Source organism: Janibacter sp. HTCC2649, from assembly GCF_000152705.1.
In the GTDB taxonomy this organism is placed as follows: Bacteria; Actinomycetota; Actinomycetes; order Actinomycetales; family Dermatophilaceae; genus Knoellia.
On record NZ_CH672413.1, the window covers coordinates 1889655 to 1945183 of the forward strand.

The following is a 55529-nucleotide window of genomic DNA, read 5'->3' on the forward strand; positions in this document are numbered from 1 at the left end:
CCACGGCCACGTGGAGTGGCGACTCCTCGAACGCCGCCTGCGTCTGCTCGGGGTCATCCATCGGGGCCTCGGTGACGCTGTCGGCCACGCGGTGGGCGCTGCGGTTCCAGCTGTCGACGATGGTGTCGGGCACGTCGTCGGTGCCGGTGGCGCGACGTGCGGCCCACTCCTCGCGGGCACGCTCGAGGGCACTGCGTCGCCCCTTGAGGTCCCTGGTCGTCATCGACCCTCCATCCACACCGGTTGCCCGCCACGCTAACCGCGCGCGCTGTGCACGGGGAGGCGAACGGTCAGGGCAGGCGGTGAGTGAGGCAGTAGATGCGCCCGACGGGGTCGCGCAGGACCGTCCAGAACTCGTGCTCGGAGACGACGCTCGCGCCGGCGCTGACATGGGCGGCCCGACTCGCCTCGCGGTCATGGCAGGCAAAGTCGAGGTGCCCCTCCACCGGGCCGGTCGGCTCGCCGAGCTGCTGGAACAACAACCGGACGGGTATGCCGTCCGGTCGCGTCAGCGATGTGAACTCCGGGAGCGCTCCGGCGCGCCTCGGCCAGCCGGTGAGGCGCTCCCAGAAGTCCAGCTCCGCGGCATACAAATCGCTCGGAACGTCGAGGCAGACCTGGTCGAGGAGGTCGGGTTCGCCGTCCCGGATCTGGGTCGTCGGCGAGCCGGTGGTGGCCCACGAAGTGAGGCAGAAGGTGAACCCGCCGGGTGACTGCAGGACGATGACGTCGTCGTGACGTGCGACCTCGGTGGCGCCGAGCCGGATGGCCTCGGCGGCCGCCTCGGGGAGCGGCTGGTCGACGTCGAGATCGAGGTGCACGCCTCCGGCCTCGAGGGCACGCTGGACCTTGACCCAGGCGTCGCCGCGCTCCGGGAGCAGGGTGGCGAACTCACCTTGCTCACCGCGTCGAGGAGAGACCTCCGTGCGAGTCACGCTGCGCCAGAACGCTTCCGAGGCCTCGGCATGGCCCTCAACAGTGTCGAGAAACGCCCACATCCACCGAACGGTCAACACGAACGCTCCTTCAATCTGAACTGACGGTGATGACAGAGATGCCCGTGGCACCCCGCGCGAGCTTCTGGTCGGTGGTCAGCAGCGGCCAACGGAGTTGGCGTGCGAGGGCCACGTAGTAGGCATCAGAGATACGCAGAGAATGCCGCATGGCCCACGCATCCGCAGTGAGGTCCAGCATGGGAACGCGCTCAATTGCCAGCCTCCCCGCCTGCGTCAGACACGATGCCGACTCCTCGCTGGTGATCGTGCCCGCACACTCCAGCCGCCACAGCGTCGACGACACCTCGAGGCTCAGGAGGTCAGGTGCGGCGAGTTGGACGTCACCGGCGATGTGGCCTCGGATCTGTTCCCACCCCGGACTGAGCAACAGGAAGTCAACAAGAGCACTCGCATCCAGGACGATCACTCGAACTCGGCCCGCACCTCGTCCACCACCGACTGCACGTCGATGCGTCGGCCACGCACAGTCTCGGCTCGTTCCGTGACCTCGGCGATCCACTCATTGCGTGAAGGAAGGGCGACCTCGCGGCGGAGGTTGCGCAGGACGAGGTCGCTCACGGTCAGGTGTTCGCGGACAGCGCGTGCCTTGACCGCGGCGTAGAGGTCGTCCGGAACGTTCTTCACCTGCAGGGTCGCCATGTCATGAAACTATCATGACGACGTCATGATGGGCCAGCAGGACCTGACCCGCTCACGCCACCACTGGACGCGTTCAGGTGTCGCAGCACATCGGTCCAGGAGGTCGGGGTCTGCGGTGACCCGCCGCACCTGCAGGGCGCCACCCACCGGAGTCAACGAGTCGGTCGTGACGTCGCCGTCGAGCAGCGCCACGGTGCCCAGGCCGCAGGCGTGGTCGAGCCGCGGCAACGCGGCGGCAAGGGCCACGCCGGCGGCCATGCCCACGCTCGTGTCGAGGGCGGACGACACCACCGCCGGCAGTCCGCACTCGGCGACGACCTCGAGGGCGCGGCGCACTCCCCCGAGGGGCGCCGCCTTGATGACGATGAGGTCGGCTGCCTCGAGATCGCGTACGCGCATCGGGTCCTCTGCCTTGCGAATCGACTCATCGGCCGCGACCGGGATGCCGATTCCCCTGCGCGCCAAGGCAATTCGCAGATCTCGCAGCTCCTCGACGCTCGCGCACGGCTGCTCGGCGTATTCGATGTCGTATGCCGCGAGCCGACCGAGCACGTCCGTCGCAGTGGCGACGTCCCAGGCCCCGTTGGCGTCGATCCTGACCCGAGCGGAAGGTCCCATGGCATCGCGAACCGCAGCGACGCGGCATACGTCATCGTCTGTTGTCTGTCCGCGTTCGGCGACCTTGACCTTGGCAGTCGTGGTGCCCGGGAAGCGTTGCAGCACACCGGGAACGGCGTCGGGGGTGACGGCTGGCACGGTGGCGTTGACGGGTACGGAGTTCCGGACCGCCACCGGCCAGCCGTGCCATGCAGCCTCGACCGCAGCCGCCAACCACCGACTGGCCTCGGGCGGCGTGTACTCGAGGAAGGGGCCGAACTCGCCCCACCCCGCGGGTCCTTCGATGAGCGCTACCTCCCGCTCGGTCACTCCGCGGAACTTCACCCGCATGGGGATCGACACGACACGCAACGTGGCGAGGACGTCGTCGAGCGAGGGCTCGGTCAGCGGTGGGGCCATGGGCCAAACCTAGTCGTGCCCGAAGGAGAGACCACCCGCGATTTCGGGCGCTCCCGCCATTGCCATCGGTGGCCACATGGGGTGCCATGGAGGCATGCAAACCACGATCAGCATCGACTCGGCACTCCTCAAGCAGGCCCGCGGCTACGCCAAGGGTGCCGGCCTGACGTGGAACGACTTCGCGGAGCAGGCCCTGCGCGCCCACCTCGAGACGGTCGACCCGGGCGGCGCCGTCGTCGTCGAGGCGTCGGGCGAGGTGACCCACTTCGTGGTGGTGTCCGACGAACTGGCTCAGGCCGAGGACTCCCACAACTACACCTGGCAGCGCTGAGCAGGCCCGACGCTAGGCTCCGACGCGTGACTGCGATCGATGGCGTGAGTGAGACGTTCGACCCGACGGCGTGGGATGAGGTCGAGGGCTTCGACTTCACCGACATCACCTATCACCGGGCCAAGGGCCTGGGTGCGGTGCGCATCGCGTTCGACCGGCCCGAGGTGCTCAACGCCTTCCGGCCGCACACCGTCGACGAGCTCTATCGCGCCCTCGACCACGCCCGTCGCAGCTCGGACGTCGGTGTCGTCCTCCTCACCGGCAACGGCCCGGGACCCAGCGGCACCGGCAGCGAGGGCAAGTGGGCGTTCTGCTCCGGCGGCGACCAGCGCATCCGCGGGCGCTCGGGCTACCAGTACGCCGCGGAGGGCACGGACGATGTCACCGCTGCTGGCGTCGACGAGCGCCGGGTCAAGGCCGAAGGCGGGCGCCTCCACATCCTGGAGGTGCAACGCCTCATCCGCACGATGCCCAAGGTGGTCATCTCCCTCGTCAACGGTTGGGCGGCCGGCGGCGGTCACTCACTCCACGTCGTCTGCGACCTGACGATGGCGTCACGGGAGCACGCCCGCTTCAAGCAGACGGACGCCGATGTGGGCTCCTTCGACGGCGGCTACGGGTCGGCCTACCTCGCCAAGATGGTCGGGCAGAAGTTCGCCCGCGAGATCTTCTTCCTCGGCCGCACCTACACGGCCGACGACATGCACCGCATGGGTGCGGTCAACATCGTGTCGGCCCACGCCGAGCTCGAGGCCGATGCGCTCCAGGTCGCTCGCGAGATCATGTCGAAGTCGCCGCAGGCGCAGCGCATGCTCAAGTTCTCGTTCAACCTCGTCGACGACGGGCTCATGGGCCAGCAGGTCTTCGCGGGCGAGGCGACGCGCCTGGCCTACATGACCGACGAGGCCGTCGAGGGGCGCGACCAGTTCCTCGAGAAGCGCGACCCCGACTGGTCCCCCTTCCCCTGGTACTTCTGACGGACCTCAGGCCAGGCGTCGGAGCGTGGCCAGGAGCTCTTCGTCGCGCTCAACGTCACTCGTCGACCAACCCCCGCCACGCGACGTCAGTCGCAGGGGATTCTCCAGCTCCTCCTGCACCAGGTCCGCGAGGGCATGCCCGGACGGGCCCATCTCGACGAGGAGCTGCGCGACATCAAGGCGGATGGACTCGTTGTTCACCCAGCACGTTCGCAGGGCGCTGGCCAGTCGGGGCGCGAGCGCAGGCTCTGGGTCGATGCGCCACAGTGCGCGTGCCGAGTGCAGCTGCGGCCAGCCGTGGCGGTCATCACCCTCCATCCCGACCAGAAGTGCCGGGATCGCCTCTTCGACGCGCATCTCACCGGCAGCATCCGCCGCCGCGCGGTAGGTGAAGCCGTTTGTGGGCGCGTCGAGCTCGTGCAGGACCACAGAGAGGCCGCTCCGGTTTGCGTCCACCGACCACAGGGCGTGGGCGGCCGCGACAGCAACCTTCGGTTCAGCCCCCAGGAGATCCTGGAGCTGCGGCACGACTCGCCGCGCTGGTGGGCCGAGAAGCCTGAGCGCACGAATCGCGAAGGGGTCCGGCAGCACGCGCAGAACCTCAGGCACCGCCTCGGCAAGGCCCAGCTGCGCGACGGCCTGCAGCAGCCCGTAGGTAGCCTCGCCACCCGCCCTCAGGGCCCGAACCACGTCGTCGGCGAGCGCCGAGGAGACAGGGCCCAGGCGCGCAACCTGGAAGCCGACACTGCTGCTGGGGTGCGCACGCCGCAGCTCCGTCCTGAGGTGCGGCACGGCGTGGGGGTCCTGCACGTTGACGAGGGCAGCAAGCACGCTCTCGTCCACGGGGGCCTTGACCAGTTCAGGTCGGGCTGGCGCCGCGAGCGGTCCGGCCACCATCAACGCGCGACCCACCTCTTTTGGCGCCTCGTCCATCCTGGCGGCGATGAGGCGCACCAGGGACGCATGGTCGCCGCGGACCTTCCGGATGTGCTCGCTGGCAGGGCTGATGGCGTCGAGAGCGATCTCCCAGTCCGACGAGGTCAGCAGGGCCATGAGCAGCGGTGCAGGATCAGGGACTGCCTCGCAGACTCGGGCGATGACTCGCTCCTCCGCTTCGGCGCGACGCTCACGCTGTGGCGCCCGGCGGGACAGCCTGCGTCGAGTCGAAGTGGGGAGCGCCGGCCCGTGCTGGTCGTAGGCGGCCTCGACCGTGGCCACCAGGGTCGGCGTCGCGATGGGCTCACCGGCTCGGGCTGCTTCGATGAGCGCAGCGATGCGCACGCCGGGGTCAGGGCTCTCCCGCTGCCCCCGCACCCAGTCGTCGAGCTCGCTCAGTCCCTGTCGGCTCAACCAGCCCAGTGCTGCGTGAGCCGTCGTCCGGGTTCGAGGGTCTCGCTCCCGCTCGAAGAGGGCGAGAAGCGCCTCGGCCACTCGCCCGTCGGGTGGCCCTGCGAGGCTCGCCACGATTGCCGAGTCGCGCACTCGCGCGTCGCTGGAGGCGAGCTGATCGAGGAAGACCTGACGAGCGTCGGCGATCAGTCTCCGGGCGTCTTCGTACGTCCCACCGGGTGCCAGCCAGGGCCGAGCCTCGCCGAGCTCCACCAGCGAAGCTGTGTCGATGCCGCCATAGCTCCCGAGCAGGTCGAACGCTGTCGCCTGCGAGGGGCCCGGGCGCTGGGCGATCTCCAGGAGGAACGGGATGGTCGCGAGCGTCGAGTCGTACACGTCGCCCTGGTGGTGGACCGCACCCCAGAGCCCCTCCTCCGACTCGGACCGCAGCTCCGCGTCGGCCGCGACAAGGCCGCGCAACATCGCGGGCACGTCCCCTGCCGGCCCGTAGGCGTGTTGCATGGCCGTCCAGTCGAGGTCGTCGATCCCGTCGAGCACGACACCAATCTAGGTCAGCCGGACCCGCCGATGTCGACCTCGTAGGCCTCATAGATGAGGTCGGCACCGCGCTGGCGGTGACGGATGATGCGTCCGACCAGCTCGGTGGCCGTTTCCCGGTGCGCCGCAACGGCTTCCGCGCTCTCGAGCCCTTCGTCGCGTTCCCCCAACAGTCGCTGGACGATCTCGACGAAGTCGAGGTGCTCGTCCATCTGGACCTTGGAGACGGAGGCGAGGCGAGGCGCTCGAGCCACGGCATCGGCATACAGACCGCCGGGCTCCTCCGTGATGGCGCGGTGGTCGCGCAGGTCGTGCGCGAGCTCGGTCAGGGCCGCCCGGACCCGCCGCCGCCACAGCACCCCCAATCCCAGAGGCAGGGCCAGCGCAGCATCGAGCGCGGCCAGTGACTCACCCAGCTCGGCTCGGTGCGCCCGGACACGTTCGAGGTATGCCGCGAACTCAGGGTCCATCCGCCCATCATCCTCACGATGGCGTGCGCTGCCTAGAGTGAGCCACATGAGGATCGAGCCGCTCGCCGTGCCCGCGGGCGCCGGCGTGCTCGACGTCCTGCCGCGTCTCGCGCGTGCTCTCGAGGGCGGTCACCCCATTGCCCCGTATGCCGCGGGCTCACCTCCGCCAGTCCTCCCACCTCACGATGTGGCCGGCCTCCCGCGCGACCTCGCCGTCGTCGTGGGGACGTCAGGGTCGACCGGCACTCCGAAGCTGGCCATGCTCGGGACGCGAGCACTGCGCGCCAGCATCGAGTCCACTCACGCCCGGCTCAGTGGCCCGGGTCAGTGGTTGCTGACCATGCCGGGCCACCACATCGCTGGCCTCCAGGTCCTCCTCCGATCACTCGTCGCAGGCACCACCCCCCACGCCATGGACCTCAGCGGAGGCTTCACCCCGACAACCTGGACCAGCAGTGTCGACGCGCTGCCCACGACGGACGCCCCCACCTACGTCTCCCTCGTCCCCACCCAGCTCACTCGCCTCCTCGCCGACGAAGCCGCCACGGAGCGGCTCGCGAGGTTCGCTGCGGTCCTCATCGGAGGCGCCGCGACCCACCCTGACCTTCTCGCACGGGCAGCAGATGCAGGCGTCACCGCGGTCACGACCTATGGCATGAGCGAGACCGCCGGAGGCTGCGTCTATGACGGCCTACCCCTCGATGGCACCGAGGTCCTGCTCGACCAGGACGGCCGCATCCACCTCGCCGGCGACACCCTCGCCCACGGCTACCTCGGCGACCCCGCCCGCACTGCCGCTGCCTTCCCGGCCCTTCCCGGCCGAGGGCACGTCTTTCGCACCGACGACATCGGACACCTCGGCGACGACGGGCGGCTCCACGTCGACGGCCGCATCGACGACCTCGTGAACACCGGCGGCCTCAAGGTCTCGCCGCGTCTCGTCGAAGAAGCCGTGGCCCGGCTCGACGGCGTCGCCGAGGCCGTCGCTGTCGGGATCCCCGACCCCGAGTGGGGCGAGGCCGTCGCCGTCGCCATCACCCGGGACGCGAACTGCCCACCCGGCCACCCCACAACGGTGAGCGCACTGCGCGAGCAGCTGCGCGGCATACTCCCGGATCACGCTCTGCCACGAGCGGTTCGAGAGGTCCCCGCGGTCCCCGTTCGAGGCCCCGGCAAGCCCGATCGTGCGGCCATCCGAGCACTGTTCGAGAGCGTGGGAGAATAGGGGCGTGCTCCGCTTCCTGCCTCTGCTCATCGCTCTCGCGTTGTCGATCTACTGCGTCGTCGACTGCATCCAGAGCGATGACCACCAGGTGCGTGGCCTCCCCAAGCTCATCTGGGTTTTCGTCATCCTGCTGTTCCCGTTCGCCGGCTCGATCGCGTGGCTCGTGGCTGGTCGCCCCAAGGTGACTCCGCCGCCGCGTCGACAGATGCCTCGCGGGCCGGACGACGACCCCGACTTCCTCAAAGGACTCTAGGCAACTCGCATGGCCACGTTTCAACAGTGGGTCGCCGGTGCGCGCCCTCGCACCCTCTTTGCTGCCATTGCTCCCGTCGTCATCGGCACGGCCGCCGCTGCCCAGCACTCGGAGCCGAGCTACGCGATCGCGATCCTCGCGGCCGTCGTCTCGCTGGCTCTCCAGGTCGGCGTGAACTACGCCAACGACTACTCCGACGGCATCCGGGGCACCGATGACGCGCGCGTCGGGCCGGTGCGCCTCGTCGGGCAGAAGCTCGCCCGCCCCGAGAGCGTCAAGGCCGCGGCGTTCCTGACGTTCGGGTTCGCGGCGATCACCGGGCTCGCGCTCGTCGCCATCGCCGAGGCGTGGTGGCTCCTGCCTCTCGGCGGCGCGTCGATCATCGCCGCGTGGAAGTACACCGGCGGCGACAAGCCCTACGGCTACCGCGGCCTCGGCGAGGTGTTCGTCTTCGTCTTCTTCGGGCTCGTCGCCACGCTCGGCACCATGTATGCGCAGGTCGGCACCCTCTCGTGGTTCGGCCTCGCTGCGGCGGTCGGCGTCGGCGCCATCGCGTCCGCGATCCTCGTCGTCAACAACCTGCGCGACATCCCCAGCGACACCGAGTCGGGCAAGAACACCCTCGCGGTGCGGCTCGGTGACCGTGGCACCCGTCGCCTCTGGCTCGGCCTCATCCTCGTCAGCGTGATCGCTGTCGGCGCCATGGCGGTCTGGGACATCTGGGCGCTGCTCGGCCTGCTCGCTGTCGCGGCCATCGCGGGCGCCGTCAAGGTCGTCATGGGTGGTGCGCAGGGTCGTAGCCTCGTGCCCGTGCTGGGCTCCACCGGCAAGTACGAGCTCGTGTATGCCGTGGCCGTCTTCGTCGGCATCCTCACCTCCCGCGCCCTCAACTGACGCTTCCCCTTTTCGCCGACTATGTCCCGCGGAACGCGTGCCCTAGGCCGCGTCCGACAGGACATAGAGCTCAACCGCTCGCTTGACCTGCGCCATGAAGGCGTCAGGCTGGAGCCTGAGTCCCAGTACGGGCAGGCGGAGCACTGGGGATCCGTCGAGGACCACCTCGTTGGAGCGCAAGGCATCATCAATGGGGTTGAGCCCGGCGAGATGGTGTCCACCGTCGATCTCGATGACCAGCCCTTCCCACTCGACATCCAGGTAGACCCGCCCCGACGAGGACGTCCGCACGGACTGCCTTTGCGGAGTCGGCAGCCCGTAGGCACGGCACCACCGCCCGAAGTCCAACTCCCCCAGCGAGTGGGCGCCGTCGCACACATCGCCGATCACCGCCTGAAGGAACTCCCTCCGCGGGGATCGCTGAACTCCCGCCCACGCCGCCAGGACGTCTGCCGGTCGCACGAGTCGTTGCTGCACTGGCAGGCAGATCAAGAGCGCCGCTTGCCTGTCCGTGCGCGCCCACTGCGCCGCACGGATCAGTGCCACCTCCGGGCGGGTGCGTGGCAGTCCCGAGCCCATGACCGGTCCGATCTCCCGCCGCTCGTGCGGAGTCACACCCTCACGCCTGTGGATTCCGGCACCCTTGGGCAGCGCCACATCGATGGTCGAGAGGTCGAAGCCCGTCATCCCCTGCGCGACGAGAGCGGCCACGCCATCGAGGACTGCACCCCAGCCGCTCTCCCACACCGCTGTCCAGAGCTCCGCACGCGGATTCACCTCGACCGAGAGCACTCGGACCGTGTTGCGGCCAAGGCTCATCCACCTCCCGGCCTCGAGCTCGACCCGTACCTCGTGCCTCGTGATACCCAGACGCCGCAGGCCTGCCCGGTGCGCGACACCATCGTGTTCGTTGGCGAGATCCGCGGCGAGGCGCTGGCGGTCGGCAGCAGATCTTCGAGGCATGGCGTGAGCCTCGCTCGAGCGCTCACTTGTCGCCAGACGCGCACGCGAATCTGTGGACCACCAGTCCCAGTCAGAAGCCCTGTGGACGATGAGAAACTGCTCTGTCCAGCCAAACGAGCGCTCTAGCCCGCGTCTGACTGGACATACCTGGCGGCAGCCCCAAGGGGCGTCAGCGGAAGTCGGAGTCGGAGCTCGTGTTGCGGTGGGGGGTCTCGATCTCGGTGTCCTCGGCGAGCTCGTCGCCACTGGACTCGCGCTTGCGCACGATGCGCTGGTCGACGCGCTCGGCGATGGCGGCCGAGGCCTTCTGACGGAACGGCTTGAGCACGACCGCCGAGATGGCCATCGATGCGACGGCAGCGATCACCACGGCCAGCAACTGCTCCTCGCCGTCACGCAGGCCGAGCAGCCAGGCCGCCGACAGGCAGCCGATGAAGATCATCGTCCTCAGGATGAGGTAGCGCACCATGGCCATGTCAGAGGCCCGAGTAGGAGTGCTGGCCGACGAAGTACACGTTGACGACGGCGTAGTTGATGATGATGCAGGCGAACCCGGCCACCGCGACCCACGACGCCGACTGACGGCGCCAACCGCGAGTCACCCGGGCGTGCAGGTATGCCGCATAGACGACCCAGATGATGAACGTCCAGACCTCCTTGGGGTCCCAGTTCCAGTACGAACCCCAGGCCTGGCGGGCCCAGATGGCGCCGGCGATGAGGGTGAAGGTCCACAGCGGGAACGCGATGATGTGCAGCGAGTAGGCGAAGCGCTCGAGGGCGCGGGAGTCGGGCAGCGCGCGCAGGACGCGGAAGCCACCAGTGGTCTCGCCGAAGCGGTCCTTGGCCAGGTAGAGCAGGGCGACGGTCGCCCCCACCGCGAAGAGGCCGACCGAGATGGTCGCGACGGTGACGTGGATGATCAGCCAGACGCTCTTGAGCGACGGCATGAGCTCGGCTGCTTCGGTGTACCAGACGGTGTTGGCGAGCCCGAGGAGGATGAGCACCGGGGCGACGACGAAGACGCCGAGCCAGCGCAGGTCCCGGCGCGTTCCGGCGATGACGAAGACCATCATCGTGAACAGCGAGGCGGCGACACCGAACTCGAACATGTTGCCCAGGGGCCAGCGCTCCACCGACCACCCGCGCAGGGCGGCCGAGGCGAAGAGCAGCACCGTGCCGAGCAACGCCAGGGTCTGGGCGATGCCACCGGCCTTGCGGGCCCGCAGCGGCACCTCCGACGTGGTGCTCGTCGACACCCCGGCCTCGGGCGCGACGCCACCAGACATGGAGCCGACACCGGCAGAGACGAGCTCGCGGTCCTCGGCGGCCACCTCCGCCCCCACGGACGTGGCAGCAGCGTCACGGGTGGGAAGCCACCCAGCGAGGTACGCGGCATACCCGAGCATGGAAAGGGTGAGGACCGCCATCGCGGAGTACAGGCTGAGGTTGGCGTAGTTCGCCATGGTCTCGTGGGTCACGTGCGTCGTTCCTTCAGTCGCGTGAGGACACCTTCGAGCTGCTCGCCCATGCCCTCGTCGTCGTCCTTGGCCAGGCCGCCGATACTCACTACGGTACGGCCCTCCTCGTCGGCGGGCGAGACCCGCACGAAGAGCCGGCGCCGACGGATCGTCAGCGACAGGATGAGTCCCAGCAGGGCCACGAGGGCGGACCCCAGGGTGAGCTCCTTGCCGGGGTCGTTGCGGATCGAGATGCCGGCAAAGCGCTCGACACCGTCGAAGGTGATCGACCCCTGCCCACCGGGCAGCGTGTAGGTCTGACCCGGCGTGAGCCAGATGCGCAGCAGATCGGTGCCGGCCTTGTTCTTGAGCTGGGTCATCTCGGCCGTGTCGAGCGAGTAGACCGACTGCGGTCGCCCACCCGGGAACAGCGTTCCCTCGAAGGCCGACAACGCCAGTGCCGGTTCGAGTGCGTCCGGGAACACCGAGCGCGGTCCCTGGTCGTCGAGGACGGCCGTCGGCAGGAAGAGCCCGGCGAACCCGAGCTGCTTGCCGGCGGGCCCGGCACCGGCGACCTTGACCGCCCCGACCGAGTTGTAGTTGTTGTCCTGCGCGAGGAACGGCGTCGCCTCGGAGTAGGTGACCTTGCCCTGGGCGTCCTTGACGGTGATGTGTGGCGCGTAGCCGTTGCCGAGGAGGAACGCCGTGCCACTGCCGGTCTCGAGGGGCCCGTTGACCCGGATGACCCTCTTCTCGACCTTGGCCCCGGGCTCCTTGGTGAAGTCGACATGGGCCGTGAAGTCCCGCGGGGAGCCGAACTGGCCCTTGCCCTTGACGTCGGTCTCGAAGACCGCGTCGAACTTCGTGAGCTTCATCGTGAACGGCGCGAAGGCCGCAGTGTCGACGAGCGGACCCGGGTTGAGGGTGTCGAAGCGCGCCGCCGTGTTGGCGAAGGTCTCGCCCACGGGAAGGATGACGTCGCCCTTCCACCCCATGAGGTGCCCCCAGGCCATGCCGAGGATGACGCCGATGAGCGCGAGGTGGAAGAAGAGGTTGCCGGTCTCCTTGAGGTAGCCCTTCTCGGCGGAGACCGTCGTGGCGTCGTGCGAGTGGATGCGGAAGCGCCCGCCCCTGAGAGCCGCGCGGACGTCCTCAAGGACCTCGTCGGGCGTCCCGTCGAACGTCACTGACTCGTGAGAAGCCAGTCGCTCCAACCGTTTTGGCGCCTTGGGCGGCTGGGACCGCATGGCCTTCCAGTGGATCTTGGAGCGCGGGAGGACGCAGCCGACGAGCGACACGAGCAGCAGCAGGTAGATCGCGGCGAACCACGGCGCGGCATAGACCTCGAACAGGCCGATCTTGTCGAGGATCGGGCCGGCGGTCTCGTGGCGCGCGATCCAGTCAGCGGTCCGGACGGCGTCGATCGAGCGCTGCGGGAAGATCGACCCGGGCAGCGCGGCGACGGCGAGCAGCAGCAGCAGGAACAGCGCGGTGCGCATCGACGTCAGCTGGCGCCAGCCGAACCGGAGCAGCCCCAGGGTGCCGAGCGTGGGCTGGGTGATGTCGTCACGACGCGGGTCGTTGGGTTGGGTCGACAGACTCATCAGATCACCACCTCGAAGCCGGAGACGAGCTCGGACTGGATCCAGCGCGTGAGGTCTTCCCAGACACCGGTGAGCAAGAGCAGGCCGACGACGATGAGCAGCCCGCCACCGACGTACTGCACGACGCGGTGGTGCCGCCGCACCCAACCCGACACTGCCCCGAACCTTTCGATCCCGGCCGCCGCCAGGATGAACGGAACACCCAGACCCAGCGCGTATGCCGTTGCCAGGACGACCGCTCGACCCGTGCTCGGGTTCGTGGTCGAGGCCGACAGGGTCAGCACTGCGGCGAGGGTCGGACCGGTGCAGGGCGCCCAGCCGAGACCGAAGACGGCGCCGAGCACCGGGGCACCGAGGAGACCGGCGCGCGGGCGCCATCGGGGCCCGAACTGGCGCTGCGAACCCGCGCCCGCGCCGACGCCCAGGAAGACGAGCCCCATGAGGATGACGATCACTCCACCGATGCGCGTCAGCAGTTCCCGGTGGAGGGTGAGCGAGGCGCCCAGTGTGGCGATGAAGATCGAACCGAGGACGAAGATCAGAGCGAAACCGAGGACGAACAGCGCAGCCCCGACCACCATCCGACCCCGCGACCGCTGCTCCAGAGCCGTGTCACTCAGCCCGGTGACATAGCCCAGGAAGCCAGGAACGAGCGGCAGCACGCACGGCGACGCGAACGACACGAGCCCGGCGAGCGCCGCCACGAGGACGGCGAGCGGCAGGGCTCCAGAAGCGATCGTGTCGGTCATCAGGGGCGAAATCAGGACGTGAGAGCGTCGTCGATGAGGCCCTGGAGCGTCGTCGCGGTGACGGGACCGTTGGCCCGGGCAGCGACCCGACCCTCGCGATCGAGGATGAGCGTGGACGGCGTGTTCGTCGGGGCCTGGCGACCGAAGGCGAGGAGGAGCGTGCCCGGCTTGTCGGTGAGGCTGGGGTAGGTCATCTTCTGGCTGGCCGCCAGGGCGGCACCGCGCTCGGGCCCCTCACGGAAGTTGATCCCCATGAACTGCACCGGCTTGTCGGCCGCCTGCAGCCCGGTCCAGACCTTCTCGAGCTCCGGGATCTCCTTGATGCACGGTCCACACCATGAGGCCCACATGTTGATGACGACGATGTCCTTGCCGCGCACGGACGTGCTCGACCAGTCCTTGCCGTCGAGCGTCTTGCCCTCGAGGGTGATGGGCTTGAGGCGCTTGTCGACGGGGATCTGCTCGATCGCACCGTCCCCGGCGATGTAGCCCTTCTGGTCGCCCTGCTTGGCCTGCTCGGCGATCGAGTTCGGGTCAGAGGTGCAGGCTCCGAGCGCAAGAAGAGCGACAACGCAGGTGAGCGAGACGGCATACGAAAATCTCGAAGTGACTCTGCGGTTCATGCACCGGCTCCCGAGTGGGCGAGGGGAAGGAGGGCCGCGGCGGGTTCGCTGTAGGCGAGCGACTCGAGCTCGTCGCCGCGGTAGGTCAGGGACGTGAGGGACGCGAGGGTGCATTCGCGCTTGCGCGGGTCGTGGACGAAGCGGCGACCTTCGAGCGCCAGTCGCAGCATCCAGATCGGCGCCTGGTGCGACACGATGACGGCCTCGTGGCCCCGAGCCAGGTCGCGCGCCGAGTCGACGGCCGCCTGCATCCGAGCCGCGAGGTCGACGTAGGGCTCCCCCCACGACGGGCGCATCGGGTTGACCATGAGCTTCCACAGCTTGGGGTCACGGAAGATGCCCTTGCCCCCGGCGACAGCGCGGCCCTCGAAGGCGTTCTCGGCCTCGAGGGCACGCTCATCGAGTTGGATCTCGAGGTCGTGGGCGGCCGCGATGGGGGCAGCGGTCTCGCGCGCGCGCTCGAGCGGGCTCGAGATGACGTGGGTGATGTCGTGGTCCGCGAGGTGGCTCGCGACGAGGTCGGCCATCTCGCGACCGAGGTCCGAGAGGTGGAAGTCGGCCAGCCGGCCGTAGAGGATCCGGTCGGGGTTGTGGACCTCGCCGTGCCGCACGAGGTGCACGACCGTGCGGTCAGCGGTCGGGGCGGACGAGGTCATGCACCGATTGTCGCAAACGAACCTGAGCGTTCGTCAGCCGCCGTGTGCTGCGGCCCTGGCGGCCGCGGGAAGGGCCTCGACGACCTGTCCGATCGCCTCGTCGTCGTGCGAACCGCTGACGAACCACGCCTCGAAAGCGCTCGGCGGCAGGTGCACTCCCGACTCCAGCATGGAGTGGAAGAAGCGCCCGTATGCCGCCGTGTCCTGGTCTCGTGCCTCGTCATAGTTCGTGACGCCTGCGTCTCGGAAGAAGACGGAGAACATCGAGCCGGCCCACTGGACCGTGTGGGCAACACCCTCGGCGGAGAGGGCCGCGCTGGCCGCGTCGGCGATGGTGCGGGCCGTGGTCTCGAGGCGCGGGTAGAGGTCGTCGGTGCAGCCCTTGAGGGTGGCGAGTCCGGCCGCGGTGGCGACGGGGTTCCCGCTCAGCGTGCCGGCCTGGTAGACGGGCCCGAGGGGCGCGAGGTGGGCCATGATCTCGGTGCTGGCACCGAAGGCGGCCGCTGGGAAACCGCCGCCCATGACCTTGCCGAAGGTGAAGATGTCGGGCGCTCCGGCGGCATACGGGCCCTCGAGGCCATACCAACCGGCCCTGCTGCAGCGGAAGCCGGTCATGACCTCGTCCGAGACGAGGAGGGCGCCGTGCTCGGTGGTGACGCGACGCAGGGCTTCGGTGAAGCCGGGGGCGGGAGGGACGACGCCCATGTTGCCGGCCGCGGCCTCGGTGATGACGGCGGCGATCTCGTTGCCGCGGGCGGCGAAGACGGCTTCGAGCGCGGCAACGTCGTTGTAGGGCAGGACGATCGTGTCGGCGGTCATCTCGGCCGGGACGCCGGCGGAGTCGGGCAGTGCGAGGGTCGCGAGGCCGGAGCCGGCCGCGGCCAGGAGCGCGTCGACGTGGCCGTGGTAGCAGCCGGCGAACTTCACGATGACGGAGCGACCGGTGACGCCTCGGGCCAGGCGGATGGCGCTCATCGTGGCCTCGGTGCCCGACGAGACGAGGCGGACCTGCTCGAGCGGCTCGATGCGGGCGACGATCTCCTCGGCGAGGAGCACCTCGTTCTCACTGGGGGTGCCGAACGAGAAACCCTTGGCGGAGGCCGTGCGCACGGCCTCGAGGACGTCGGGGTGGGCGTGCCCGAGGATCATCGGACCCCATGAGCAGAGCAGGTCGACGTAGCGCTTGCCGTCCACGTCGGTGAGCCACGGTCCCTGCGCCGAGGCGATGAAGCGCGGGGTGCCACCCACGGCCCGGAAGGCGCGCACCGGCGAGTTCACGCCACCGGGGATGACCCGGGTGGCGCGCTCGAGCAGGGCCGCGGAGGCGGGCGCGTCGGAGTCGGTGGGCGTGGCGGAGGCAGGGGTGGGGCTGGACGTCATGCGTCCATTGTCCGCCTCAGTGGATCTCGTCGTCCGCCCGGGCACCGGGGACGAGGTGGGCACGCACCTCGGCAAAGGAGTCATGGAGCGCGGAGAGCTGCTCGCGGGTCAGCAGGTCGATGAAGTTGGCGCGCACGGACTCGACGTGCACGGGGGCCACGCCCTCGACCATGCGGCGACCGGCCGGCGTGAGTGCCAGGGCGACCCCTCGGCCGTCCTCGGGCGTGGGCTCACGGCGCACCCAACCACGCTGCTCGAGGCGCTTGGCCGTGTGCGTGACACGGCTGCGGCTCTGCACCACGAGATCGGCGAGGACCGACATGCGGGCCCGGTCACCGTCCTGCTCGGAGAGCATCGACAGCAGTTCGTACTCAGGAAGGCTCAGGCCGAAGTCGGTGAGGTCACGATCCAGCGCCACCTGGAGCTCACGATGGGCTCGCAGATAGGCCCGCCAGGCCTGTTGTTCCTGTTGAGTCAGCCAGCGGGTCGCGGGGGTCTCCGGGGCGGCCACGCTCACAGGTTAGCGAACGCTTGGCGAACTCCTGACCTGCCGTTCACCCGAAAAAGGTTGTAGTTTGTTGAAATATCTCTTTCATGGGTGCTGTTGGATCCTTCGACAGGCACCCCACCCCCTTCCCCAAGGAGTCTTCGCATGAGCGCCACCACTGAGTTGCAGATCCCCGCCGGCACCTGGGCCGTCGACGCCTCGCACACCGAGGTCGGCTTCGTTGCCCGCCACCTCATGGTCAGCAAGGTCCGCGGGACCTTCCGCGAGGTCTCCGGAACCGTCGAGATCGCCGAGGACGTCACGAAGTCCACCGTCGACGTCACCGCGCAGATCGCCTCCGTCGAGACCGGCAGCGCCGACCGCGACACCCACCTCAAGAGCGGCGACTTCTTCGACGCCGAGACGTACCCCACCATGCACTTCGTCTCGACGTCTTTCGACGGCGCGACCCTCACCGGCGACCTGACCATCAAGGACGTCACCAAGCCCGTCAGCTTCGAGGTCGACTTCGGTGGCGTGGGCCAGGACCCGTGGGGCAACACCAAGGCCGGCTTCGAGGCCACGACCACCGTCAACCGCAAGGACTGGGGCCTCACCTGGAACGCCGCGGTCGAGGGTGGCGGCGTGCTCGTCTCCGACAAGATCACCATCAACATCGACGTGCAGCTCGCCAAGCAGGCCTGACGCAGCACTCCCCGAACCGGCGCCCGCGCCGCTGACCATCCCCTCCAGGTCAGCGCGCGGGCGCTGTTCTGTGTCCTAGAGCTGGTTCGCGACGTCGAGGGCGCTGTAGGTCAGGATGATCTGCGCGCCGGCGCGTCGGATGTGCAACAGCGACTCGAGGACAGCCCGGTCGCCGTCGATCCAGCCGCGCTCGGCAGCCGCCTTGATCTGGGCGTACTCCCCCGAGATCTGATAGGCCGCCACCGGCACCGGTGACATCTCCGCAGCCATGGCGATGATGTCGAGGTGGGTCTGGGCGGGCTTGACCATGATGATGTCGGCGCCTTCGGCGAGGTCGAGCTCGATCTCGCGTGCCGCTTCGGTCGCGTTCGCCGGATCCTGCTGGTATGCCGCCCGGTCACCTTCCAGGGACGACTGCACTGCTTCGCGGAACGGGCCGTACAAGGCGGAGGTGTACTTCGCGGCATACGCCAAAATGATCGTGTCGGTGAAGCCGGCATCGTCGAGCGCCTCGCGCACGTGGGCCACTTGACCGTCCATCATCCCGCTCAGTCCGAGGACGTGGGCCCCGGTGCGGGCCTGGGCCAGCGCCATCGAGGCGTAGCGCTCGAGGGTCGCGTCGTTGTCCACTCGCCCCTGCTCGTCGAGCACGCCGCAGTGGCCGTGGTCGGTGAACTCGTCGAGGCAGAGGTCGGCCATGACGACGAGCGAGTCACCGACGGCGTCGACAACGGCGCGCAGGGCGACGTTGAGGATGCCGTCGTCGGAGTCCGCGCCGGAGCCCACCGCGTCCTTGGACGAGGGCACGCCGAAGAGCATGATCCCGCCGAGCCCGGCCTCGACGCAGCGATGCGCCTCGGCGACGAGCGAGTCGAGCGTGTGCTGGACGACGCCCGGCATGGCCTCGATGGGCTGCGGCTCGTCGATGCCCTCACGGACGAAGACGGGCAGCACCAGCTCGGCCGGGTGCAGCCGCGTCTGCGCGACGAGACGCCGCACCGCTGGCGACTGACGGAGCCGACGAGGACGCAGCGGGTTGCTCACGTGTCGCCGATCCGGTTCAGTCACTTGGCGCGACGACGTGCGGTGGGCCGCTTCTGGCTCGGGCGCACTGCCTGCGTACCGGACTCCTCTGCCGTGAGCGCGAGGGAGCGCCCGTGGTCGGCCAGTGCGTCGACGAGCTCGTCGGCGGACGGTTCCGGCGCGAGGACGTCGACCCGAAGGCCACACTCCTCGGCCGTCTTCGCCGTCGCCGGACCGATGCACGCGATGACCGTCGACGGGTGCGGCTTGCCCGCGATGCCGACGAGGTTGCGCACGGTCGAGCTCGAGGTGAAGACGACGGCGTCGAAGCTGCCGCTCTTGATGGCGTCACGGATGTGCGCGGCCGGCGGAGCCGCGCGAACGGTCCGGTATGCCGTGACGTCGTCGACCTCCCAGCCCATGTCCTGGAGCCCGGCGACGAGCGTCTCGGTGGCGATGTCGGCGCGCGGCAGGAAGACCCGGTTGATGGGGTCGAGCAGCTCGTCGAAGGGGGGCCACTCGTCGAGGAGTCCCTTGGCGGACTGCTCACCCTCGGGCACGAGGTCGGGGTTGATGCCCCACTCGCGCAGGGCATCGGCGGTGACGCCACCGACGGCGGCGACCTTGAGGCCGGCGAAGGAGCGGGCGTCGAGGCCGAACTCCTCGAACTTCTCGCGGATGGCGCGCACGGCGTTGACCGAGGTGAAGCCGACCCACTCGTAGCGACCGGTGACGAGACCCTTGACGGCCCGCTCGATCTGCTGCGGGGTGCGCGGGGGCTCGACCGAGATCGTCGGAACGGTCGTGGCCTGGGCGCCGTAGCGCTCGAGGCGGCGGACCATCGTCCCGGACTGGTCCTTGGTGCGCGGCACGAGGACGTTCCAGCCGAAGAGCGGCTTGGTCTCGAACCACGAGAGGTTCTCGCGCAGTGACACGTTGTCGCCGACGACGGCCAGGGCAGGGAACTGCATCGACTTGGCGGCCGTGGCGACCTCGGCGAGCGTCGTCGTGATGGTCACCTGCTGCACGGTGGTGCCGCGCTCGGTGATGGCGACGGGGGTGTGGTCGGCACGACCGGCTGCGCGCAGCGCCTCGAGGGTGCCGACGAGGGTGTCGGGCTGACCGAGGACGACGACAGTGACGGCGGGGTCGATCGCGACGGCGATGTCCTTGAGCTTCTCACCGGCACTGATGACGTGGATGCCGCGCGAGCTGCTCGTCGTGAGCGGGATTCCGGCGTAGGTCGGCACGGCGCTCACCGAGCTGACACCCGGGACGACCTCGAAGGGCACCCCGGCCTTGACGCAGGCGGCTGCTTCCTCGGCGAGACCGTTGAAGGTCGCCGGGTCGCCATCCATGAGGCGCACGACGAGGCCACGAGGGTGGGCCTTGGCCGCCTTGACGACGAGCTTGGCGCGGGACGCGTGGGTCAGCGGCTGACCGTGCTCTCCGTGGCCGGCGTCGATGACCTCGACCTCCGGGCCGGCGTAGCGGGCGACCACGTCCTCACGGGCGACCTGGTCGATGACGACGGCGTCGGCCTCAGCGAGGTACTCGAGTGCGCGCACCGTCATCAGTCCGGCGTCCCCGGGGCCGGCGCCGACGAAGGCAACCCTCGCGGGGGTGCGGTTGGTCGTGGTGGGTCGGATCGAGCGGGTGGTGCTCACTGGTCACGCTCCGGGGCGTTCGGTGTGGACGGTACTGGCGGTGTTGACGGTGGTGCCGGTCGTGCCGTTGGACAGGCTTGGGACGGGGGCGAGGTCGGCGGCGCCGTCCTCGAGGAGGAGGCGGGCGAGTCGGCGGCCGATGCCATCGGCGTCGGTCGGGCTTCCCGTGGCGGAGCGACGGATGTCGCCGGTGCCATCGGGACTCGCGACGACGGCGCGCAGCGAGAGCTCGTCACCGTCGTCGCCGAGGACGATCTCGGCGAGCGCACCGACGGGTGCGGAGCAGCCGACCTCGAGCTCGGACAGCACGGCCCGCTCGGCGTCGACACAGGCACGGGTGTCGGCATCGTCGAGGGCGGCGACGGCGTCGCGGGTGGCGGCGTCATCGGCGCGGACCTCGACGGCAAGGGCACCCTGGCCCGGCGCGGGAAGCATCTGGATGGGGTCGATGACCTCGGTGACGACCGAGGTGCGACCGAGCCGTGCGAGCCCGGCCTGGGCAAGGACGACGGCGTCGAGGTCACCGCTGGTGACGCGTCCGAGGCGGGTGTCGACGTTGCCGCGCAGCTCACGGATGTCGAGTCCGAGCCCCAGGGCCTCGAGCTGGGCGCGACGTCGCGGCGAGCCGGTGCCGACGGTCGATCCCGACGGAAGCTCACCCAGGGTGAGTCCGTCGCGGGCGACGAGAGCGTCGCGCGGGTCCTCGCGCGGCGGGATCGCGGCGACGGCGAGGTCGTCCTCGGGTGTCGTCGGCAGGTCCTTGAGCGAGTGCACGGCGAGGTCGACGGTGCCGGCGCGCAGGGCGTCGCGCAGAGCGGACACGAAGACGCCGGTGCCACCCATCGTCGCGAGGGGGGTCGTGCGGTCGCGGTCGCCGTCGGTGGTGATCTCGACGAGCTCGACGTCGTGGCCGAGGGCGCGCAGCTGGTCTGCCACCCAACCGGACTGGGTGGTGGCAAGGGCAGAGCGGCGGGTGCCGAGGCGAAGGGTCATAGGCCGACCTCCTCCTCGTCGATGACGGGCAGGATCGGCGGGGTCGAGACGACCGACACCTCGCGCGGGTCGAGGTCGAACAGCTCGCTCAGGGCCTTGGCATAGCTGCCACCCTGACCGGACTGGGCCATCTCCTTGACGCGCACGGTGGGCGCGTGGAGGAGCTTCTCGACGATGCGGTGAACGGTGCGCTGCACCTCGGCGCGGTCGCCGTCACCCAGGTCCGGGGTGCGCCGCTCGAGTCGGGCCATCTCGCGGTCGACGACTTCCTGCGCACGCGAGCGCAGCGCGGCAACGGTGGGCGCCACGGCTTCGGCAGAACGCTCCGTCAGGTATGCCGCGACCTCGCCCGTGACGATGTCGCGAGCCTCGCGCACCTGCGGGACGTCGCCGGCGTGGCTGAGCATCTCGCCGAGCTCGGCGAGGCCGATGCGCGTGACGCCGTCGAGGTCGGCAACGGCGAGATCGACGTCGTGCGGCAGGGCCAGGTCGATGAACACCTGGGGGCGACCCCCGCGAACAGCAGCGGCATCGGCCACCTCGGACGCGGTGAGGACGACACCGGTGGCGCCGGTGCTCGAGATGATGATGTCGGCATCGGCCAAGGCGGAGAAGCGCGCGTCCCACGCGAGGGCGGCACCGCCGACGCGCTCGGCCAGACGTTCCGCACGGGAGGTGCTGCGGTTGGCGATGGTCACCGAGGCGGCACCGGCCAGGCTCGCGGTGGCCGCCGCGAGCGCGCCCATGCCACCAGCGCCGAGGACCAGCACGCGGGAGCCGTCGATCGGGCCCACGACCTCACGGGCCGCAGCAAGTCCGGCACCCACGAGCGAACGACTCACGTCGTCGATCGCCGTCTCGGTGTGCACGCGCTTGCCGACCCGAAGTGCCTGCTGCAGAAGGGTGTTGAGCGCCGGGCCAACGTGACCGCGACGCTGCGCGCGAGTCAGCGCGTCACGGAGCTGGCCGAGGATCTGCGCCTCACCGACGGCCATCGAGTCGAGTCCGGCGGCGACGGAGAACGCGTGCGCGATGCCCCGGTCCTCGTAGTGCACGTAGAGGTGGGGCTGGAGGTCTGTCAGGTCCATGCCCGTCGCGGCAGCGAGGGCCTCGGACACGTCGGCGAGGGCACCGTGGAAGGTGAGGCCCTCGGCATACACCTCGGTGCGGTTGCACGTGGAGACGACGACTGCCTCGACCGCATGCTCGGAGGAGACGATCGCGGCCTCGAGGCGCCCACGGGCGGCCTGGTCGAGGACGGCCGACTCAAGCAGCTCCATGGGGGCACCGTGGTGCGAGAGGCCGAGGACGAGGAGGCTCACAGTGCGACCTCCGTGACGTCCGACTGGCCGGCGAGGTCGAGCTCACCGGTGCGACGCTGCTCGTGGAAGGCGAGGATCTGCAGCTCGGTCGACATGTCGACCTTGCGGACCATGACGTCCTGCGGCACGTCGAGCACGCACGGCGCGAAGTTGAGGATCGAGCGGACACCGGCCCCGACGAGACGATCAGCAACGTCCTGCGCCGAGTCGGCAGGCGTGGCGATGACGCCAATGGCCAGCCGGTCCTCGCGCACGAGCGCACCCAGGTCGGCCATCGGACGGATCCGGCGGTCACCCACCTTGGCGCCGACGAGAGCGTCGTCGCGATCCAGGACCGCGACGACGTTGAAGCCGCGCGTGGCAAAACCGCTGTAGGCCGCGAGCGCCCGGCCGAGGTTGCCCATCCCGACGATGGCCACCGGCCAGTCCTGGGTGAGCCCCAGGGCCGTCGAGATCTCGTAGGCCAGGCGGTCGACCTCGTAGCCGACACCCCGCACTCCGTAGGAGCCGAGGTGGGAGAGGTCCTTGCGCAACTTGGCCGAGCTGACACCAGCCGCAGCGGCGAGCTCCTCGGAGCTCACGGAGCTGATCCCGCGCTCAGCGAGAGAAGTGAGGGCCTGCAGGTATCCCGGGAGTCGAGCCACTGACGCGTCGGGGATACCCCGGCGAGCTGCGACGTCGGCGGACACGTGGCCTTCGACTCCTGTCTGGAAGGTGTGGTGATGCCCTGTCAGGGTACGCACTTGTGAAGCGATGCACAAAGTCGCGAACCCACCCCGAGACGCGGGCCTCACTACGTTCTGGTACAAGGCTCATGCGAAACCGCTTGCGCTCGCACCGTCGACTTACCTACGCGGGTATGCCGCCCACTCGCGTTCCGCTGCGCGTGGGTATGCCGTTCGCCGCAATCCCATCCGCGCTGCGCGCGTAGAACGCACTCCGCGCTCCCGCCAGACCCAGCCAGCGGCGAACCGGCACACCCACGCTCCGCTGGGTGCCTCGGGTCGCCTAACGCTTCGGCTGGGTCAACGCTGCTCGCAGGCGGGCCTCGTTGACTCGCCAGAAGTCGTGCTGCTTGCCGTCGACCAGTGTCACCGGGATCTCCTCGGCGTATTTCTCCATCAGGTCGGGGCGCTCCAGGATGTTGAGCTCGTCGAAGGACTCACCCAGGTCTTCCGTGACCCTCGCGATGATCTGGCGAGCGTCGTTGCAGAGGTGGCAGCCGGGTTTGGCGATCAGGGTCACGCGCGGTTCGGGAGCCGGCACGGGGTCGGGAGGGGGCGGCATACTCGTCGGCTTCTAGAAAAAGACGGAACGGCGCTGCATGAGCAGGGAGTAGAGGGTCTGCTGGATGGTTTCGCGGACCTGGTCGGTGAGGTCGAAGACGAGCATCGGGTCGTCGGCGGAGGCCTTGCCGTGGCTGGCGGTCTCGATGGGGGCGCCGAACTCGATGATCCACTTGCTCGGGAGGGGGATGAGGCCGAGGGGTCCGAGGAGGGGGAAGGTCGGGGTGATCGGCGCGTAGGGGAGGCCGAGGAGGCGCGCGACCGTCTTCATGTTGCCGATGATCGGGGCGATCTCCTCAGCACCGACGACGGAGGTCGGGATGATCGGCACGCCGGCCTTGAGCGCGGCCGAGACGAACCCACCACGACCGAAGCGCTGCAGCTTGTAGCGCTCCTTGAACGGCTTGCCCACACCCTTGAAGCCCTCGGGGAAGACGCCGACGAGCTCGCCCTTGGCGAAGAGGCGGTCCACGTCGTCGCCGGTGGCGAGGGTGGACCCACCGCGACGCGCGAACGCACCGAGGAGGGGGGTCTGGAAGACGAGGTCGGCACCGAGCGCGCGCATGACGCGATGCTGCGGGTGCTCGTCGTGCACGGCCTGCGCGACCATGAGCGAGTCGATGGCGATGGTGCCCGAGTGGTTGCTCACGATGAGCGCACCACCCTCGGCGGGGATGTTCTCGAGCCCGCGAACCTCGACCCGGAACCAGTTCTTGTAGATGGGACGCAGCATCGGGAAGATGACGTTCTCGGCGAAGTGTTCGTCGTAGCCGAACTCGTCGACCGAGAAGTCGCCCTCGATGCGGCGGCGCAGGAAGGCCAGCGTCGCCGCGATCCGGCGCTCGATCTCGTCCGGAGACATGCCTGCACCCTGGGCCGCGATCCGCATGGCGGCGATCGAGGCACTCAACAGCTCGTCGATGCCCGGGACGGGCAGCGCCATGTCGGTCTGCGTCGCCGTCGGGTCGGGTGAAGGTCGCTTGGGCTCGGGCGGTGCCGCGACCCGCAGGTGGCGGCGAGCCGCTTCGTCGGCCGCACGCTTCGCGCGCGGACTCTGAGGGCGCTGCGGGCGTACGCCGGCCTGCTTCGAGGCCTTGGACGAGGGCTTCGTGCTGGCCGTCGGTCGCGGACGGTGGGCCGTGCGACCAGCCGCGGAGGCCGGGGACTTGGCGGCCTTCACTGCCTCACCCTTGGACGCTTTCGGCGTTGTGGAGGCTTTCGGCGTTTCGGCCGTGGTCATCACCGCTTGGGCGGACAGCAGTGGCGTCGAGCGGCGGCGCGCGCGTTCGCCCGAGGCCCGGGCCGCGCCGGCGGCCACGGACGAGGGCTTCTTCCTGGCCGCCGCGGTCGTCTTGCTCGTCGTCGTCTTGCTCGTCGTCGTCTTCTTCGTCGCCATCAGTGCTTCCCTCGACCCAGAACCTGTTGTGCCGCACCGAAGATCCCGCCGACGGCACCGGTGACGGCGTCGAACGAGGGATAGACCGGACTGACGGTGCGGGCGAAGTCCTCGAACGCTGCACGTGTCGAGAACGACGGGTTGAAACCGAACGACTCACGCATCGCGGTGGTGTCCATGCCCCGGCCGAAGGCGAGGAAGGACATCTGGTCGGGACTGAAGTCGACGAGGCCGAACCGCTTGCCGAGCCCACCGATGGTGCCGGCGGCCGCCAACGGCACCATGACCACGGGGCGGCGAGCGATCGCGGCAGCCTGCAGGACGGTGAGGACGCCGTCGCCGGCGAGGTTGATGACGCCGGTGGCCGAGCCGGTGACTCCGCGGGCCAGGGCGGCGATCGCGTCGTCCTCGTGGATGAACTGGAGTCGCGCGTCGAAGCCGAAGGGCACCGGGAGGACCGGCAGGTTGAAGTAGTCGGTGATCGAGGTGCGGATTCGCGGACCGATGATGTTGGCGAGGCGCAGTGTGAGGATCTCGGCGTCGGGCCGTCGGCGGGCGAAGCCGCGCACGTATCCCTCGACCTCGATGGAGTCCTTGCCGAACCCCGAGGACGGCAGCCGCCGAGCGCTCATCTCCTCGGTGAACATCGCGGGGTCGCGCGGCGTCGAGCCGTAGACCGCAGCGGTGGACTTCACGACGAGGCGCTTGACCGACGACGCCTTCTGGCACGCAGCGAGCAGCTGCATGGTGCCGATGACGTTGATCTCCTTCTGCGGGACACGGCCCCCGGCGAAGGTCGGCGTCGCGATGACGTTGGCGTGCACGACCGTGTCGACATCACCCTGGGCGATGACCTTGCCGATCATCGGGTTGCGGATGTCCGCGCGGATGAACTCCGCTCCCCCGATGTCGCGAGGCGGCGGGATGACATCGACGCCGATGACCTTGTCGACGCCGGGGTCGGCCGCGAGCCGCCGAGCGAGGACACCACCGACATAGCGGGACACCCCCGTCACGAGAACTACTTGGCCCACGGGCACTGCCTCTCTTGTTGGTCACGCACTTTCGTGCCCGACCCTACTTCCCGTCGCACTGTGACGGGAGGGGTTGGAGAGGCCTGTCACCCAGCAGCCCACGGGCTGGACGTGCAGCGGGAGGCGAGCGCGGGTCCCACGCTCTGCGTGGGCCGGCATACGCCGTCGTGAAATGTAGAACGGCCCCCGCCAGAAGGCGAGGGCCGATCACACGCGTCAGGAACGCGTCACTTCTTGTTGCGGCGCTGGTGGCGCGTCTTGCGAAGCAACTTGCGGTGCTTCTTCTTCGCCATGCGCTTGCGGCGCTTCTTGATCACTGAACCCATGAGCAGTCCTTGCTGATTGAGAGAATCGAAACGACGGGTGGACCAGCAGCTGCTGATCGGCCTGCGCGGCCGACCGGCGCGCGTGTGTCGAGGGGCAACACTACCGGCGCACGAGCCGAGCGCCCAAACGGGGCCGAAAACGGCGAAGGCCGGGCCTTGTCGGCCCGGCCTTCAGCGTTGGTTGCTGCTCGCTCACGCGGTGCCCATGTAGGACTCCCGGAGGTACTTCTGCACCTCGTCCTCGGGAACCCTGAAGGAACGACCGACACGCACGGCCGGAAGCTCGCCTCCGTGCACCATGCGATAGACGGTCATCTTCGACACGCGCATGATCGAGGCCACCTCGGCAACGGTGAGAAACCGCACCTCGGCAAAGCGTTCCTGAGACATCGCCACCTCGATCTTCTGCATGCTCGCATCGCCGACTTCCCCGTCGGCGTTCACTACGGGCGTGCAAGAAGCAACCATAGGGGCTGGTGTGACCATTGGGGAAGTCGTTGGAGCGGAATCTTTCCCAAGTCCAGCCGACACGCGGCCAAGTGGGGAGAAATCTGAGTCAGTCAAACCATGGGTCGAGGCCATGGAGCGGGAACACGGCTTGACGCGTTGCCAGGATCGCGGCGTCACCGGGGCGGTCCGGGTTGTGCCCCATCCCCCACGGTCGCACCCAGATCGGCAGGTCCTTCTCGGCGAGGTCACCCATGGTCGGAGGGCCCTCTCGACCGAACGTCTCGCGGACGTGGTCGAGCCATTCGGCGGGCACGGCCGTGGTCGAGGACACGGGGGCGTGGGCGGCGATGGCCGTGAGGTGCGCCCAGGAGCGCGGCACGACATCGACCAGCTCGTAGCCGCCACCGCCGAGCGCGACCCACTTGCCGCCTGCCTGGTCGTGGGCGAGGCGGTGCAGGCACTCATGGGCCCGCCGCTGGGCGTCGAGCGAAATGCTGAAGTGGGCGAGCGGGTCCTGACGGTGGCTGTCGCACCCGTGCTGGGAGACGAGCACGTCGGGATCGAAGGCAGCGACGACGTGCGGCACGACCGACTCGATGGCCCGCAGCCAGTCGGAGTCACCGGTGCCGGGCGGGAGTGCGACGTTGACGGCCGTGCCACGCGCATCGGGCCCGCCGATGTCGGCGGGCCAGCCGGTGCCCGGGAAGAGGGCGCGACCCGACTCGTGGATCGAGATGGTGAGGACGCGCGGGTCATTCCAGAAGATGCGCTCCACCCCGTCGCCGTGGTGGACGTCGATGTCGACGTAGGCCACCCGCTCGGCGCCGTGGTCGAGAAGCCATTGGATGCCGACCGCGATGTCGTTGTAGATGCAGAAGCCGGCCGCGTTGGTGGCCATCGCGTGGTGGAGGCCGCCGCAGTAGTTCACGCCGTGGTCGGCCTCGCCGCTCCACACCGCGTCGCAGACGTCGACGGTGCCCTGGACGATGCGGGCGCTGGCCTCGTGCATCCCCGCGAAGGCCGGGTCGTCCTCGGTGCCGAGACCGCGGCGCCCGTCCGCGCTGTCGGGATCGAGCGAGGCTGCTCGGACGGCGGCGATGTAGTCGCGGTCGTGGACGGTCGCGAGAAGGTCGTCGCTGGCCACACCCGGGCCGATGACCTCGACCTGGTCCAGGACCCCCAGGTTGTCGAGCAGGCGGGTGGTGAGGGCGAGCCTTGCGGGCCCCATCGGATGGGACGGCCCGAAGTTGTAAGCCGTGAACCCGTCGTCCCAGACGAGGCGCGTGCGATGAGCCATGTCGGGCACGCTACCCGGCGCACCCCCGATGAGCGTTAGCCTCGACCCGAACGTCCACCTGACGATGCGACATCGCCGTCAGTCATCAGGGTCAGTCATCAGCAGGAGGAAGCCTTGGGCGCCAAGAACAGCGATCTCGATGTGCTCGTGGTCGGTCTGGGTCGATTCGGCGGCGCTGCCGCCCTCGAGCTGCGCCGCCTGGGACACCGCGTCGTCGCCATCGAGAAGGACGGGTTCCTCGCCGAGAAGTTCCTCGGCCGGTTGAGCTCGATCATCCACGGCGACGCCAGCGACTCCGAGGTCATCCGCGACGCCAAGGCGTCCCGCTACAAGATCGCCATCGTCGGTGTGGGGTCCTCGATCGAGGCGTCGGTGTTGGCGTCGGCCAACCTCGTCGACCAGGGCATCCCCGACATCTGGGCCAAGGCCATGTCACCCGAGCACGCGCGCATCCTCGACCGGATCGGCGTCCAGCACATCGTGCGCCCCGAGGCCGACACCGGACGCCGCGTCGCGCACCTCGTCGGCGGCAAGCTGCAGGACTACATCGAGTTCGACGACGGGTTCGCCATCGTCAAGATGCGCCCGCCGACCGAGGCCATCGGCTTCACGCTGGAGCAGAGCAAGCTGCGCAGCAAGTACGGCGTGACGATCGTGGGCGTCAAGGCCCCCGGTGAAGACTTCACGTATGCCGTGCCCTCGACGAAGGTCTCGGCCCACGACACGCTCATCGTCAGTGGTCCCACAGAACTGTTGGAGCGTCTCGCCGCTCGACCCTGACCGCCGAGAGGCGACCCAGCAGCCCGGCTTCAGAAGTCGGTGGGTACTGACCCGCGGTCGCCGCCGAGCGCGAGCACCATGGCGACCTCGTCCTCGTCGTTCTCGCTGACGACCCGCATGGGACGACGCTTGCCGGTGGGCCGGAACCCGAACCCGCTGGCGAACGCGACGGCGCGGCCGTTGTCGCTGCCGACCCAGTAGGCAAGCTGCGACTGGCCCTGCTCGCGGGCAAGGTTGGCGCCGGCGCGCACGAGGGCACTGGCCACGCCGCTGCCGCGGGCTTCGGGGCTGACCCAGAGGCCGAAGAGCTCGGAGGTGTTGGGGTTGTCGTCGCTCGAGCGGCCCACGCTGACGATGCCGAGCTGGCTGTCCTGGCGTTCGGCGATGAGGCGGGCCGAGCGGTTCATCCGCTGGCGCCACAGGTCCTCGTCGAAGGCTTCTTCATCCGCGACGGTGGCCACGAAGGCTTCGGGCGATTCCCGCAGAGCGGTCAGTCGCGTGTCGCGGTACTGCTGCCAGTCCTCCTCGCCCAACGGGCGCACGCTGATGTCACTCATGCCTCCACTGTCTCTGACGACACCGGCGGGCGGCAAGCCGGGTCCACCGCGACGGCATACCCGATCTCCTTGATCCCGCCGTAGAGCGGGTTGTCCCAGCTGGTGCCGGTGGGAGCGAAGCCGTGCCGCTCGTAGAGGCGCTGGGCGGGGAGGTTCTCCTGGGCGACTTCGAGGTGGACGCGGACGTAGCCGTCCTGACCTGCGGCGTCGAGGGCCGCAGCGACGAGGAGGTCGCCCACACCGCGTCCGCGCACGGACGCCGAGACCCACATTCCGATGAGGTAGATCTCGTCGTCGGGCTGGTCGGCGCCGTGCCAGATGGAGACCGTGCCGACGGGTCGGTCGTCGACCATCGCGAGGAACACACGCATCGAGGTGAGTCGTGCGAGCCAGGACTCGTCCGAGTAGGCCGCGCTCACGGCATACGTGTTCGCGAAGGCCCGTGGGGTGTCGAGGAGCGCGGCGAGGCGCACGTCGCGATAGGTGCGCCAGTTGTCCTCGGTGACGGGGACGACGCTGGCCGGGCCCTTCGGGTCAGCCACCGGACAGCTCCCGCGAGCGAACCGCGGCTGCCTCCATCGCGGTGACGAAGGCGGCCCGGACCTTGTGGTCGTCGAGGACGCGCAGAGCGGCAGCCGTCGTGCCGCCGGGCGAGGTGACCTGCTCGCGGAGCACCGTCGGGTGCTGACCGGTCTCTCGGAGCATCGTCGCCGCGCCGTAGAGCGTCTGGGTGACGAGCTCGGTGGCGGTGGCACGCGGCATACCGAGGACGACGCCCGCCTCGATCATCGCTTCGACGACGTAGAAGATGTAGGCCGGTCCGCTGCCGGAGATCGCCGTGACCGCGTCGAGTTGCTTCTCGGGGACCTCGGTGACCTTGCCGGTTGCGGCGAGGAGCTCGATGGCGTGGGCGAGCTGGTCGGGCATGCAGTGCTTGCCACCGCTCACGGCGGCCATGCCTTCGTCGACGAGGGCGGGGGTGTTGGGCATGACGCGGACGACGGAGCGCCCCTCGGCGAGACGGCTCTCGATGAACTCGGTCGTGATGCCGGCGGCGAGGCTGACGACGAGGTTCCCGTCGGCGACGTGGGGGCTGATCTCGTCGAGCAGTGCGGCCATGTCCTGCGGCTTGACGACGAGCACGAGGGTGTCGGCACCTGCCGCGGCCTCGACGTTGCTGACGGCGCGCACGCCGTACTTCTCCGTCAGCTCGGCGGCGCGCTCGGCGCGTCGCTCGGTGATGACGAGCTCGTCAGCCGGGCGACCGGAGCGCAGCAGACCCGAGAGCAAGGTTTCGCCCATGACACCAGCACCGAAGATCGCAACCGTTCCCATGTCGCGAGACTAAGCCCTCGTCACGTCGCGCTTCACGTGCGTTTCATCGCCGGGTATGCCGCCCGCCCGCCTCTCGCGGGCAGCTCCGCCCTTGGAGACGAGGTTGCGCAGGAAGAGATCTCGTGTGTGGACCTCCGCGGCACTCAGACCTTGGAGACGAGACTGCGCAGGAAGAGATCTCGTGTGTGGACCTCCGCGGCACTCAGCCCTTGGAGACGAGGTTGCGCAGGAAGAGATCTCGTGTGTGGACCTCCGCGGCACTCAGCCCTTGGAGACGAGACTGCGCAGGAAGAGATCTCGTGTGTGGACCTCCGCGGCACTCAGCCCTTGGAAACCAAACTGCGCAGGAAGAACTGCAGGTTGGCGGGGCGCTCGGCCATGCGGCGCATGAGGTAGCCGTACCACTCCTCGCCGAAGGGCACATAGACGCGCATCTGGTGTCCGCGGTCGGCGATGCGGGTCTGCTCGTCGGGGCGGATGCCGTAGAGCATCTGGAACTCGTAGGAGTCGGGTTCGCGTCCGTGGCGGCTCGCGAGCGCCCGGGCGATGTCGATGAGGCGCGGGTCGTGGCTGGCGATCATCGGGTAGCCGTCGCCCTCCATGAGCACCTTGAGGCAGCGCACGTAGGAGAGGTCGACATCCCCGGCGTCCTGGTAGGCGACCGAGGCCGGCTCCTTGTAGGCGCCCTTGCACAGTCGGACCCGGCTGCCCGCAGTGGCGAGGTCACGACAGTCGGCCTCGGTGCGGTGGAGGTAGGACTGGACGACGGCCCCGGTGCTGGGGAAGTCCTTGCGCAGCTCGGCGAGGATCCCCAGCGTCGAGTCGGTCGTCGTGTGGTCCTCCATGTCGAGGGTGACCGTGGTGTCGGCGTCCTTGGCGATCTCGCAGATGCGGCGGGCGTTGTCGAGGGCGATCTGCTCGCCGTCCTGGGGCAGCGCCTGGCCGACGGCGCTGAGCTTGACGCTCACCTCGGCGGCTCCGAACTGCGTCAGGTCACGTGCCTTGAGCGCCCGCAGCAGGCCGACGTAGGTGTCGACGGTGTGGGCGGCCTGACCGGCGTCGAGCGTGTCCTCACCGAGGTAGTCGATGGTCACCATGCGGTTCGTCGCGCGCAGCTCGGCGGCCGCACTGACCGCATGGGCCACATCGGTCCCCGGCACGTAGCGCTGCACGACGGAGCGGCTCACCGGCGCCTTCTCGATCGTGCTGCGCACGAGCGAGGAGTCGGACAGGTGCAGGAGACTGGAGCGAAGCAGGTCTGAGGCATCCACGAGCGTCAGGCTATCCGCTCCAGTCCCCCGCCGGTCACGCCCCCTTCGGCGTCACGTGGAAGGCGCCGAAGGCCACTTCGTGACCGGCACTGTCCAGCACGACGAGCGTGTCCATCCCGTTCTTGACCGACGCGGGCAGGATGAGCTCGATCGTGTCGTCGAGGGTGGCGAAGTGCCAGCCGAGGGGCTGGCCCGTGCCGTTGACGTAGAGGAAGTACCACTGGCCGTAGGCGAGCCCGTCTGCCTCGAGGAGCTGGCCCGCACGGTACTTCCGGTCGAGCCCGAGGTTGATCGGCGAGGTGAGTCCGTCATAGTCCTTGCGCGTCAGGGTCGGCGTCGTCGTGGGCATGGTGGGCTTGGCCTCCAGCGTCACGGTGACTCCATCGACGACCTGACTCACGGCCTGCGCCCCATTGGCCGCCGTGGCCGAGAAGCCCGCGACGGTGACCTGGCCGGAGTCGACCTGGGCCTGGGTGAGGACGATCGACGCATTCGACGAGACGGACTGTCCGAGCCCGAGGGTCGTCGCCGGGATGTCCGCCCCGGTGACGACGAGGTCGGTGAGCGAGACGTTGCCCGCGTTGCCGACCGTGCGGGTGACGTCGATGCGGTCACCGGCACTCGCAAAGCGGTCACCATCCACATCGACGAACACCGGGGTGACAAGTCCGTCGAGGCCCGGCTGGCGGACCTTGAGGTCGATCTCTCCGCCGTCGATGGCGTAGTTCACGGTGGTCTTGCCGGTCGCCGTGACCGTCCAGGCGGAGCTGGCACGGAAGAAGCCGGCGTCGGCCTCATCCTGGGTCACGAGGTGACGAGGCGTGGTGCAGGCGTAGCTGCCGCCGATGGCGAGGTTGGTGAAGCGGCAGTTGCCACCACCCGGCGGGACGAAGGGAGCGAACGTGCCACTCGTCGGCGCGACCGTCTCGACGAACGGCGACGTGTTCGCGACGTTGAACGTGTAGGGAAGCTGTTCACCGGCCACATACGGCGTCGTCGCCAGATCCCTTGTGCCATCGGCTCGCTGGCCCGCGATCGAGGCTCCGAGGCCAATGCCCGCGGGGTTGCGCAGGAAGACCGGCGCGCCGGCGAAGGAGACCGTCTTCGTCACTGTTGAATCCGTGGTGGACGTGATCGTGAACGTCGCCGTCGGCGTGAAGAAACCCTTGGCGACATCGGCTGCCGTCACGGTGTGGCGGGGAGTCGTGCACGTGTATGCCGCACCCGCCGCCAACGTGAGGAACCGGCAGTTGGGTGCCGTGGGAGGGAGGAACCCGGAGTCGAACGAACCCGACACGGGCACGGACGCGGCGGTCACGTTGGAGGTCGACGTCACGTTGAGCGAGTAGGCCACCTGCTCGCCCACGGCATACGGGTTCGCGACGACGTCGCGGGCTGCCGCTGATCCGGTGATCGTCAGGCCGACCTGCTGAGCACCTTGCGCGGTGACGACCACGCCGTAGTGCGACGTGCGTCCGTCGGCGGCCGTGAAGGTCGCGTCGAGACGGGTTGCGCCGGTGGCCGTCCTTGAGGCCGTCAGGGGAACGGTGACCGTGGCAGAGGCGCCGGGAGCGATGGTCGGGACGGTGACCGCCGGAGCGGACCAACCGGTGGGGGTGGCGATCGTCGCCGAACCACCCTCGAGGGGGGTCGCCTCCTGGTTGGTGATCGTCAGCGGCACCTGGGTGGTCGAGCCAGCCTGGACGGTGCGGTCGGGCGTCGACACCGGGGCGCAGACGTAGTTGAGCCACGCGTCGTCGAAGGCCGCGAAGGTCAGGTCGTCGGTGTAGTTGCCCTCGTAGAAGACGCCGATCCGACCGGAGTCGAGGCGAGTGGCGGTCGAGTAGGCCGAGAAGCCGGACCGCAGGCTGCGCAGTCCCGTCCAGGTGGCACCGTCGTCGCAGGAGACCCGGGCCGACACGTTCACCCGGTCGACCTGGCTGGCGGAGTTGGTGAAGAGGAGCTTCTTGGCCTCGGGGCTGCCCTGCGCTGCGTCGGGGAAGAGCCGGGTGATCGAGCCGTTGTTCGTCGGGTCGATGAGCTGTCGGTCGACCGTGACGGGGCCATAGGTCTGGCCACCATCCGTCGAGATGGCGACCTTGCGGAAGTGACCGTTGGAGCTGTCACGCGAGTTGAGCATCACGCGGCCATCGGAGAGCTCGACCGTCTTGTTCTCGTCCATGGCGGTGCCGACGGGAGCCCCCTTCTGCCACGTCACTCCGTGGTCGTCGGAGTAGGCGCTCCACGACTGGATGACATCAGTGCCGTTGGACTGGCGGACGTAGCCCGCGTACTGCTGGACCAGCCGCCCGGCGTGGGCGCCGTAGCGGAGCTGGATGCCCTCACCCGAGGACGCGAACATCGAGCGCACGTCTCCGATCTGGGGGTTGGTCTTGCTCGTGCCCGGCTTGACGACGTCGGTGATGAGGCGTGGCGTGCTCCACGTCAGCCCGGCGTCATTGGACTCGACGACGGCGGCGCTGATGACGTTGCGGTCAGCGTCATCGTTGCCGAACTGACTGGCGGCGAAGCCGGCGTCCTTGGAGTAGACGAAGAAGGCGAAGACCTTGCCGGCCTCGTGGTCGACGACGTAGCTCGGGTCGCTGTAGCCGTACTTGCCACTGGTCGCGTCACCGGCAAAGCCTGCAGCGATCGTCGACATGGGACCCCAGGTCCGGCCGCCGTCGGTGCTGCGCCGCTGCACGATCGAGTTGGGGTTGGGTGCGTCGGCGGAGCTCCCCGGGCGGGCGTCCCATGCCGAGACGACCACACCGTTGCCGAGGTGGGCGAGAGCCGGGATCCGGTAGAAGAAGTTGGCAGGCGTGCGGTCCGCCGCAAGGTTCTGCTCGCTGTAGGTGCCTGGCGCGGAGGTGGGTGGCAGCGGCGAGATCGGCGTGGCCGCGGCCTGGCTCACCGCGCCGGTCAGGGTGGCTGTCGTCAGGGCCGCACAGGCAAGGGCGGCAGTGGCACAGCGAGCAAGGGCTGACATCGAGATCCTCCGGGGCTGCCGAGGAGCGCCGTCGCTCCCCGCGTTCCGGACAACCTAGGACGTCATATGTCCGATGTCTAGACCTATGGAGTCCTGCGCCGCAGAGTGAGACTGCCCAGCGCCAGGGCGAGGGCGATCGCACCGACGATGATCCCGATGTCGCTCGCCACGTCGCCGAGCGGATCGGCAACCGCCGCGATCGTGCGCATCGCGTCCACGGCATACGACAAGGGCAGGAAGTCCGAGATCGCCGACAGGACCGACGGCAGCGAGTCGCGCGGGACGAGGAGGCCGCAGAGCAGGAACTGCGGCAGGACGAGCGCCGGCATGAACTGGACGGCCTGGAACTCGGTGGAGGCGAAGCCGCTGACGAGCAGGCCGAGAGCCGTCCCGAGGAGCGCATCGCAGACTGCCACGACCACGAGGAGCCACGTCGGTCCAGCGACGTCGAGGTCGCACACCCAAACGGCGAATCCCGTTGCCACGAGGGCCTGCACGACCGCCATGACGCCGAAGGCGAGGGCGTAGCCGAGCATGAAGTCGCCTTTGCCGAGCGGTGTCGTGAGCAGGCGCTCGAGGGTCCCCGAGGTGCGTTCGCGCAACGTGGCGACGCTCGTCACGATGAACATGACGACGAACGGGAAGACACCCAGAAGGGCGGCCCCGACCCGGTCGAAGACCGGCGTGCCGTCGAAGATCCAGGCCAGCAGCCCGATGAGCACGCACGGCACGACGAGCATCAGCGCGATGGTCCGGCGATCAGCGCGGAGCTGGCGCAGGATGCGGGCGGCCGTGGCAAGAGTGATGCGGGGGTTCATGACCGGTCTCTTGACGTGGCGGCTGCCTGGTCGACGAGGGCGAGGAAGGCCTGCTCGGCATCGGGGGCACCGGTGCGGGCGAGCAGTTCCTGGAGGGTGGAGTCGCTGAGGATCACGCCTTCGCGCAGGAGAAGGAGTCGGTCGCACCGGGTGGCCTCATCCATGACGTGGCTCGACACGAGGAGCGTGCGCCCTTCATCGTGCGCGAGCCGACGGAAGAGGTCCCAGAGGTCGCGCCGCAGGACGGGGTCAAGGCCCACGGTCGGCTCGTCGAGGACGAGGAGCTCGGGGTCACCGACGAGGGCGGCGGCGAGGGAGACCCTGGAGCGTTGCCCGCCGGAGAGGTTGCCGACCGAGGCATCGGCGTGGCTGGCGAGGTCGACGGCATCGATGGCTCGGTCGACGGCGTCCTTGGGCGCACCCAGCACCTTGGCGAAATAGGCGAGGTTGTGGCGCACCGAGAGGTCGGCATAGACGCTCGGCGACTGCGTGACATAGCCGACGCGATGGCGCAGGCTCGCCGATCCGGCAGGCTCGCCGAGCACGGTCACGCTGCCCGAAGCGACCTTCTGCACGCCGACGATGGCGCGCATGAGAGTGGACTTGCCGCCACCACTGGGGCCGAGCAGGCCCACGACCTGACCAGCGGGCACGGTGACGTTGAGGTCGGGCAGCACGTCGCGCTCACCGCGGACCACGCGCAGGTGCTCGACGACGATCGCGTCCGCCTGGCTGTTCGTGGGAAGGGGGGCGTTTTTCATCATGTGATGAATTTAGACCCGACGGGTCGTCGAGCACAACCCTTGCCGCCCACCTGATCGTCTTCGGCAGTGCTCAGGGGTGAGACGGGACGAGGTGCTCCTGGAGGGTGGGGCCGAGGATGGCCACGATCTCCTCGACGGTCGCGTCGGCGAGGGCGGGGATCTTCACGACGTAGCGCAGCACGCCCATGCCGATCAGCTGGGCGGCGCCGAGGGCTGCGCGCAGTTCCACCGCCGAGGCCTCGCCCGCCTCGACGCCCTCACTGATCCGCTCGATGAGACGCACGAAGATCTCGCGTCCGACGAACTCCCGCACCATGCGTGCGTGCTCCTCGTTGGCCGCAGCGGCAGCGAACATCGCCGCGAACCGCTGCCGACCGACAGGGTTGTCCCAGACCGAGAGGAAGACCCGGACGAGCCCCTCCCCCAGCTCGGCCCGCGGCACCGTGACGAGGCGGTCGATGAGCTCGGACGGGTCCGCCGGGAACGCGAGCACCTCGGCGAAGAGCTCGGCCTTGCCATCGAAGTAGTGGTGCACGAGCTTGGCATCGACCCCGGCCTCACGCGCGATGCCCCGCAGTGACGTCCCGTCATAGCCCCTCTGGGCGAACTCGGCCCTGGCGGCGGCGATGATCGCGGCGCGCGTGTCCTCTCCCCCGGGCCGTCGGCCTCGCGGGCTCACGAGGCGCCCCCGTCCTCGTCCCCATCCCCGAGCGCGGCCGCAAGGTGGAGGCGACAGAACGCGAGCGACTCGGCCAGGGCCATCTCACGTTGCTCGATGGACAGTCGACGAGTCGACACCTCGACCACGATGGATCCAGCAAAGCCGTTGTGCACCAACCGATCCAGCACTTCGGCACACGGTTGCGAGCCGCGCCCAGGAACGAGGTGTTCGTCCCTCATCGACCCGAGGCCGTCGGCCAGGTGCAGGTGGGCCAGGCGCGGCCCGAGTGCCTCCACCATGGCCAGCGCGTCGGAGCCAGCCGTCGCGGTGTGCGACAGGTCGAGCGTCACGTGGTCGTAGGGCTGAGGCACGGGATCCCAGTGCGGGAGGTAGGCCTCGATCTCGCGTCCGCCCACGCGCCACGGGAACATGTTCTCGACGGCGAGGGTGATGCCCGAGTCGTTCTCGCGCATGGCGATCCCGTCGGTGAAGTCGCGGGCGTACTCCTTCTGCCACCGGAACGGCGGGTGCAGGACGACCGTCTGGGCCCCGACGTCGTGGGCGAGCTCGAGGGAGCGGTCGACCTTGCCCCAGGCGTCGACGCCGAAGATCCGCTGGCTGATGAGCAGGGTGGGTGCGTGGATCGAGACGATGGGCATCTCGTGCAGGTCCGACAGCGCGCGAAGTGCTCCGGCCTCCTGGGTCACCGGGTCCGTCCAGACCATCACCTCGACGCCGTCGTAGCCCAGCCGGGCGGCGTGCTGGAACGCGGCGGCGCAGTTCTCCGGATAGACCGACGCCGTGGAGAGCGCGACCGGAATGTCGGGGATGGACACGGCGTCGTCGGCGCCCATCAGTGCATGCCGTCGAGCCTGCGCAGGATGATGCCCTCGCGCAGCGCCCAGGGGCAGATCTCCAGGCGGTCGACACCGAGCAGGTCCATCGTGGCGGACGCCACGATGCCGCCAGCCAGGAGCTGGTGGGCTCGGGACGCAGAGACCCCCGGTAGCGAAGAACGCTGTGCCGCAGGCATGGTCGCGATCTTCGGAAGGATCGAGTCGAGAGCCTCACGCTCGAGGTAGCGGGCGGCATACATGCCCTCAGAGCTCGGAACGGCGCCGGTGATGCGCGCAAGGGAACGCATCGTCTTGGACGTCCCGACGACCCGGTCCGCGTGCCCTGCCTTGGTGATGGGACGCAGCTCGCGCGCGATCGTCGCGCGCACGTGTTTGCGCGCGGCCCGCACGGCCTCGACTCCGGGAGGGTCACCCGGCAGGTGGTCGCGCGTGACGCGACCAGCCCCCAGCGGCAACGAGATGGCGACGTCAGGGTCCTCGTCCATGCCCTGGGCGATCTCGAGGGAGCCACCGCCGATGTCGGCCACGAGCAGGGTCCCGGCTGACCAGCCGAACCAGCGACGAGCCGCCAGGAAGGTCAGGCGCGCCTCGTCCTCACCCGACAGCACGTCGAGGACGACGCCGGTGCGTTCCTTGACCTCGGCGAGCACCTCGTCGCCGTTGGGGGCCTCGCGGATGGCGCTCGTGACGAAGCCCATGAGGTCCTCGACGCCCTGGTCCTCGGCAACGGTCAGGCACTCCGCGACGAAGTCGGCGAGCTGCTCACGACCCGCGTCGTCGATCTCGCCAGTGTCCGTGACGTGTTCGGACAGGCGCAGCTCCCTCTTGTGGGAACTCGTCGGCAGGGGCTGGGCGCCCAGGTGTGCATCAACCACGAGGAGGTGCACGGTGTTGGAACCCACGTCGATGACACCTAGCCGCATGGTGCAACGGTAGTCGGCCTCAGCAACATAGGGTGAGCCGGTGGCTGAGACTCCGCTCGACATCCCCCGCACCTGGGTGGAGTTCACCGACCCCGGCGACTCCGGTCAGCGGTTCCGCTGCGACCTCACCTGGCTGACCTCGCGATGGACGTGCATCTTCGGGTCCGGCTGCGAGGGCATCTACGCCGATCGCCCCGACGACGGGTGCTGCACCCTTGGCGCCCACTTCTCCGACGACGCCGACCTCAACCGGGTCGCCGCCGTCGTCGAGGAGCTCGGCGAGGACGAGTGGCAGCTGCGCCCCGATCGCAAGAACCCCACCAAGGTCTCGGCCTGGACCGAGCTCGAGGACGGCGCCCGCAAGACCAAGGTCGTCGACGGCGCCTGCATCTTCCTCAACCGCCCCGGCTTCCCGGCGGGAGCCGGGTGCGCCCTGCACCAGCACGCCGTCCTCACCGGAAAGCCGCCGCACACCCAGAAGCCCGACGTCTGCTGGCAGCTGCCGATCCGCCGCACCTTCCGCACCGTCGAGCAGACCGACGACACGAGCTACCTCGAGGTCTCGATCGGCGAGTACGACCGTCGCGGCTGGGGCCCCGGCGGGCACGACCTCGACTGGTACTGCTCCAGCAACCCCGAGGCCCACGTCGGCGCCGAGCCGGTCTATCGCAGCAACCGGGCCGAGCTCGTCGAGCTCATGGGCCAGGGCGCCTACGACGAGCTCGTCGTTCGCTGCGAGGCCCACCTGGCCGCGGTCAAGGCGCTGCGCACGCCCGCATCACGTCGACTCCTGCCTTTGTTCGTGCACCCGGCGACGATCGCCGCCGGCACCCCCGCCCTCCGCAAGGGCCACTGACCCTCCTTTGCCGAGGCACACCTTCTCGAGTGGCGGGCCTGCGACACAGACCCAACACTGGGGAGAACTGGCCAGCTGTCCGGGCGGCCTGGAGCAAAGGAAGCTCATGAAGATCGTCAACCGCTCACTTCTCGGAGCTCTGGCCGCCGCCACCGTTGTCGTCGTCAGTTCACCCGCGGCGCACGCCAACAGTTTCCAGGACCGCCCGATGTTCGGCGGCTACTACAGTTACAGCGACGGCGGCGACCAGTTCTGCGTCCAGGCCAAGTCGGGAACCGGCATCGTGCTCGACGTGACGTTGCGCCCCGACAGCCAGCCAACCCGTGGTCCGGTGATCACCTTCGCCGTGTCTCCCGGCGCGAAGGTGTGCCGGAGTCTCGCCACGGCCTACGAGGACACCTACTACCGCATGCGGGTCGTCGTGCGTGGCTCGATCCCCGTCATCGAGAAGATCGACCACTTCTACAGCTGAGCCCTTCTCCAGCTGATCGCGGCGGAACGTCAGGGGCGCAGGTCGAGGGCGAGGTCGAGGATGGGGCTGGAGTGGGTCAGCCCACCGACACTGAGGTAGTCCACCCCGGTCGCCGCGTAGTCGGCTGCCACCTCGAGGGTCAACCCTCCCGTGGCCTCGAGCTCGACGGTCTCACCGGTCGCTCGCACAACGTCCACCGTGGACCGCAGCAGGTCCGTGGACATGTTGTCGCACAACAGGAACCGCGCTCCAGCCTCCACTGACTCGAGTGCCTCTTCCGCTGTGGTCACCTCGACCTGGACCGGCACGTCCGGGAACTGCTGACGAACAGCGGCGTATGCCGCCTTGAGACTTCCCGCTGCCAGCTTGTGGTTGTCCTTGATCATGGCGACGTCGTAGAGACCCATGCGCTTGTTGGTCCCGCCGCCGGCGCGGACGGCGAACTTCTCGAGCGCGCGCAGGCCCGGAGTTGTCTTGCGGGTGTCGAGCACCGTTGCGCCAGAACCTTCCAGGACGTCGGCCCAGCGGCGGGTGTGCGTTGCGACGCCCGACAGACGGCTGATGATGTTGAGGAGGGTGCGCTCCGCGATCAGCGTGACCTGCGTCGAGCCGTGCAGCTCGGCGATGACGTCACCGCGCCTGACTCGGGTGCCGTCGACGACCAACACCTCGACCTCGACCGGGGCCGCACCGAGCCGAGTGGCCACTGCGTCCAGAGTCAGGGCGATGACGTCGACGCCGGCCACGACGCCGTCCTCGCGAGCGATGACCCCTGCTCGTGTCATCTGGGTTGCCGGAATCGTCGCCATCGTCGTCACGTCCACGCCGTCGGGCCCGCCGAGGTCCTCATCGAGCGCGCCCGTGACGACGCGACGGGCGTCCTCGACCGGGAAGGCGAGGTCGGATGACGAGGACGAGCTCACGGCATACTCCGTTCGGTCACGGTGACGGTGCGATCAGGTGAGACGGTCACGCTCTGGCGCACGAGCCAACGGGCGTCGTCGCGCTCGGGGAAGTCACTGCGCACGTGCCCGCCCCGGGTCTCCTCGCGTCGGTGGGCCAGCTCGGTGAGGGCCTGGCCGAGGTGCAGGAGGTTGGTCGTCTCCCACGTCTTGGGACCCGGCTCGGCCGTCGACGGTGGCAGCGCGGCGAGGTCCGCGAGCTCCGCAGCCGTGGCGGCGGTCGACTCGGCAGAGCGCACCGGTCCCGATCCAGCAGTCATGGCGCGCTGCACGGTCAAGCGCTGCGAGTTGTCGAGCAGCGCACCTGGGCCCGCCTCGGCCCCGCCGGCCCGCTCCGGCGTCACCGGCTGCGGCTCGGGGAGTTCGCCGGCCGCGATCCGCGCAGGGATGTCGGAGGCGATGCGACTCGCGAAGACGAGGCCCTCGAGGAGGCTGTTGGACGCGAGGCGGTTGGCGCCATGGACTCCTGTGCAGGAGCACTCGCCACAGGCATAGAGCCCCGGCAGGGACGAACGCCCGCGCAGGTCGGTCTCGATTCCACCGGAGGCGTAGTGCTGGGCCGGCGCCACCGGCAGCAGGTCGGTCGCCGGGTCGAAACCCAGCGAGCGGCAGGACGCGACGATCGACGGGAAGCGCTCCTCGAGGAACTCCGCGCCGAGATGGCGGGCGTCGAGGAAGACGTGGTCGGTGTCCTGCTCGCGCATCGTCTGGAGGATGGCACGGGCCACGACATCGCGCGGCGCCAGGTCGGCGAGCTCGTGCCGGCCCTGCATGAAGCGGTTGCCGGCGGCATCGACCAGGAACGCACCCTCGCCGCGCACCGCCTCGGAGATGAGCGGCTGCTGCCCGGTCGAACCCTCGCCGAGGAAGAGCACCGTCGGGTGGAACTGGATGAACTCGAGGTCGGTCATCCGCGCTCCGGCACGCAGCGCGGCAGCCATGCCGTCGCCGGTGGCCACGGGCGGATTCGTCGTGGACGTGTAGATCTGGCCGAGCCCACCGGTGGCCAGGACAACAGCACGGGCGTATGCCGCCCCCACCCCGTCGAGCTGTCCCTCACCGATGACGTGGAGCGTGACCCCGTTGATGGTCCCGTTGTCGTCGTCCAGCAGGTCGACGACGAGAGCATGCTCGACGACCTCGATGCCCGGGTCGTCGCGGACGCGGTCGAGTGCGGCGATGAGGGCACGCGAGATCTCGCGGCCCGTGGCGTCGCCGCCGGCGTGCGCGATCCGGTCGCGGTGGTGCCCACCCTCACGGGTCAGCTTGATCTCGCCCTCGGCGTCCCGGTCGAACTCGGCACCGAGCGCCACGAGCTGACGGACGCGGTTGGGGCCTTCGGTGACGAGGGCCTCGACGGCGGCCCGGTCGCACAGGCCGACACCAGCGACGAGGGTGTCCTCGAGGTGCTCCTGCGGCGAGTCCTCAGGGTCGAGCGCTGCAGCGATTCCGCCCTGCGCCCAGGCCGTCGAGCCCTCGTCGAGCACCGTCTTGGTGACGAGCAGGACGCGGTCGACCCGTTCCCGGAGCCGCAGGGCGCAGGTGAGGCCGGCGATGCCCGAGCCGACGACGATGACGTCGGCCGACGTCGTCCAGCCGGGCGCCGGTGCGGCGAGCGCACGGGGAAGCCGAAGGCTCGCGGGAGCAGCCGGCATACCGGCGCCATCTGGCCCCGAGAAGGTGGAGGTCACCCGTGTGAGCGCTTCGTGACGGCCGACGTCATGAGGCCATAACCCTCGGGCACATCGCCCCCGTCGTCGCCGACCTCGACGATCTTGTTGTCCTTGTCCACGAAGACCACGTGGGGGTCATGGGCGCGCGCGTCCTCGTCGGACATCGAGGCGTAGGCGATGATGATGACGGTGTCGCCGGGGCTGATGAGCCGGGCCGCCGCACCGTTGATGCAGACGATGCCGGAACCGCGCTCGCCCTCGATGGCGTAGGTCGTGAGGCGGTTGCCGTTGTCGACGTCGACGACGTCAACCTGCTGTCCGGGCAGGAGGTCGGCCGCCTCCATGAGGTCCAGGTCGATCGTCAACGAGCCGACGTAGTGCAGGTCGGCCTGCGTCACCGTCGCGCGATGGATCTTGCTGTGCAGCATGTAGCGGTACATCAGTAGGACTCCTGGTCGAGGTGCGCGTTCAGCTGGCCGGACGGGCGGGGATGCCCGGGGTGACGGGCTTCGAGAAGACGTCGAGTCTCCCACCCCCGGGACCCACGAGGATCGGGGTGTTGTCGATGAGGCGGGTCGTGCCCACGCGGGCGGCGATCGCGAGGAGTGCCTCTCCGCGGTACCACTCCGGGACGTCCTGCAGGGTGCTCGGGTGGACGAGGACGAGGTAGTCGACAAGGGCAAGCGGCTCCTCGACGAGGACCTCTCGGGCCGCTCGGCGAATGGCGGACGGACCATATGCCGAGGCGTCGGCTCCCGCGGTCAGCGCGCGGCTCAGGCAGAGGGCGACCTCGCGGTCGGACTCGGTGAGGTAGGTGTTGCGGCTGCTCAGCGCCAGACCGTCGTCCTCGCGCACGGTCGGGACGGAGACGACCTCGACGGGGAAGTCGAGCTCGCGCACCATGCGGCGGATGAGGAGGAGCTGCTGCGCGTCCTTCTGTCCGAAGAGCGCGCGCGAGCCTCCGGTGAGGTGGAGCAGCTTGGCGACGACCGTGAGCATGCCGTCGAAGTGGCCGGGTCGTGACTTGCCCTCGAGGACGTCACCGAGGGGGCCAGCCGAGATCCGCACGCCCGGGTCGCCGTCGGGGTAGACGACGTCGGGTGTCGGCGCGAACACGATGTCCACACCGGCCGCCGTGGCGATCCGCATGTCGTCGTCGAACGTGCGCGGATAGCGCGACAGGTCCTCCTTGGGCCCGAACTGCAGGGGGTTGAGGAAGATCGTGAGGATGACGTATTCGGCGCTGGCGCGGGCCTCGCGCAGCAGCTGGGCGTGACCCTCGTGGAGGGCGCCCATCGTCATGACGACGGCGACGTCGGTGCTCGACAGTGCCGCGCGGGCCGCGCGCAGCTCGTCCCGGGTGCTCACGACGACCGGTGTCGCTGTGGAGGGTTCGGTCACATCGGCTTGGGTCACGAGGTGGGCTCCTGGTCGGCGAGGGTGTCGAGGAGGGGTTCGGCTGCGGACGGCTGGAGCCGCCCGCTCTCAAGCGCACGCACCGCGGTGGCTCGGGCCAGGGCGACGTAGGTGGTCCTGATCTCGGGCGAGATCCGCTCCAGCTCACGAAGGTGCCTGCCCACGGTACTCACATCGCCACGCGCAACGGGCCCGGTGAGCGCTGCGTCACCGAGTCGCAGGGCGTTGTCGAGGGAAGCGCGGACGAGAGGCCCCAGGACGGCGCGCGGTTCCTCGACGCCAGCGGCGGCCAGGACCTCCATGGCCTCGGCGATGAGCGTCACGAGGTGGTTGGAGCCGTGGGCCAGGCCTGCGTGGTAGGCCGCCCGCTGGTCCTCCGCGATCCAGACCGGCTCGCCTCCCATCTCGACGACGAGCGCCTCCGCCATGGGCCGCAACGCGTCGGGTCCGGTGATGCCGAACGCGCACTCGTCGAGCCGCCCCAGGTCAAGGGCCGTCCCGGTGAACGTCATCGCCGGGTGGATGGCGACCGGGAGGATGTGGGCGCTCAGGGCCGGCCGCAGGATGTCGGTCCCGTAGCGACCGCTCGTGTGCACGACGATCTGCCCGGCCTGCCACGTGTCGGTCGCCGCGAGCCCGGCGACGAGCTCCGCGAGGGCATCGTCCGGGACGGCGAGCAGCACGAGGTCGGCGCCATCGATGACGCCATGGATGTCCTTGACCGGAACGCCGGGCAACAGCTCGGCGGCACGTTCACGACTCTCGTCACTCACGGCATACACGGCATGGACCTTGTGGCCAGCGCGAGCGAGCGCGGCCCCCAGGACCGCGCCGACGCGACCGGCGCCAATGACGCCGATGGAGAGGCGGGCTGGATGGGTCACGCCCCAAACCTAGGCCTTGGGTGCCTGAGCGGCCCCGGCAGGCGCCACCCGACCAGATTTTGGCCAGGCGACCGGGCAGACGTGGTCGCCTCGTCACAAGGTGCTCGTCCCGGGCCACGGGTGCGCGGGGTCAGATGGCAGCGACGAACTTGGCCGAGCGGCTCCGCAGCCCCTCGATGCGGCGCGCGATGAACTGCTCCCGCGCTGTCGGGTCGTCGGAGCCGAGCTCGGTGAACGTCGGCTTGCGGCGCACGTTCTTCGAGCAGATGAACTCCGTGCAGATCAGCGTGCCGACCGTGTCGCCCTTGCGCCCGGCAGCCCCGCCCCGCTTGGCGACATACAGGCTCACGTCCTGCGTCTCGATCGGGTCCTCGCACCAGGCGCAGATCGCGCTCCGTCGTCGACCTCCCAGCGCAGTGGCCGGGGGTGCAGCGCGCAGGATGACGCCGGTCGCCACGTCATCGATCACGACCACGGCGTAGCCGAGCGGCCGTTTGCTGTCGCGCCACCCGAGGTATTCCAGCCGGTCCCAGTCGAGGCTCTCGAGGTCGGGCAGACTCGCCTGGGACACCTCACGCTTCGAGGCATTGACGAAGCTGTTGCGGATCTCGTTCTCGGTCAAGGGGTTCACGTGCATCGAGTCTGCCTCCGCTCCCCGCGAGATGCGAACGGATTTCGGCCCTACGTCGCAGTGAAGCCCAGCCAGGTCAGCACCGGAACCAGACATCCCACCAGGAGCACCCACGGCAGATCACGCCGCCGTCCTTGGGTGAGGGCGCGACCGAGGGCCAGGCCGAGCACGACGATGACGGCCATCAGCGCGCCACCCACGGCCAATGCCCACGTACCTTCCCCGTCGTTCCACGTCGCATCGCCATCCCACCAGCCGCGGTCAGCGCCAAAGGTGGTGGCGCCGACGAGGAAAACGACGAGTGGCACGACGGCAAGTGGCGTCATCACGATGGCAAGCACGATCGCTCGCCACACCACTCCCCCAACGCGCCCCATGCCGTGATCCTAGGGTTGCCTCGTGAACCCTCGACCTTGGCGTGACGCGTGGTGGGACGCGCTCTATGGGCCGGACGGGTTCTATCGCCGCGATGAGGGACCTGCGGGGCATTTCACGACCTCGGCGCACGGCGGGCTGGGTGCCGTCCTCGCCGACGTCGTGGGTCGCCTTGCCGACGAAGCCGGCGTATGCCGGGTGGTCGACCTTGCGTGCGGGCGCGGCGAGCTCTTGACGCACCTCCACAGCATTCGGCCCGACCTCGAGCTGGTGGGCGTCGACGTGGTCGAGCGTCCCCCCAGTCTCCCGACATCCGTGGACTGGCTCCGCTCCCCCGGCGGCTCGGCCGTGCCTGATGAGCTGCACGACCTCGACGCCCTCGTCCTCGCGCACGAGTGGCTCGACGTCGTCCCGTGCACGATCGCCGAGGTCGATGCCGACGGAGTCCTGCGAGAGGTCCTCGTCGACGAGGCGGGGACAGAAACGCTCGGCGGCGAGCTCGCGGAGCCCGACCGCGCCTGGGCCGACAGTTGGTGGCCGGCCACGGAGGCAGGCGAACGGGTCGAGATCGGCCTCGGTCGTGACCTGGCGTGGCGAGACCTGTTGTCCCGCAATCGAACTGGCACCACCATCGCCGTGGACTACGGCCACACGAAGGCGACCCGACCCACGGAAGGCTCGCTCACGGCATACCGGGAAGGAGTCCTGACCAATCCGGTCCCGGACGGACAGCGCGACCTCACCGCCCACGTCGCCACCGATTCGCTCGGCGCCGACGAGGTCGTGACGCAGCGTGACCTCTTCCACCGGCTCGGCCTCACGGCCACCACGCCCGACCATGCGAGCGCCAGCACCGACCCCCTCGGCTACGTCCGAGCCCTCGGCCGGACCTCGACGATCGCCGCGCTCACCGACCCACACGGACTCGGCGGGTTCCACTGGGCCGTGACGCGGCATACTCGGGGCCATGCCTGAGCCGACGACCGCACCCACGGGGACTGTGAAGACACAGACCGTCGCCGTCGGCGCCGGTGGGTTCGCGACGGCCGACATGGTGCTCAACATCGGGCCGCAGCACCCGGCCACCCACGGCGTCCTGCGCCTGCGCCTCACGCTCGACGGAGAGCGCATCGTCCACGCGGAGCCGATCATCGGCTACATGCACCGGGGCGCCGAGAAGCTCTTCGAGGTCCGCGACTACCGGCAGATCATCGTGCTCGCCAACCGCCACGACTGGCTCAGCGCGTTCAGCAACGAGCTGGGTGTGGTGCTCGCGGTCGAGGAGATGCTCGGCATGGAGGTGCCCGAGCGCGCGGTGTGGCTGCGGACGATGCTCGCCGAGCTCAACCGCGTCCTCAGCCACTTGATGTTCCTCGGGTCCTACCCGCTGGAGCTCGGCGCGATCACTCCTGTCTTCTATGCATTCCGCGAGCGCGAGGAGCTGCAGGCGGTCATGGAGGAGGCGTCCGGCGGGCGGATGCACTACATGTTCAACCGCGTGGGTGGCCTCAAGGAGGACGTGCCGGCCGGTTGGCTGGGTCGCGTGGACTCCGCGGTCCAGGCCGTCCGCGGTCGCCTGCCCGACCTCGAGTCGATGCTCATCGGCAACGAGATCCTCACCGCCCGCACGCGCGGGGTGGGAGTCCTCGACGCGGCGACCGTTGCGGCCTACGGGGTCTCGGGTCCGATCGCGCGCGCCTCGGGCGTGGACATCGACCTGCGACGTGACCAGCCCTATCTCGCCTATGGCGAGCTGTTCGGTGAGGGCGGTCCAGGTCGTGTCGTCACGCGCCCCGCCGGCGACTGCCTCTCACGGCTCGAGGTGCTGCTCGAGCAGGTGCACGTCAGCCTCGACCTCGTCGAGCACTGCCTGTCGGTGCTCGGCTCGATGGCGCCCGGTCCGGTCAACCAGCGGCTGCCCAAGGTGCTGAAGGTCCCCGAGGGCGAGACCTATGTCGCCACCGAGAACCCGCTCGGCTTCAACGGCTACTTCCTCGTGTCCCGCGGAGAGAAGACGCCGTGGCGCCTCAAGCTGCGGTCGGCGTCGTTCAACAATGTGCAGGTGCTCACCGAATTGCTCCCCGGGACACTGGTTTCCGACATGGTGGCCATCCTCGGCTCGACCTTCTTCGTCGTCGGCGACGTCGACAAGTAGCCCCCACCTCCCTCACTGCCGGTTCGCCGGTCACGGTGCAGGGTCTCGCCCAGGCGGTCAACGGCACACCGAGCTCTGACAACCCGTCGCTGACCAGCACCAATACGGCGAAAGCAGCACCGAAGCAGGGCGGACTCAATATCCTGCCTGCGGGGGCACCGGGGTTTCCGCCCACGCGTATCCACCTTGACCCGCCCGATCCACCTCTCCGACCCTCTCGAAAGTTGGCTTCCATGCCTGCCCTGACGCTGCGCACCCTGGGTGCAGCCACCGCCGCCACTGCCGCCCTGTCGGGCCTGAGCTTCCTGGCCACTGCTCCGGCACACGCCGAGTCCGGTTCGCTCGACTACACGTGCACGGCCACCCTCGTCCCCGCGGACCTTCCCGCGGGCGAGCTGTCCGACACCGCTCGCAAGGCGATCGAGAAGGCCAGGGGTGGCGACACCTCGGCCCTGAAGGCTCTGGAGGCGCTCGCCGACGAGCTCCCGTTCGAGGAGATCCCCGACCTTGCGGTCACGGCGGTCTTCGACTCCGCCATCGGCGACGACGCGGTCGTTCCCGTCGGGTCCACGGTCGAGTTGTCCCCGTTGACCACGACCATCACCTTCCCGGCCGCGACGGTCACGGCGGCCCTCGCCGACATCGACCTCCCGACCGCACAGGCCTTGGCGCTTCTCGACGCCGGCATCGAGGAAGACGGTCAGAGCCGCGAGGCCATCTTCGACTTCGACAAGTTCGGCGGCGGGGATGGCAGCTTCACCGCGACGGGCACGGGTGAGGCGGAGTCGTTCAAGGCCGCAAAGGCTGGCGCCTACACCTACGCGGCGGGCGACCTCCTGGCGTTCGTCGGCGATCCAGAGGGTCCGTTCACCTCCTTCGAGTGCACCCCTGCCGAGGACCAGGACCTGACCATCGACCAGGTGACTGCCCAGGCTGCCACGACGACCCCCACCCCGACACCCTCCGGACCCGTTCGGCCGGACGTCGTGCAGACCGACGCGGCTCAGCCCACTTCGCCGACCTGGCTGCCGCTCGCCGCCGCTGGCGCCGGTTCGATCCTCATCCTGGGTGCCGCTTCCCAGGTCGCCCGTCGTCGTGGCACTCGCCGCTGACCGACGGCGGCTGATCGCGGCAGTTGCGGCCGTCGCCGCCGTTGTCGCCCTGGTCGTCTGGGGCCTGGCCTCTCGTGGTGACTCTCAGGAGCTGCCGCAGAGCCAGGCCCCGGCCGCCACCACCTCACCCCACGTCTCAACGCCGAGCGCGACGCCCTCACTGACCGTGAGCAGCAGTCCCACGGCGACACCCACCACCGCGCGGCAGAGCGCACCGCCTGCCTTCGGCCCGTCCACGGTGAAACCGCAAGGCGAACCCCAGCGGGTCGTCGTCGTCAGCACGAGTGGCAAGACCCTGGTCGACGCCAACCTCGTCCCCAGCCGCCTCGACTCCAAGGGCGTGCTCGCCCCGCCGTTCGGTGTCGCCGGCTGGTACGCCGAGAAGGGATGGGCCAAGCCGGGCTGGCCCGGCGCCTCGATCCTGGCCGGCCACATCAACCGCCGCTCCCCCAAGCTCCAGCTCGACACCTTCGGCCACCTCACGAAGGTCAGGACCGGCGACAGGATCACCGTGATCTACACGTCCGGGCAGACCGTGACCTTCACCGCCACCAGGTCCCAGGCCCTGTCGAAGAAGGCCGTCCCCGCCGACGACTCCATCTGGGACGCGAGCAATCCCGCTCCCCTCCTGCGACTCATCACCTGCGACCCCGACACCCCGGTCCAGGGCGGGCACTACAAGGGCAACTGGGTCGTCTGGGCGTCCCTCGCCTGACGTCTCCTACCGCGCCACGTGCAGCTCTAGTCGTCACTCGGCGGGTCGACGCGGCACCAGTGCTGTCCCACCAGCCCGGCAATGCACAGCACGGCAGCCGAGCCCACGAGGATGGCCAGCCGCCACGTGCGGTCGGCATTGGCCACGAGCGAGAGGTCACTCAGTGCGACGGCCAGCTGACCGGCATACCAACCAGCGGCAGCAGCGCCAGTGAGGGTGGCCGCCTGGGCGAGCACGACGACGCGCGCAGCGCGCAACGGATCGAGCCGCCGCGTGGAACGACCAGTGAGATAGGCACGCACGGGCCAGGCGAAGCCGACGACAAAGGCTGCCATGCCCGCGAGCAGCACTGCGGCGAGCCACGACGGGCGCGGGACGAGGTTGCCGTCGCCGGTGACGAGGTGCCACAACAGCCACGACGCGAGCCCGACGACGAGGGCCACGACGACCGCCGACCGAGCGCGGACGCCGTGCCCGGTCACCACCCGTCCTCCAACAGGTCGACGTCGGGTCCGAGGGTGACGCCAGCCGTGCCGACCTCGGCCACGAGCTCAGCGACCCGACGCACCTCACCGTCGACACGCAGCGTCGCCTCGGAGTCGGCATCGGCCCACGGGACGAGAACGAATCCGCGCTCATGGGCTCGCGGGTGCGGCAGCGTCAGCGCCTCGGTCTCGAGGCGCACGTCGGTGTCGAAGACGGGGTCGCCGTACTGGATGAGGTCGAGGTCGAGCGTGCGCGGCCCCCACCGCTCCTTGCGGACCCGACCGTTGTCGAGCTCGATGTCCTGCATCGTGCGCAGCAACCGCTGGGGAGACATGGACGTCGTTCCGACGACAACAGCGTTGAGGTATGCCGCCTGGGCCGGTCCGCCCACGGGTGCGGTTTCGTAGACGCGCGAGGCACCCTTGAGCTCCAGGGCGAGCCAGAGCGAACCGACGGCGTTCTGGATGGTCTCGACCGACTCACCGAGGTTGGATCCGATGGCGATGACGACCGGCGTCTCGCGCAGCCGCTCGACGCTGACGGCCACGTCCGTGAACGGATGGCCGACGGGCGCCTGGGGCTTGTGCACGGTCACGACGACGGCCTCGACGAGAGGGCGGGTGAGGACCTTGGCGGCGATGCGGTCAGCCAGGGCCTCGATGAGGTCGAGCGACTCCCCGGCGATGAGGTCGACGATGTCACCAGCGACCTCGGCGTAGTTGACCGTGTCGATGAGGTCGTCGCTCGTGCCAGCCGGCGCGAGGTCGACCTCCATCTCCACGTCGACGACAAAGGTCTGGCCGTCACGCTTCTCGAAGTCGAGGACGCCGTGAAAACCCTTGGCCGAGATGCCCTTGAGAGAGATCCGATCGCTCATGCCGTCTCCTCGTCGTGGGGTTCGCGCAGCGCGTCGGCCACGTCGAGCGCCTGGATGGTGGCGGCCACGTCGTGGACGCGCACGGCCCACGCGCCGTGCCGTGCAGCGTGGAACGACGTCACCGCCGTGGTGAGGTCTCGCTCCGAGGGCGGGCTGGGCTGCGCACCCTCGGGTCGGCCGAGCCGCCCGAGGAAGGCCTTGCGCGACGTGCCCACGAGGAGGGGGTGGCCCAGCACGACGAGTGCGTCGAGCCGGCGGAGCAGTGCCCAGTTGTGCGCAGCGTTCTTGGCGAACCCGAAACCCGGGTCAAGGATGATGTTCTCGGCCCGAACTCCGCTCTCCTGCAACGCTTCCACGCGCGCGGTCAACTCGGAGCACACGTCGGTGACGACGTCGTCATAGACCGCACGCGACTGCATGTCGGTGCTGTGTCCGCGCCAGTGCATGGCGATGAAGGGTATGCCGGCCTGCGCCACGAGCGCTGCCATCTCACCGTCGGCGAGGCCTCCGCTGACGTCGTTGACGAGGGCTGCCCCGGCGTCGATGGCCGCAGAGGCGACGGATGCGCGCATCGTGTCGATCGAGATGACCACACCCTCGGCTGCGAGAGCCTGGACGACGGGGACGACCCGGCGCAGCTCCTCCTCGACCGCAGGACGCTCGGCTCCCGGCCGGGTGGACTCCCCACCGACGTCGATGAGATCGGCGCCAGCAGCGATGAGCTCACGCCCGTGAGCAATCGCCGCCTCCGGCTCGAACCACTCCCCACCATCGCTGAATGAGTCGGGGGTGACGTTGACGACCCCCATGACTAGGGGACGCGGACCGGCGACGAGCGAGATCACCGCTTGCCGCCGAGCAGGAGCGACATCGCCTCTGCCCGGGTGGCGGGGTCGCGCAACTGGCCTCGGACGGCCGACGTGATGGTGCGGGAGCCGGGCTTGTGCACGCCCCGCATGGACATGCAGAGGTGCTCGGCCTCGATGACGACGATGACACCCTGAACGCCCAGGTGCTCGACGAGCGCGTCCGCCACCTGCGTGGTGATGCGCTCCTGCACCTGGGGGCGGCGGGCGAAGACGTCGACGAGACGGGCCAGCTTGGACAGGCCGGTCACGGTGCCGTCGGGCGCCGGGATGTAGCCGACGTGGGCGACGCCGTGGAAGGGCAGCAGGTGATGCTCGCACGTCGAGAAGATCTCGATGTCGCGCACGATGATGAGCTCTTCGTGGTCGATCGAGAATCGCGCGGACAGGACGTCGCTCGGGTCCTGGGACAGGCCGGCATACAACTGGGTTGCGGCGCGCGCGACGCGATCGGGAGTGTCACGCAGACCTTCGCGATCGGGGTCCTCCCCGATCGCGAAGAGCAGTTCGCGCACGGCTGCCCGGGCGCGCTCGTGGTCGACCTGCCGTGCGGGCACGCTGTCGACCTCGTCGCGGGTGTCAGGCGTCTCGGGTGCGTCGACCGGAGCCGACCCGGGCTCAGTGCCCTTCGGGGTCGACACGCTGGCCCTCGGGAACCTCGATCACCTGAGTCGTCGGGTGCTCCTCCCCGACAGCAGTTGCCGGGTGCGCACCTTCGGTGGCGGCCTTGTCGATCGCGGCCGTGGTCGACGGGTCGCCCTCGTTGACCCGGGCGCCGGCGGGAGCGCCGGACGCGTCGTGGCCGTTGAGTGCGGCCTGCTCGGCAGGCGTCATCACGGGCGGCTGGTGGGAGATGCCGCGGTGCTCGCTCGAGAGCCACGTCGGACGCACGGGGCGCTTGACGATGCCATCGAAGTGGACGGCGAGCTCCTTCTGGTTCAGGGTCTCCTGGTCGAGGAGATCGAGGACGAGCCGGTCGAGCAGGTCGCGGTTGTCATTGATCGCGTGCCACGCCTCGTCGTGCGCGGCCTCGATGAGCGAACGCACCTCTTCGTCGACGATGCCGGCGATCTTCTCGGAGTAGTCACGCTGGTGGCCCAGGTCGCGACCGAGGAAGACCTCACCCTGCGACTGGCCGAGCTTGATGGCGCCGACGCGCTCGCTCATGCCGTACTCGGTGACCATCTTGCGGGCCATCGCGGTGGCCTTCTCGATGTCGTTGGCGGCGCCGGTCGTCGGGTCGTGGAAGATGATCTCTTCCGCGACGCGGCCACCGAGGGCGTAGGCGAGCTGGTCGAGGATCTCGTTGCGCGACGTGGAGTACTTGTCGTCGAGCGGCATGACCATCGTGTAGCCGAGGGCGCGACCGCGCGGCAGGATCGTCACCTTGGTGACGGGGTCGGTGTTGTTCATCGCCGAGGCGACGAGCGCGTGGCCACCCTCGTGGTAGGCCGTGATCTTGCGTTCCTTGGCCGACATGATCCGCGTCTTCTTCTGCGGACCGGCGATGACGCGGTCGATGGCCTCGTCGAGGGTGAAGTCGTCGATGAGCTTCTTGTCCGTGCGGGCCGTGAGGAGCGCGGCCTCGTTGAGGACGTTGGCGAGGTCGGCACCGGTGAAGCCGGGGGTGCGTCGGGCGACGGCGAGCAGGTCGACACCGGGAGCCATCGGCTTGCCCTGCGAGTGGACCTCGAGGATGCGGTGGCGACCGAGCATGTCCGGGGCCTCGACGGCGATCTGGCGGTCGAAGCGTCCCGGGCGCAGCAGGGCTGGGTCGAGGATGTCGGGGCGGTTGGTCGCCGCGATGAGGATGACGTTGGTCTTGACGTCGAAGCCGTCCATCTCGACGAGCAGCTGGTTGAGTGTCTGCTCGCGCTCGTCGTGACCGCCACCCATTCCGGCGCCACGGTGGCGACCGACGGCGTCGATCTCGTCGACGAAGACGATGGCGGGCGCGTTGGCCTTGGCCTGTTCGAAGAGGTCACGGACACGCGAGGCACCGACACCGACGAACATCTCGACGAAGTCCGAACCGGAGATCGAGTAGAACGGCACCCCGGCCTCGCCGGCGACGGCGCGCGCGAGGAGGGTCTTGCCGGTTCCGGGAGGGCCATAGAGGAGGACGCCCTTGGGGATCTTGGCTCCGACGGCGAGGAACTTGGCCGGGTCGGAGAGGAACTCCTTGATCTCGTAGAGCTCCTGCACCGCCTCGTCCGCGCCGGCGACGTCGTCGAAGGTGACCTTGGGCGTGTCCTTGGTGGCGAGCTTGGCCTTGGACTTGCCGAACTGCATGACGCGGGAGCCGCCGCCCTGGGCCTGGCTCATCATGAACCAGAAGAGTCCGACGAGCAGCAGGATCGGGAAGATGCTGATGAAGATCGTGAAGAAGGGGTTCTGGGACTCGCGCTTGTCGTTGTAGCCGTTGGTCGGCTCGTTGGCCGAGACCAGCGCGACGAGGGACTCCGCACGAGCGTCGACGAACTCGGCCTGCACCTTGTCGGCGTCGGTGATGTTGGCGCTCTTGTCGGAGTACGCCGCGTCCTTCTTGAGGTCGAGCTTGAGGACGTTGTCACTGGTGAGCTCGGCCTTGTCGACCTTCTTCTCGGTGATGAGCTTCTCGGCCTTCGCGGTGTCGATCGTCGCGTAGCCTCCGTCACCCCCGAGCGAGAACATCACCACGGTGATGGCGATGACGGCAAGGACCCAGAACAACGGGGTCTTGAACACGCGCTTGGCATCCATGAAATGTGAATGGGGCCAGTGGCCCCACGTCCTCCTGATCAGCGAAATCACCGTGCGCGCTCGGGCGGCACAGGTCTGGGTGCACACGCTACCCGTCTTCAAGGCTGGCTCCACGGGGCGTGTCCGCTCGGGACAACGACCGGCGTATGCCGCGTGTTCCGCGATGCCTTCGCGCTCAGCTGCGGTGGTGGGCCAGAAAGTCGCCGATCGCGGCCCGCGGGTTGT

Annotated in this window: 63 protein-coding genes (2 of these 63 cut by a window edge); 13 read left to right on the forward strand and 50 right to left on the reverse strand. The window is 69.3% G+C overall.

The genetic code is table 11. The features are described 5' to 3' along the window. The 5 genes from JNB_RS09020 to JNB_RS09040 form a co-directional block, all read right to left on the reverse strand. Positions 1–223, reverse strand: partial view of a helix-turn-helix domain-containing protein gene (locus JNB_RS09020; protein ID WP_009776136.1) — the 5' portion only. The gene continues 998 nt to the left of window position 1, outside the view; 223 of the gene's 1221 nt are visible here — the first part of the coding sequence; it begins with the start codon at positions 221–223; its stop codon lies off the left edge, out of view. 67 nt (positions 224–290) lie between these two features. After that, the gene (locus tag JNB_RS09025) at positions 291–1016 is read right to left on the reverse strand and encodes a VOC family protein (protein WP_202795223.1); all 726 of its coding nucleotides are present in this window, start codon (positions 1014–1016) and stop codon (positions 291–293) included. 10 nt (positions 1017–1026) lie between these two features. Beyond that, a complete protein-coding gene (locus tag JNB_RS09030; protein ID WP_009776138.1) occupies positions 1027–1422 on the reverse strand; it encodes a type II toxin-antitoxin system VapC family toxin in 396 nt (131 codons plus the stop codon). Next, entirely contained in the window at positions 1419–1655 is a 237-nt protein-coding gene (locus tag JNB_RS21495) for a hypothetical protein (protein ID WP_009776139.1), read from the reverse strand. Before JNB_RS21495 ends, JNB_RS09030 begins: the two co-directional genes overlap by 4 nt. A gap of 12 nt (positions 1656–1667) precedes the next feature. Further along, on the reverse strand, positions 1668–2672 hold the full coding sequence (locus JNB_RS09040; protein WP_009776140.1) for an o-succinylbenzoate synthase: 1005 nt from the start codon (positions 2670–2672) through the stop codon (positions 1668–1670). 94 nt (positions 2673–2766) lie between these two features. Here JNB_RS09040 and JNB_RS09045 point away from each other — a divergent pair, with 94 nt between their 5' ends. Both JNB_RS09045 and JNB_RS09050 read left to right on the forward strand, forming a co-directional pair. Further along, entirely contained in the window at positions 2767–3003 is a 237-nt protein-coding gene (locus JNB_RS09045) for a hypothetical protein (protein WP_009776141.1), read from the forward strand. A 26-nt stretch (positions 3004–3029) separates the two neighbouring features. Continuing rightward, positions 3030–3980 (forward strand): 1,4-dihydroxy-2-naphthoyl-CoA synthase, encoded by a 951-nt coding sequence (locus JNB_RS09050; RefSeq protein ID WP_009776142.1) that lies wholly within the window; start codon positions 3030–3032, stop codon positions 3978–3980. A gap of 6 nt (positions 3981–3986) precedes the next feature. Here the strand turns inward: JNB_RS09050 and JNB_RS09055 are convergent, their stop codons facing one another. Together JNB_RS09055 and JNB_RS09060 are read right to left on the reverse strand one after the other, a co-directional pair. Beyond that, positions 3987–5867, reverse strand: a complete 1881-nt coding sequence (locus JNB_RS09055) for a hypothetical protein (RefSeq protein WP_009776143.1) — start codon at positions 5865–5867, stop codon at positions 3987–3989. Between the two features lie 14 nt (positions 5868–5881). Next, positions 5882–6337, reverse strand: coding sequence for a hypothetical protein (locus JNB_RS09060; protein WP_009776144.1), 456 nt, complete (start codon positions 6335–6337; stop codon positions 5882–5884). Between the two features lie 46 nt (positions 6338–6383). Here JNB_RS09060 and menE point away from each other — a divergent pair, with 46 nt between their 5' ends. The 3 genes from menE to JNB_RS09075 are packed head-to-tail and all read left to right on the forward strand — an operon-like array spanning position 6384 to position 8709. Further along, entirely contained in the window at positions 6384–7562 is a 1179-nt protein-coding gene (gene menE / locus JNB_RS09065; RefSeq protein ID WP_009776145.1) for an o-succinylbenzoate--CoA ligase, read from the forward strand. 4 nt (positions 7563–7566) lie between these two features. After that, positions 7567–7815 carry a PLDc N-terminal domain-containing protein gene (locus tag JNB_RS09070; protein WP_009776146.1) on the forward strand — a complete coding sequence of 83 codons (249 nt, stop codon included), beginning with the start codon at positions 7567–7569 and terminating at the stop codon, positions 7813–7815. A 9-nt stretch (positions 7816–7824) separates the two neighbouring features. Next, entirely contained in the window at positions 7825–8709 is an 885-nt protein-coding gene (locus JNB_RS09075; protein WP_009776147.1) for a 1,4-dihydroxy-2-naphthoate polyprenyltransferase, read from the forward strand. A 42-nt stretch (positions 8710–8751) separates the two neighbouring features. On the opposite strand, the gene JNB_RS09080 is transcribed toward JNB_RS09075, so the two are convergent. From JNB_RS09080 to JNB_RS09120, 9 genes are all read right to left on the reverse strand, one after another. Then, positions 8752–9672: a hypothetical protein gene (locus JNB_RS09080; protein WP_009776148.1), complete on the reverse strand. Its 921-nt coding sequence runs from the start codon at positions 9670–9672 to the stop codon at positions 8752–8754. A gap of 169 nt (positions 9673–9841) precedes the next feature. After that, positions 9842–10147: a DUF4229 domain-containing protein gene (locus tag JNB_RS09085; protein ID WP_009776149.1), complete on the reverse strand. Its 306-nt coding sequence runs from the start codon at positions 10145–10147 to the stop codon at positions 9842–9844. A gap of 1 nt (position 10148) precedes the next feature. Next, positions 10149–11150: a c-type cytochrome biogenesis protein CcsB gene (gene ccsB / locus JNB_RS09090; RefSeq protein ID WP_009776150.1), complete on the reverse strand. Its 1002-nt coding sequence runs from the start codon at positions 11148–11150 to the stop codon at positions 10149–10151. Beyond that, positions 11147–12733 carry a cytochrome c biogenesis protein ResB gene (locus JNB_RS09095; protein WP_009776151.1) on the reverse strand — a complete coding sequence of 529 codons (1587 nt, stop codon included), beginning with the start codon at positions 12731–12733 and terminating at the stop codon, positions 11147–11149. Before JNB_RS09095 ends, ccsB begins: the two co-directional genes overlap by 4 nt. Further along, positions 12733–13482: a cytochrome c biogenesis CcdA family protein gene (locus tag JNB_RS09100; protein WP_009776152.1), complete on the reverse strand. Its 750-nt coding sequence runs from the start codon at positions 13480–13482 to the stop codon at positions 12733–12735. Before JNB_RS09100 ends, JNB_RS09095 begins: the two co-directional genes overlap by 1 nt. A gap of 11 nt (positions 13483–13493) precedes the next feature. Further along, a complete protein-coding gene (locus tag JNB_RS09105; protein ID WP_009776153.1) occupies positions 13494–14105 on the reverse strand; it encodes a TlpA disulfide reductase family protein in 612 nt (203 codons plus the stop codon). After that, a complete protein-coding gene (locus JNB_RS09110) occupies positions 14102–14761 on the reverse strand; it encodes a histidine phosphatase family protein (RefSeq protein WP_009776154.1) in 660 nt (219 codons plus the stop codon). The genes JNB_RS09105 and JNB_RS09110 overlap by 4 nt, the downstream gene beginning before the upstream one ends. A gap of 33 nt (positions 14762–14794) precedes the next feature. Further along, positions 14795–16141, reverse strand: coding sequence for a glutamate-1-semialdehyde 2,1-aminomutase (hemL, locus tag JNB_RS09115; protein WP_009776155.1), 1347 nt, complete (start codon positions 16139–16141; stop codon positions 14795–14797). Between the two features lie 16 nt (positions 16142–16157). After that, the gene (locus tag JNB_RS09120) at positions 16158–16658 is read right to left on the reverse strand and encodes a MarR family winged helix-turn-helix transcriptional regulator (protein ID WP_009776156.1); all 501 of its coding nucleotides are present in this window, start codon (positions 16656–16658) and stop codon (positions 16158–16160) included. Between the two features lie 135 nt (positions 16659–16793). On the opposite strand from JNB_RS09120, the gene JNB_RS09125 reads away from it, so the two are divergent. Further along, positions 16794–17333 carry a YceI family protein gene (locus tag JNB_RS09125; protein WP_009776157.1) on the forward strand — a complete coding sequence of 180 codons (540 nt, stop codon included), beginning with the start codon at positions 16794–16796 and terminating at the stop codon, positions 17331–17333. Positions 17334–17408: 75 nt separating this feature from the next. On the opposite strand, the gene hemB is transcribed toward JNB_RS09125, so the two are convergent. The 11 genes from hemB to JNB_RS09175 all read right to left on the reverse strand — a co-directional run bounded on the left by hemB (position 17409) and on the right by JNB_RS09175 (position 28127). Next, the gene (gene hemB, locus JNB_RS09130) at positions 17409–18377 is read right to left on the reverse strand and encodes a porphobilinogen synthase (RefSeq protein ID WP_040883674.1); all 969 of its coding nucleotides are present in this window, start codon (positions 18375–18377) and stop codon (positions 17409–17411) included. A gap of 20 nt (positions 18378–18397) precedes the next feature. Next, positions 18398–20023, reverse strand: a complete 1626-nt coding sequence (locus JNB_RS09135) for a bifunctional uroporphyrinogen-III C-methyltransferase/uroporphyrinogen-III synthase (RefSeq protein WP_009776159.1) — start codon at positions 20021–20023, stop codon at positions 18398–18400. Positions 20024–20026: 3 nt separating this feature from the next. Beyond that, entirely contained in the window at positions 20027–21016 is a 990-nt protein-coding gene (gene hemC, locus JNB_RS09140) for a hydroxymethylbilane synthase (protein ID WP_009776160.1), read from the reverse strand. After that, entirely contained in the window at positions 21013–22338 is a 1326-nt protein-coding gene (locus JNB_RS09145) for a glutamyl-tRNA reductase (RefSeq protein WP_009776161.1), read from the reverse strand. The genes hemC and JNB_RS09145 overlap by 4 nt, the downstream gene beginning before the upstream one ends. Then, positions 22335–23027, reverse strand: coding sequence for a redox-sensing transcriptional repressor Rex (locus tag JNB_RS09150; RefSeq protein WP_009776162.1), 693 nt, complete (start codon positions 23025–23027; stop codon positions 22335–22337). Before JNB_RS09150 ends, JNB_RS09145 begins: the two co-directional genes overlap by 4 nt. A 319-nt stretch (positions 23028–23346) precedes the next feature. Next, the gene (locus tag JNB_RS09155) at positions 23347–23625 is read right to left on the reverse strand and encodes a glutaredoxin family protein (RefSeq protein WP_009776163.1); all 279 of its coding nucleotides are present in this window, start codon (positions 23623–23625) and stop codon (positions 23347–23349) included. Between the two features lie 12 nt (positions 23626–23637). Beyond that, on the reverse strand, positions 23638–25020 hold the full coding sequence (locus JNB_RS09160; RefSeq protein WP_009776164.1) for a lysophospholipid acyltransferase family protein: 1383 nt from the start codon (positions 25018–25020) through the stop codon (positions 23638–23640). Then, the gene (locus JNB_RS09165) at positions 25020–26036 is read right to left on the reverse strand and encodes an NAD-dependent epimerase/dehydratase family protein (RefSeq protein ID WP_237700634.1); all 1017 of its coding nucleotides are present in this window, start codon (positions 26034–26036) and stop codon (positions 25020–25022) included. The genes JNB_RS09160 and JNB_RS09165 overlap by 1 nt, the downstream gene beginning before the upstream one ends. 245 nt (positions 26037–26281) lie before the next feature. Further along, positions 26282–26380 carry a 30S ribosomal protein bS22 gene (locus JNB_RS20935; protein ID WP_003792170.1) on the reverse strand — a complete coding sequence of 33 codons (99 nt, stop codon included), beginning with the start codon at positions 26378–26380 and terminating at the stop codon, positions 26282–26284. A gap of 192 nt (positions 26381–26572) precedes the next feature. Then, positions 26573–26770: a helix-turn-helix domain-containing protein gene (locus JNB_RS09170; RefSeq protein WP_040884494.1), complete on the reverse strand. Its 198-nt coding sequence runs from the start codon at positions 26768–26770 to the stop codon at positions 26573–26575. Positions 26771–26936: 166 nt separating this feature from the next. Then, positions 26937–28127: an acetoin utilization protein AcuC gene (locus tag JNB_RS09175; protein ID WP_009776167.1), complete on the reverse strand. Its 1191-nt coding sequence runs from the start codon at positions 28125–28127 to the stop codon at positions 26937–26939. Positions 28128–28241: 114 nt separating this feature from the next. On the opposite strand from JNB_RS09175, the gene JNB_RS09180 reads away from it, so the two are divergent. After that, positions 28242–28907, forward strand: a complete 666-nt coding sequence (locus JNB_RS09180; RefSeq protein ID WP_009776168.1) for a TrkA family potassium uptake protein — start codon at positions 28242–28244, stop codon at positions 28905–28907. Between the two features lie 29 nt (positions 28908–28936). On the opposite strand, the gene JNB_RS09185 is transcribed toward JNB_RS09180, so the two are convergent. The 10 genes from JNB_RS09185 to JNB_RS09230 form a co-directional block, all read right to left on the reverse strand. Next, positions 28937–29464: a GNAT family N-acetyltransferase gene (locus tag JNB_RS09185; RefSeq protein WP_009776169.1), complete on the reverse strand. Its 528-nt coding sequence runs from the start codon at positions 29462–29464 to the stop codon at positions 28937–28939. Next, entirely contained in the window at positions 29461–30006 is a 546-nt protein-coding gene (locus JNB_RS09190) for a GNAT family N-acetyltransferase (protein WP_009776170.1), read from the reverse strand. Before JNB_RS09190 ends, JNB_RS09185 begins: the two co-directional genes overlap by 4 nt. Next, positions 29999–30799, reverse strand: coding sequence for a pyrroline-5-carboxylate reductase (proC, locus tag JNB_RS09195; RefSeq protein WP_009776171.1), 801 nt, complete (start codon positions 30797–30799; stop codon positions 29999–30001). Before proC ends, JNB_RS09190 begins: the two co-directional genes overlap by 8 nt. A gap of 320 nt (positions 30800–31119) precedes the next feature. After that, on the reverse strand, positions 31120–32070 hold the full coding sequence (locus JNB_RS09200) for a proline dehydrogenase family protein (protein ID WP_009776172.1): 951 nt from the start codon (positions 32068–32070) through the stop codon (positions 31120–31122). A 34-nt stretch (positions 32071–32104) separates the two neighbouring features. Then, positions 32105–35059, reverse strand: coding sequence for an exo-alpha-sialidase (locus JNB_RS09205; RefSeq protein ID WP_009776173.1), 2955 nt, complete (start codon positions 35057–35059; stop codon positions 32105–32107). An 83-nt stretch (positions 35060–35142) separates the two neighbouring features. Next, positions 35143–35877, reverse strand: coding sequence for an ABC transporter permease (locus tag JNB_RS09210; RefSeq protein ID WP_009776174.1), 735 nt, complete (start codon positions 35875–35877; stop codon positions 35143–35145). After that, positions 35874–36641, reverse strand: a complete 768-nt coding sequence (locus JNB_RS09215) for an ABC transporter ATP-binding protein (protein WP_009776175.1) — start codon at positions 36639–36641, stop codon at positions 35874–35876. Before JNB_RS09215 ends, JNB_RS09210 begins: the two co-directional genes overlap by 4 nt. A gap of 70 nt (positions 36642–36711) precedes the next feature. After that, positions 36712–37320 carry a TetR family transcriptional regulator gene (locus JNB_RS09220; protein ID WP_009776176.1) on the reverse strand — a complete coding sequence of 203 codons (609 nt, stop codon included), beginning with the start codon at positions 37318–37320 and terminating at the stop codon, positions 36712–36714. Beyond that, the gene (locus JNB_RS09225; RefSeq protein WP_009776177.1) at positions 37317–38156 is read right to left on the reverse strand and encodes a sugar phosphate isomerase/epimerase; all 840 of its coding nucleotides are present in this window, start codon (positions 38154–38156) and stop codon (positions 37317–37319) included. The genes JNB_RS09220 and JNB_RS09225 overlap by 4 nt, the downstream gene beginning before the upstream one ends. Then, entirely contained in the window at positions 38156–39082 is a 927-nt protein-coding gene (locus JNB_RS09230; protein WP_009776178.1) for a Ppx/GppA phosphatase family protein, read from the reverse strand. The genes JNB_RS09225 and JNB_RS09230 overlap by 1 nt, the downstream gene beginning before the upstream one ends. A gap of 40 nt (positions 39083–39122) precedes the next feature. Between JNB_RS09230 and JNB_RS09235 the strand changes: the two genes are divergently transcribed. Together JNB_RS09235 and JNB_RS09240 are read left to right on the forward strand one after the other, a co-directional pair. Continuing rightward, a complete protein-coding gene (locus JNB_RS09235) occupies positions 39123–39938 on the forward strand; it encodes a hypothetical protein (protein ID WP_009776179.1) in 816 nt (271 codons plus the stop codon). 106 nt (positions 39939–40044) lie between these two features. Next, entirely contained in the window at positions 40045–40410 is a 366-nt protein-coding gene (locus tag JNB_RS09240) for a hypothetical protein (RefSeq protein WP_009776180.1), read from the forward strand. Between the two features lie 29 nt (positions 40411–40439). Here JNB_RS09240 and nadC read toward each other — a convergent pair whose 3' ends face one another. From nadC to JNB_RS09275, 7 genes are all read right to left on the reverse strand, one after another. After that, positions 40440–41333 carry a carboxylating nicotinate-nucleotide diphosphorylase gene (gene nadC, locus JNB_RS09245; RefSeq protein ID WP_009776181.1) on the reverse strand — a complete coding sequence of 298 codons (894 nt, stop codon included), beginning with the start codon at positions 41331–41333 and terminating at the stop codon, positions 40440–40442. Next, entirely contained in the window at positions 41330–43027 is a 1698-nt protein-coding gene (locus JNB_RS09250; protein ID WP_009776182.1) for an L-aspartate oxidase, read from the reverse strand. The genes nadC and JNB_RS09250 overlap by 4 nt, the downstream gene beginning before the upstream one ends. A gap of 32 nt (positions 43028–43059) precedes the next feature. Continuing rightward, positions 43060–43485 carry an aspartate 1-decarboxylase gene (gene panD / locus JNB_RS09255; protein WP_009776183.1) on the reverse strand — a complete coding sequence of 142 codons (426 nt, stop codon included), beginning with the start codon at positions 43483–43485 and terminating at the stop codon, positions 43060–43062. A 28-nt stretch (positions 43486–43513) separates the two neighbouring features. Next, complete coding sequence (gene panC / locus JNB_RS09260; RefSeq protein WP_009776184.1) at positions 43514–44461, reverse strand: pantoate--beta-alanine ligase; 948 nt, start codon at positions 44459–44461, stop codon at positions 43514–43516. Beyond that, the gene (locus tag JNB_RS09265) at positions 44458–45345 is read right to left on the reverse strand and encodes a Rossmann-like and DUF2520 domain-containing protein (protein ID WP_009776185.1); all 888 of its coding nucleotides are present in this window, start codon (positions 45343–45345) and stop codon (positions 44458–44460) included. Before JNB_RS09265 ends, panC begins: the two co-directional genes overlap by 4 nt. A 130-nt stretch (positions 45346–45475) precedes the next feature. Further along, on the reverse strand, positions 45476–45982 hold the full coding sequence (locus JNB_RS09270) for an FBP domain-containing protein (RefSeq protein ID WP_009776186.1): 507 nt from the start codon (positions 45980–45982) through the stop codon (positions 45476–45478). Positions 45983–46026: 44 nt separating this feature from the next. Further along, positions 46027–46353 carry a hypothetical protein gene (locus JNB_RS09275; RefSeq protein WP_040883675.1) on the reverse strand — a complete coding sequence of 109 codons (327 nt, stop codon included), beginning with the start codon at positions 46351–46353 and terminating at the stop codon, positions 46027–46029. A 22-nt stretch (positions 46354–46375) separates the two neighbouring features. Here JNB_RS09275 and JNB_RS09280 point away from each other — a divergent pair, with 22 nt between their 5' ends. From JNB_RS09280 to JNB_RS20415, 4 genes are all read left to right on the forward strand, one after another. Next, on the forward strand, positions 46376–47326 hold the full coding sequence (locus JNB_RS09280; protein WP_009776188.1) for an SAM-dependent methyltransferase: 951 nt from the start codon (positions 46376–46378) through the stop codon (positions 47324–47326). Further along, entirely contained in the window at positions 47319–48506 is a 1188-nt protein-coding gene (locus tag JNB_RS09285; RefSeq protein WP_009776189.1) for an NADH-quinone oxidoreductase subunit D, read from the forward strand. Before JNB_RS09280 ends, JNB_RS09285 begins: the two co-directional genes overlap by 8 nt. A 233-nt stretch (positions 48507–48739) precedes the next feature. After that, entirely contained in the window at positions 48740–49618 is an 879-nt protein-coding gene (locus tag JNB_RS21500; protein ID WP_009776190.1) for a hypothetical protein, read from the forward strand. After that, positions 49575–50333 carry a class F sortase gene (locus JNB_RS20415; RefSeq protein WP_237700635.1) on the forward strand — a complete coding sequence of 253 codons (759 nt, stop codon included), beginning with the start codon at positions 49575–49577 and terminating at the stop codon, positions 50331–50333. Before JNB_RS21500 ends, JNB_RS20415 begins: the two co-directional genes overlap by 44 nt. A gap of 26 nt (positions 50334–50359) precedes the next feature. Here JNB_RS20415 and JNB_RS09300 read toward each other — a convergent pair whose 3' ends face one another. From JNB_RS09300 to JNB_RS09325, 6 genes are all read right to left on the reverse strand, one after another. Beyond that, the gene (locus JNB_RS09300; RefSeq protein WP_050766595.1) at positions 50360–50815 is read right to left on the reverse strand and encodes a DUF3180 domain-containing protein; all 456 of its coding nucleotides are present in this window, start codon (positions 50813–50815) and stop codon (positions 50360–50362) included. Then, positions 50812–51696 (reverse strand): 2-amino-4-hydroxy-6-hydroxymethyldihydropteridine diphosphokinase, encoded by an 885-nt coding sequence (gene folK, locus JNB_RS09305; RefSeq protein WP_009776193.1) that lies wholly within the window; start codon positions 51694–51696, stop codon positions 50812–50814. Before folK ends, JNB_RS09300 begins: the two co-directional genes overlap by 4 nt. After that, the gene (gene folP / locus JNB_RS09310; protein WP_009776194.1) at positions 51693–52541 is read right to left on the reverse strand and encodes a dihydropteroate synthase; all 849 of its coding nucleotides are present in this window, start codon (positions 52539–52541) and stop codon (positions 51693–51695) included. Before folP ends, folK begins: the two co-directional genes overlap by 4 nt. Then, positions 52538–53119: a GTP cyclohydrolase I FolE gene (gene folE / locus JNB_RS09315; RefSeq protein ID WP_040884507.1), complete on the reverse strand. Its 582-nt coding sequence runs from the start codon at positions 53117–53119 to the stop codon at positions 52538–52540. Before folE ends, folP begins: the two co-directional genes overlap by 4 nt. Positions 53120–53180: 61 nt before the next feature. Next, a complete protein-coding gene (ftsH, locus tag JNB_RS09320; RefSeq protein WP_009776196.1) occupies positions 53181–55304 on the reverse strand; it encodes an ATP-dependent zinc metalloprotease FtsH in 2124 nt (707 codons plus the stop codon). A gap of 175 nt (positions 55305–55479) precedes the next feature. After that, positions 55480–55529, reverse strand: partial view of an MBL fold metallo-hydrolase gene (locus JNB_RS09325; protein WP_009776197.1) — the 3' portion only. The gene runs 667 nt beyond the window's last position; the window shows 50 of its 717 coding nt (coding positions 668–717); its start codon lies beyond the right edge, outside the window; its stop codon occupies positions 55480–55482.

What these genes read in the sequence shown, in the direction of transcription:
- JNB_RS21495 (WP_009776139.1), bottom strand. Translation starts at nt 1,655, where the DNA reads ATGGCGACCCTGCAGGTGAAGAACGTTCCGGACGACCTCTACGCCGCG.
- JNB_RS09040 (WP_009776140.1), bottom strand. Translation starts at nt 2,672, where the DNA reads ATGGCCCCACCGCTGACCGAGCCCTCGCTCGACGACGTCCTCGCCACG.
- JNB_RS09045 (WP_009776141.1), top strand. Translation starts at nt 2,767, where the DNA reads ATGCAAACCACGATCAGCATCGACTCGGCACTCCTCAAGCAGGCCCGC.
- JNB_RS09060 (WP_009776144.1), bottom strand. Translation starts at nt 6,337, where the DNA reads ATGGACCCTGAGTTCGCGGCATACCTCGAACGTGTCCGGGCGCACCGA.
- menE (WP_009776145.1), top strand. Translation starts at nt 6,384, where the DNA reads ATGAGGATCGAGCCGCTCGCCGTGCCCGCGGGCGCCGGCGTGCTCGAC.
- JNB_RS09075 (WP_009776147.1), top strand. Translation starts at nt 7,825, where the DNA reads ATGGCCACGTTTCAACAGTGGGTCGCCGGTGCGCGCCCTCGCACCCTC.
- JNB_RS09080 (WP_009776148.1), bottom strand. Translation starts at nt 9,672, where the DNA reads ATGCCTCGAAGATCTGCTGCCGACCGCCAGCGCCTCGCCGCGGATCTC.
- JNB_RS09085 (WP_009776149.1), bottom strand. Translation starts at nt 10,147, where the DNA reads ATGGCCATGGTGCGCTACCTCATCCTGAGGACGATGATCTTCATCGGC.
- JNB_RS09095 (WP_009776151.1), bottom strand. Translation starts at nt 12,733, where the DNA reads ATGAGTCTGTCGACCCAACCCAACGACCCGCGTCGTGACGACATCACC.
- JNB_RS09100 (WP_009776152.1), bottom strand. Translation starts at nt 13,482, where the DNA reads ATGACCGACACGATCGCTTCTGGAGCCCTGCCGCTCGCCGTCCTCGTG.
- JNB_RS09105 (WP_009776153.1), bottom strand. Translation starts at nt 14,105, where the DNA reads ATGAACCGCAGAGTCACTTCGAGATTTTCGTATGCCGTCTCGCTCACC.
- JNB_RS09110 (WP_009776154.1), bottom strand. Translation starts at nt 14,761, where the DNA reads ATGACCTCGTCCGCCCCGACCGCTGACCGCACGGTCGTGCACCTCGTG.
- hemL (WP_009776155.1), bottom strand. Translation starts at nt 16,141, where the DNA reads ATGACGTCCAGCCCCACCCCTGCCTCCGCCACGCCCACCGACTCCGAC.
- JNB_RS09125 (WP_009776157.1), top strand. Translation starts at nt 16,794, where the DNA reads ATGAGCGCCACCACTGAGTTGCAGATCCCCGCCGGCACCTGGGCCGTC.
- hemC (WP_009776160.1), bottom strand. Translation starts at nt 21,016, where the DNA reads ATGACCCTTCGCCTCGGCACCCGCCGCTCTGCCCTTGCCACCACCCAG.
- JNB_RS09155 (WP_009776163.1), bottom strand. Translation starts at nt 23,625, where the DNA reads ATGCCGCCCCCTCCCGACCCCGTGCCGGCTCCCGAACCGCGCGTGACC.
- JNB_RS09160 (WP_009776164.1), bottom strand. Translation starts at nt 25,020, where the DNA reads ATGGCGACGAAGAAGACGACGACGAGCAAGACGACGACGAGCAAGACG.
- JNB_RS20935 (WP_003792170.1), bottom strand. Translation starts at nt 26,380, where the DNA reads ATGGGTTCAGTGATCAAGAAGCGCCGCAAGCGCATGGCGAAGAAGAAG.
- JNB_RS09170 (WP_040884494.1), bottom strand. Translation starts at nt 26,770, where the DNA reads ATGTCTCAGGAACGCTTTGCCGAGGTGCGGTTTCTCACCGTTGCCGAG.
- JNB_RS09175 (WP_009776167.1), bottom strand. Translation starts at nt 28,127, where the DNA reads ATGGCTCATCGCACGCGCCTCGTCTGGGACGACGGGTTCACGGCTTAC.
- JNB_RS09185 (WP_009776169.1), bottom strand. Translation starts at nt 29,464, where the DNA reads ATGAGTGACATCAGCGTGCGCCCGTTGGGCGAGGAGGACTGGCAGCAG.
- proC (WP_009776171.1), bottom strand. Translation starts at nt 30,799, where the DNA reads ATGGGAACGGTTGCGATCTTCGGTGCTGGTGTCATGGGCGAAACCTTG.
- JNB_RS09205 (WP_009776173.1), bottom strand. Translation starts at nt 35,059, where the DNA reads ATGTCAGCCCTTGCTCGCTGTGCCACTGCCGCCCTTGCCTGTGCGGCC.
- JNB_RS09210 (WP_009776174.1), bottom strand. Translation starts at nt 35,877, where the DNA reads ATGAACCCCCGCATCACTCTTGCCACGGCCGCCCGCATCCTGCGCCAG.
- JNB_RS09215 (WP_009776175.1), bottom strand. Translation starts at nt 36,641, where the DNA reads ATGATGAAAAACGCCCCCCTTCCCACGAACAGCCAGGCGGACGCGATC.
- JNB_RS09225 (WP_009776177.1), bottom strand. Translation starts at nt 38,156, where the DNA reads ATGGGCGCCGACGACGCCGTGTCCATCCCCGACATTCCGGTCGCGCTC.
- JNB_RS09230 (WP_009776178.1), bottom strand. Translation starts at nt 39,082, where the DNA reads ATGCGGCTAGGTGTCATCGACGTGGGTTCCAACACCGTGCACCTCCTC.
- JNB_RS09240 (WP_009776180.1), top strand. Translation starts at nt 40,045, where the DNA reads ATGAAGATCGTCAACCGCTCACTTCTCGGAGCTCTGGCCGCCGCCACC.
- JNB_RS09250 (WP_009776182.1), bottom strand. Translation starts at nt 43,027, where the DNA reads ATGCCGGCTGCTCCCGCGAGCCTTCGGCTTCCCCGTGCGCTCGCCGCA.
- panD (WP_009776183.1), bottom strand. Translation starts at nt 43,485, where the DNA reads ATGTACCGCTACATGCTGCACAGCAAGATCCATCGCGCGACGGTGACG.
- JNB_RS09270 (WP_009776186.1), bottom strand. Translation starts at nt 45,982, where the DNA reads ATGCACGTGAACCCCTTGACCGAGAACGAGATCCGCAACAGCTTCGTC.
- JNB_RS09275 (WP_040883675.1), bottom strand. Translation starts at nt 46,353, where the DNA reads ATGGGGCGCGTTGGGGGAGTGGTGTGGCGAGCGATCGTGCTTGCCATC.
- JNB_RS09285 (WP_009776189.1), top strand. Translation starts at nt 47,319, where the DNA reads ATGCCTGAGCCGACGACCGCACCCACGGGGACTGTGAAGACACAGACC.
- JNB_RS21500 (WP_009776190.1), top strand. Translation starts at nt 48,740, where the DNA reads ATGCCTGCCCTGACGCTGCGCACCCTGGGTGCAGCCACCGCCGCCACT.
- folK (WP_009776193.1), bottom strand. Translation starts at nt 51,696, where the DNA reads ATGAGCGATCGGATCTCTCTCAAGGGCATCTCGGCCAAGGGTTTTCAC.
- ftsH (WP_009776196.1), bottom strand. Translation starts at nt 55,304, where the DNA reads ATGGATGCCAAGCGCGTGTTCAAGACCCCGTTGTTCTGGGTCCTTGCC.